This is a genomic window from Myxococcales bacterium (assembly GCA_016717005.1).
Taxonomy (GTDB): domain Bacteria; phylum Myxococcota_A; class Polyangia; order Haliangiales; family Haliangiaceae; genus UBA2376.
On the sequence record JADJUF010000008.1, the window covers coordinates 365,858 to 423,528 of the forward strand.

General features: G+C 74.2%; 47 protein-coding genes. 21 read left to right on the forward strand and 26 right to left on the reverse strand.

Translation table 11 applies throughout. The features are described from left to right. Positions 1 to 80 precede the first annotated feature (80 nt). The 3 genes from IPL61_11365 to IPL61_11375 all read right to left on the reverse strand — a co-directional run bounded on the left by IPL61_11365 (position 81) and on the right by IPL61_11375 (position 6,201). Positions 81 to 3,692: a lamin tail domain-containing protein gene (locus IPL61_11365; protein MBK9031905.1), complete on the reverse strand. Its 3,612-nt coding sequence runs from the start codon at positions 3,690 to 3,692 to the stop codon at positions 81 to 83. Positions 3,693 to 3,829: 137 nt separating this feature from the next. After that, complete coding sequence (locus IPL61_11370) at positions 3,830 to 4,513, reverse strand: hypothetical protein (GenBank protein MBK9031906.1); 684 nt, start codon at positions 4,511 to 4,513, stop codon at positions 3,830 to 3,832. Continuing rightward, positions 4,510 to 6,201, reverse strand: coding sequence for a hypothetical protein (locus IPL61_11375; protein MBK9031907.1), 1,692 nt, complete (start codon positions 6,199 to 6,201; stop codon positions 4,510 to 4,512). The genes IPL61_11370 and IPL61_11375 overlap by 4 nt, the downstream gene beginning before the upstream one ends. A gap of 104 nt (positions 6,202 to 6,305) precedes the next feature. Between IPL61_11375 and infA the strand changes: the two genes are divergently transcribed. From infA to IPL61_11395, 4 genes are all read left to right on the forward strand, one after another. After that, a complete protein-coding gene (gene infA, locus IPL61_11380) occupies positions 6,306 to 6,527 on the forward strand; it encodes a translation initiation factor IF-1 (protein MBK9031908.1) in 222 nt (73 codons plus the stop codon). Between the two features lie 542 nt (positions 6,528 to 7,069). Further along, the gene (locus tag IPL61_11385) at positions 7,070 to 9,523 is read left to right on the forward strand and encodes an Hsp70 family protein (GenBank protein MBK9031909.1); all 2,454 of its coding nucleotides are present in this window, start codon (positions 7,070 to 7,072) and stop codon (positions 9,521 to 9,523) included. After that, positions 9,520 to 9,834: a hypothetical protein gene (locus IPL61_11390; GenBank protein ID MBK9031910.1), complete on the forward strand. Its 315-nt coding sequence runs from the start codon at positions 9,520 to 9,522 to the stop codon at positions 9,832 to 9,834. The genes IPL61_11385 and IPL61_11390 overlap by 4 nt, the downstream gene beginning before the upstream one ends. Positions 9,835 to 9,839: 5 nt before the next feature. Continuing rightward, complete coding sequence (locus IPL61_11395) at positions 9,840 to 11,297, forward strand: hypothetical protein (GenBank protein ID MBK9031911.1); 1,458 nt, start codon at positions 9,840 to 9,842, stop codon at positions 11,295 to 11,297. Positions 11,298 to 11,517: 220 nt separating this feature from the next. Here the strand turns inward: IPL61_11395 and IPL61_11400 are convergent, their stop codons facing one another. Next, on the reverse strand, positions 11,518 to 12,651 hold the full coding sequence (locus IPL61_11400; GenBank protein MBK9031912.1) for a cysteine desulfurase: 1,134 nt from the start codon (positions 12,649 to 12,651) through the stop codon (positions 11,518 to 11,520). Positions 12,652 to 12,753: 102 nt separating this feature from the next. Here IPL61_11400 and IPL61_11405 point away from each other — a divergent pair, with 102 nt between their 5' ends. Then, positions 12,754 to 15,063 (forward strand): hypothetical protein, encoded by a 2,310-nt coding sequence (locus IPL61_11405; GenBank protein ID MBK9031913.1) that lies wholly within the window; start codon positions 12,754 to 12,756, stop codon positions 15,061 to 15,063. Positions 15,064 to 15,761: 698 nt separating this feature from the next. Here IPL61_11405 and IPL61_11410 read toward each other — a convergent pair. The 4 genes from IPL61_11410 to hisC are packed head-to-tail and all read right to left on the reverse strand — an operon-like array spanning position 15,762 to position 19,700. After that, entirely contained in the window at positions 15,762 to 16,403 is a 642-nt protein-coding gene (locus IPL61_11410; protein ID MBK9031914.1) for a 4'-phosphopantetheinyl transferase superfamily protein, read from the reverse strand. Beyond that, on the reverse strand, positions 16,400 to 17,749 hold the full coding sequence (gene aroA, locus IPL61_11415; GenBank protein ID MBK9031915.1) for a 3-phosphoshikimate 1-carboxyvinyltransferase: 1,350 nt from the start codon (positions 17,747 to 17,749) through the stop codon (positions 16,400 to 16,402). Before aroA ends, IPL61_11410 begins: the two co-directional genes overlap by 4 nt. Next, positions 17,746 to 18,594, reverse strand: coding sequence for a hypothetical protein (locus tag IPL61_11420; protein MBK9031916.1), 849 nt, complete (start codon positions 18,592 to 18,594; stop codon positions 17,746 to 17,748). Before IPL61_11420 ends, aroA begins: the two co-directional genes overlap by 4 nt. Then, positions 18,576 to 19,700: a histidinol-phosphate transaminase gene (hisC, locus tag IPL61_11425; GenBank protein MBK9031917.1), complete on the reverse strand. Its 1,125-nt coding sequence runs from the start codon at positions 19,698 to 19,700 to the stop codon at positions 18,576 to 18,578. Before hisC ends, IPL61_11420 begins: the two co-directional genes overlap by 19 nt. An 89-nt stretch (positions 19,701 to 19,789) precedes the next feature. On the opposite strand from hisC, the gene IPL61_11430 reads away from it, so the two are divergent. The 3 genes from IPL61_11430 to IPL61_11440 all read left to right on the forward strand — a co-directional run bounded on the left by IPL61_11430 (position 19,790) and on the right by IPL61_11440 (position 22,126). Continuing rightward, entirely contained in the window at positions 19,790 to 21,184 is a 1,395-nt protein-coding gene (locus tag IPL61_11430; protein ID MBK9031918.1) for a thioredoxin family protein, read from the forward strand. A gap of 105 nt (positions 21,185 to 21,289) precedes the next feature. Beyond that, positions 21,290 to 21,628, forward strand: coding sequence for a hypothetical protein (locus tag IPL61_11435; GenBank protein MBK9031919.1), 339 nt, complete (start codon positions 21,290 to 21,292; stop codon positions 21,626 to 21,628). 177 nt (positions 21,629 to 21,805) lie between these two features. Further along, the gene (locus IPL61_11440; protein ID MBK9031920.1) at positions 21,806 to 22,126 is read left to right on the forward strand and encodes a four helix bundle protein; all 321 of its coding nucleotides are present in this window, start codon (positions 21,806 to 21,808) and stop codon (positions 22,124 to 22,126) included. A gap of 444 nt (positions 22,127 to 22,570) precedes the next feature. Here the strand turns inward: IPL61_11440 and IPL61_11445 are convergent, their stop codons facing one another. The 4 genes from IPL61_11445 to IPL61_11460 form a co-directional block, all read right to left on the reverse strand. Beyond that, positions 22,571 to 24,433, reverse strand: coding sequence for a zinc-ribbon domain-containing protein (locus tag IPL61_11445; protein MBK9031921.1), 1,863 nt, complete (start codon positions 24,431 to 24,433; stop codon positions 22,571 to 22,573). 136 nt (positions 24,434 to 24,569) lie between these two features. Then, entirely contained in the window at positions 24,570 to 25,859 is a 1,290-nt protein-coding gene (locus IPL61_11450) for an adenylosuccinate synthase (protein ID MBK9031922.1), read from the reverse strand. Positions 25,860 to 25,881: 22 nt separating this feature from the next. After that, on the reverse strand, positions 25,882 to 27,186 hold the full coding sequence (gene hisZ, locus IPL61_11455; GenBank protein MBK9031923.1) for an ATP phosphoribosyltransferase regulatory subunit: 1,305 nt from the start codon (positions 27,184 to 27,186) through the stop codon (positions 25,882 to 25,884). Positions 27,187 to 27,267: 81 nt separating this feature from the next. Then, complete coding sequence (locus tag IPL61_11460) at positions 27,268 to 28,047, reverse strand: Nif3-like dinuclear metal center hexameric protein (GenBank protein ID MBK9031924.1); 780 nt, start codon at positions 28,045 to 28,047, stop codon at positions 27,268 to 27,270. A gap of 104 nt (positions 28,048 to 28,151) precedes the next feature. Here IPL61_11460 and IPL61_11465 point away from each other — a divergent pair, with 104 nt between their 5' ends. Then, a complete protein-coding gene (locus tag IPL61_11465) occupies positions 28,152 to 29,780 on the forward strand; it encodes a methylmalonyl-CoA mutase (protein MBK9031925.1) in 1,629 nt (542 codons plus the stop codon). Between the two features lie 22 nt (positions 29,781 to 29,802). Then, on the forward strand, positions 29,803 to 30,225 hold the full coding sequence (locus IPL61_11470; GenBank protein MBK9031926.1) for a hypothetical protein: 423 nt from the start codon (positions 29,803 to 29,805) through the stop codon (positions 30,223 to 30,225). 40 nt (positions 30,226 to 30,265) lie between these two features. Here the strand turns inward: IPL61_11470 and IPL61_11475 are convergent, their stop codons facing one another. From IPL61_11475 to IPL61_11505, 7 genes are all read right to left on the reverse strand, one after another. After that, positions 30,266 to 31,072 carry a TonB family protein gene (locus tag IPL61_11475; GenBank protein ID MBK9031927.1) on the reverse strand — a complete coding sequence of 269 codons (807 nt, stop codon included), beginning with the start codon at positions 31,070 to 31,072 and terminating at the stop codon, positions 30,266 to 30,268. Next, complete coding sequence (locus IPL61_11480) at positions 31,069 to 31,428, reverse strand: biopolymer transporter ExbD (GenBank protein ID MBK9031928.1); 360 nt, start codon at positions 31,426 to 31,428, stop codon at positions 31,069 to 31,071. The genes IPL61_11475 and IPL61_11480 overlap by 4 nt, the downstream gene beginning before the upstream one ends. A 67-nt stretch (positions 31,429 to 31,495) precedes the next feature. Then, complete coding sequence (locus IPL61_11485; protein ID MBK9031929.1) at positions 31,496 to 32,125, reverse strand: MotA/TolQ/ExbB proton channel family protein; 630 nt, start codon at positions 32,123 to 32,125, stop codon at positions 31,496 to 31,498. 50 nt (positions 32,126 to 32,175) lie between these two features. Further along, complete coding sequence (locus IPL61_11490) at positions 32,176 to 34,755, reverse strand: TonB-dependent receptor (protein MBK9031930.1); 2,580 nt, start codon at positions 34,753 to 34,755, stop codon at positions 32,176 to 32,178. Then, the gene (locus tag IPL61_11495) at positions 34,746 to 35,234 is read right to left on the reverse strand and encodes a hypothetical protein (protein MBK9031931.1); all 489 of its coding nucleotides are present in this window, start codon (positions 35,232 to 35,234) and stop codon (positions 34,746 to 34,748) included. The genes IPL61_11490 and IPL61_11495 overlap by 10 nt, the downstream gene beginning before the upstream one ends. Before the next feature lie 532 nt (positions 35,235 to 35,766). Further along, positions 35,767 to 36,864, reverse strand: a complete 1,098-nt coding sequence (locus IPL61_11500; GenBank protein ID MBK9031932.1) for a hypothetical protein — start codon at positions 36,862 to 36,864, stop codon at positions 35,767 to 35,769. Beyond that, positions 36,861 to 37,457 carry a hypothetical protein gene (locus IPL61_11505; protein MBK9031933.1) on the reverse strand — a complete coding sequence of 199 codons (597 nt, stop codon included), beginning with the start codon at positions 37,455 to 37,457 and terminating at the stop codon, positions 36,861 to 36,863. Before IPL61_11505 ends, IPL61_11500 begins: the two co-directional genes overlap by 4 nt. 105 nt (positions 37,458 to 37,562) lie before the next feature. On the opposite strand from IPL61_11505, the gene IPL61_11510 reads away from it, so the two are divergent. From IPL61_11510 to IPL61_11525, 4 genes are read left to right on the forward strand one after another with little or no spacing between them, the layout of a single operon-like run. Next, a complete protein-coding gene (locus IPL61_11510; protein MBK9031934.1) occupies positions 37,563 to 38,492 on the forward strand; it encodes a hypothetical protein in 930 nt (309 codons plus the stop codon). After that, positions 38,489 to 38,938 (forward strand): sigma-70 family RNA polymerase sigma factor, encoded by a 450-nt coding sequence (locus tag IPL61_11515; protein MBK9031935.1) that lies wholly within the window; start codon positions 38,489 to 38,491, stop codon positions 38,936 to 38,938. The genes IPL61_11510 and IPL61_11515 overlap by 4 nt, the downstream gene beginning before the upstream one ends. Before the next feature lie 12 nt (positions 38,939 to 38,950). Further along, positions 38,951 to 39,082, forward strand: a complete 132-nt coding sequence (locus IPL61_11520) for a hypothetical protein (GenBank protein ID MBK9031936.1) — start codon at positions 38,951 to 38,953, stop codon at positions 39,080 to 39,082. Then, the gene (locus tag IPL61_11525) at positions 39,079 to 40,275 is read left to right on the forward strand and encodes a FecR domain-containing protein (protein ID MBK9031937.1); all 1,197 of its coding nucleotides are present in this window, start codon (positions 39,079 to 39,081) and stop codon (positions 40,273 to 40,275) included. The genes IPL61_11520 and IPL61_11525 overlap by 4 nt, the downstream gene beginning before the upstream one ends. Positions 40,276 to 40,295: 20 nt before the next feature. On the opposite strand, the gene IPL61_11530 is transcribed toward IPL61_11525, so the two are convergent. Next, positions 40,296 to 41,030 carry a DUF3025 domain-containing protein gene (locus IPL61_11530; GenBank protein MBK9031938.1) on the reverse strand — a complete coding sequence of 245 codons (735 nt, stop codon included), beginning with the start codon at positions 41,028 to 41,030 and terminating at the stop codon, positions 40,296 to 40,298. Positions 41,031 to 41,077: 47 nt separating this feature from the next. Between IPL61_11530 and IPL61_11535 the strand changes: the two genes are divergently transcribed. From IPL61_11535 to IPL61_11555, 5 genes are all read left to right on the forward strand, one after another. Beyond that, the gene (locus IPL61_11535) at positions 41,078 to 42,211 is read left to right on the forward strand and encodes a VCBS repeat-containing protein (protein ID MBK9031939.1); all 1,134 of its coding nucleotides are present in this window, start codon (positions 41,078 to 41,080) and stop codon (positions 42,209 to 42,211) included. 58 nt (positions 42,212 to 42,269) lie between these two features. Then, positions 42,270 to 43,316 (forward strand): phosphate acyltransferase PlsX, encoded by a 1,047-nt coding sequence (gene plsX, locus IPL61_11540; protein ID MBK9031940.1) that lies wholly within the window; start codon positions 42,270 to 42,272, stop codon positions 43,314 to 43,316. Beyond that, complete coding sequence (locus IPL61_11545; GenBank protein MBK9031941.1) at positions 43,313 to 44,359, forward strand: hypothetical protein; 1,047 nt, start codon at positions 43,313 to 43,315, stop codon at positions 44,357 to 44,359. The genes plsX and IPL61_11545 overlap by 4 nt, the downstream gene beginning before the upstream one ends. Before the next feature lie 127 nt (positions 44,360 to 44,486). Then, a complete protein-coding gene (locus IPL61_11550) occupies positions 44,487 to 45,980 on the forward strand; it encodes a serine/threonine protein kinase (GenBank protein ID MBK9031942.1) in 1,494 nt (497 codons plus the stop codon). A gap of 72 nt (positions 45,981 to 46,052) precedes the next feature. After that, positions 46,053 to 47,594: a protein kinase gene (locus IPL61_11555; GenBank protein ID MBK9031943.1), complete on the forward strand. Its 1,542-nt coding sequence runs from the start codon at positions 46,053 to 46,055 to the stop codon at positions 47,592 to 47,594. A 316-nt stretch (positions 47,595 to 47,910) separates the two neighbouring features. Here IPL61_11555 and IPL61_11560 read toward each other — a convergent pair whose 3' ends face one another. Beyond that, positions 47,911 to 48,879: a hypothetical protein gene (locus IPL61_11560; protein ID MBK9031944.1), complete on the reverse strand. Its 969-nt coding sequence runs from the start codon at positions 48,877 to 48,879 to the stop codon at positions 47,911 to 47,913. A 50-nt stretch (positions 48,880 to 48,929) separates the two neighbouring features. Between IPL61_11560 and IPL61_11565 the strand changes: the two genes are divergently transcribed. Together IPL61_11565 and IPL61_11570 are read left to right on the forward strand one after the other, a co-directional pair. After that, positions 48,930 to 49,436 carry a chemotaxis protein CheW gene (locus IPL61_11565; GenBank protein MBK9031945.1) on the forward strand — a complete coding sequence of 169 codons (507 nt, stop codon included), beginning with the start codon at positions 48,930 to 48,932 and terminating at the stop codon, positions 49,434 to 49,436. Continuing rightward, positions 49,429 to 51,657, forward strand: coding sequence for a response regulator (locus IPL61_11570; protein MBK9031946.1), 2,229 nt, complete (start codon positions 49,429 to 49,431; stop codon positions 51,655 to 51,657). Before IPL61_11565 ends, IPL61_11570 begins: the two co-directional genes overlap by 8 nt. Before the next feature lie 23 nt (positions 51,658 to 51,680). On the opposite strand, the gene genX is transcribed toward IPL61_11570, so the two are convergent. From genX to IPL61_11595, 5 genes are all read right to left on the reverse strand, one after another. Next, complete coding sequence (gene genX, locus IPL61_11575) at positions 51,681 to 52,616, reverse strand: EF-P lysine aminoacylase GenX (protein MBK9031947.1); 936 nt, start codon at positions 52,614 to 52,616, stop codon at positions 51,681 to 51,683. A 257-nt stretch (positions 52,617 to 52,873) separates the two neighbouring features. Then, positions 52,874 to 53,440 carry an elongation factor P gene (gene efp / locus IPL61_11580; protein MBK9031948.1) on the reverse strand — a complete coding sequence of 189 codons (567 nt, stop codon included), beginning with the start codon at positions 53,438 to 53,440 and terminating at the stop codon, positions 52,874 to 52,876. A gap of 113 nt (positions 53,441 to 53,553) precedes the next feature. Further along, complete coding sequence (locus IPL61_11585) at positions 53,554 to 54,096, reverse strand: OmpH family outer membrane protein (protein ID MBK9031949.1); 543 nt, start codon at positions 54,094 to 54,096, stop codon at positions 53,554 to 53,556. 291 nt (positions 54,097 to 54,387) lie between these two features. Continuing rightward, entirely contained in the window at positions 54,388 to 56,826 is a 2,439-nt protein-coding gene (gene bamA, locus IPL61_11590; GenBank protein MBK9031950.1) for an outer membrane protein assembly factor BamA, read from the reverse strand. Further along, positions 56,823 to 57,509 carry an ABC transporter ATP-binding protein gene (locus IPL61_11595; GenBank protein MBK9031951.1) on the reverse strand — a complete coding sequence of 229 codons (687 nt, stop codon included), beginning with the start codon at positions 57,507 to 57,509 and terminating at the stop codon, positions 56,823 to 56,825. The genes bamA and IPL61_11595 overlap by 4 nt, the downstream gene beginning before the upstream one ends. Positions 57,510 to 57,671 lie beyond the last annotated feature (162 nt).

Sequence of the window (57,671 nt, forward strand, 5' to 3'; positions counted from 1 at the left end):
GAGCCCACAGACGATCACCCCCCGTCGCGGCGCGCCCCGCCGCCTGCGCCGACCGCGGCCGCGCGCCCCGATGCGGCCCGTCAGGGCGCGTTGGCCGCGCCCGGGGTCGGGTTGGCGGTGTTGCCCCAGTCGACCGCGGCGTTGTCGGTGTCGACGCCGTTGGGCAGGCGGGCCATCGCGCCGGCGCCCGGGTCGGCGGCCGTGGTCAGGGTCATCTCGACCAGGTTGACCGAGCCGTAGCCGGTCAGCGTCACGGTCACCGGGCCCTCATAGGCGAGCTTGTCGACCACCGTCATCGTGGCGGTGTTGACCAGCACGATGCCGTCGCCGGGCGGCGCGACCGCGGTGCCACCGTTCTGGATCGCGTCGGTGGCTGGCCACTGATCGTTGCCGGCGCCGACCGGCGGCGTGAACTTGGTGCCGCCGCCGGTGACCGCGGCCGCGCCGATGAGCAGGTAGCCGCCGGGGGCCAGCGTACCGGCCGGGGCCAGCGCCAGGGTCCGGTACGGGGCCGGGGTGCCGTTGCCGTTGACGAAGATCAGCCCGTAGTCGGCCAGGTTCACCGTGGACGTGCCGGCGTTGTAGAGCTCGACGTACTCGGTGGAGTCGGGGTTGACGGTCTGGTCGTAGTCGACCTCGTTGATCACCAGCCCGCCGGTCGCGGCCACGACCGAGACCATCGACGTCAGCGTGGTCGCGCCCAGCGTGGCGCTGACGGTGACCGTGGCGTCGGCGGCCGGGGCGGTGAACGCGAACGTCGCGGTCTGCTGGTTGGCGAGCACCGTCACGGTGGCCGGGACCGCGCCGGCGGTGGTCGCGAGCGTGACGACCGTGCCGCCGGTCGGCGCCGGGACGTCCAGCCCGACCGTGAACGTGACCATCCCGCTCGGCGCGACGAGCGCGGTCGGCGGGGTCAGCGAGGCGAGCACCCGGACGTCGGCGTCGGTGAGCGCGCGGACGGTCGCGGTCAGCGATACGCCCGGCATCACCGTCAGCGACGCCGTCAGGGTCGCGGTGCCGGCCGCGGTCGAGGTGACCGGCACGGTGAAGGAGGTCGCCCCCATCGGCACGGTCACCGCGTCGCCGGGCACGCGGGCGGCGGCGTTGTTGGACGAGGTGATCGTCACGCCGGTCGCGGCCGGCGCCGGCTGGTTGAGCGTGACCGTCAGCATGGTCGGGAAGGTCGGCACGCTGGTGCCGCCGACCGCGACGAAGCTCTGGGCCGGCCCGAACGCCGAGAGGTCGAGCACCGCCGGGCCCAGGTCCGCGGCCGAGCGGATCTCGATCTTCGAGGCCATGTTGCGGAACGCCAGCACGCCGGTGACCGAGCCGTACTGGAGGCCCACGGTCGGCGGCGGCGTGACCGCGAACAGGAAGTCGTCGACGACGACCGAGCCGCCCGCGGCGGCCATGACCGTGAACTCGCCGAAGGCCGCGTCGACCGCGGTCACGGTGACCACCGCGCCGATCCGGACGATCACGCTCTCGAGCGTGGCCGCGCGCGGGCCCCCGGTCGCGATCTCGGCCGCGGTCACGTCGATCGGCGTCGGGGCGGCCTCGACGGTCGAGGTCGCGGTCACGGCCAGGACCATGTCGAGCTCGAGCTGGCCGCTGAACAGCGCGACCCGCCCGTCGACGTCGACCCGGTTGCCGACGTTGACCATCGCCAGGAACGGCGAGCCGGCCGCGGTGAACACGAACAGGCCCGAGTGATCGGGGCCGAGGTAGCCGGCGTCGCCCTCCTTGACCTGGACGAAGAAGCCGTTCGAGCCCTTGCCGGTGACCAGCGCGCCGACGATGCGCGCGGTGGTGCCGATCGGCGTGGTGCCGTCCTTGATGTCGTAGATCGTGGTCGGCACCGTCACGGCCGGACAGACCGAGTCGGGGTTGGCGACGGCCGGGCAGAAGTCGCAGGCGTCGCCCTTGCTGTCGCCGTCGCCGTCGGTCTGGTCGTCGCTGAGGAACGGGCACACGTCGGTGGCGTTGGTGGTGCCGTCGCCGTCGAGGTCGGTGCCGACCGGGGTCGGGTCGCACGCGTCGCCGACGCCGTCGGCGTCGACGTCGGCCTGGGCGCCGTGATCCATCGGCCGGATCGGGTTGAACACCCGCGGGCAGTTATCGCTGCCGTCGACCACGCCGTCGCCGTCCTGATCACCGGCGACGACGCCGTCGTACTCGCCGGCGCGGGTCGGCAGGCAGGTCGGCTCGTCGGCCGGCGGCGCGCAGATGATGGCGGGGTACGCCAGCGGGACCCGGGGCGCCAGCACGGCGTAGGTCTGGTTGAACTCGCGCTGCGCGCACACCCGCCGGGCCTTGGTGCAGACGGTCAGGGTCTCGCAGCCGGCGTCGAGCGCCGCGACCACGTCGTCCTCGCCGTAGAGCACGTCGCCGTCGCGGCCCACCAGCGCCACGTCGGCGTCGCCGCCGGCGATGATCGCCCGGTAGGTCTCGCCGGGGTCGGCGTGGAACACCGCGAGGTCGGCCAGCTTGCCGACCTCGAGGGAGCCGATCAGGTCGTCGGCGCGGCTGGCGATCGCGCCGTTGATGGTCGCCATCCGCCACATGTCCTCGTCGGTGAACGCGCCGTCGAGGTAGGTGCTGTTGAACTCGTCGACGCAGGCCAGCTCGCGCAGCTGGGTGGCCGAGCCGGTGTAGGTCCAGTCGGTGCCGACCGCGACCGTGCCGCCGAGCCGGGCCAGGACCTGGGCCTGGGAGGTGTTGCCGAACAGCGAGATGTTCGACCGCGGCGACCACAGGAGCGCGCTGCGATCGCGCGCCATGTCGTAGTAGTCGGCGGCGTTGGCGGCGACGACGTGGACGTGGGCGGTGTTCTTCTCGACGAAGTCGCGCCCGCCGCCGAAGCTCGTGCGCTGGCACTGGAACTCGGCGCGGCTGCGGTCGTCGATGCCCTCGGAGGTGTGGGACACCAGCGCGTGCTGGGCGCTCACCTCGATCTCGGTCGACTGGTAGTTCCAGCCGCAGCTGGCGGGGATCGCGTGGGCGTTGGCCCCGGAGCTGTCGCCGAGCATGAACACCTCGTAGTTGAGCGGCGAGAACCCGAGCGCGAACTCGGGCGCGGCCACGTCGTCGAGGTTGCGGGCCATGCCGTCGGCGTGGCCGGAGCCGACGATCGACGTCGTCCCGGAGAAGACCTGGCGCAGCTCATTCCAGCGGACGCCGTCGGTGTTCGAGGCGGTGTTGCCGTACTGGTTGGGCGGGGTCGGCCAGGCGTCACGCCACTCGTTGCGGTGCCCGTAGCGCCGGGGATCGTGCGCCACCGTCGACGCCAGCGGCGCCCGGTTGTCGTAGGTGATGTGATCGTGGGCGTTGACCAGGCCGGGCGAGATCGCCGCGCCCTTGCAGGTGATGACCGTGGCGGTCGCGAACCCGGGCGCGGTCGCCGGGTCGCAGCCGACGTAGGTGATCAGGTTGCCGTCGTAGACCACCGCGCCGTCGAGGTAGGTCGTGCCGAGCCCGAGGACGTTGCCCCGCACGACCACCGCGGTGCCGGCGCCGTCGACGACGTCGCAGTCGCCCTCGGTCGGCGCCGCCAGCGGCGTCGGGCACTGGACGGTCGAGCTCTGCATGCCGTCGGGCATCGCGTCGGTCATGGCGTCGCCGCCGTCGACCCCGGCGTCCGCGACCGGGGCGTCGGGTGACGTCGAGCCCCCGTCGTCGCCACAGGCGACCAAGGCGATGAGGGTCGTGACCGCGAGCAGGAATGACAGGAATGAATCCGAATCGACGGCGCATTTGGCGCGGACACTACACCCCGGCGGTGACGACGGGGTGTACCAAGATCACACGTTCGGGTGACGTCTGGGCGGCGTCAGCGCAACAGCCGCGGCCCGCCCTCCAGGGGCGCGGCGGCGACCTCGACCGGGGCGGCGCTGGCGGCCGGCTCGAGCCGGGGCTGGGACACCGAGGCCGGGGTGGGTGCCGGCGGCGGCGCCGGCACGACCCGGGCGGCCGGCGGCGGGGCCGCGGGCGCGTCGAGCCGCGACAGCTCCAGGCTGACCCGGTCGTCGGCGCGGCCGCGGATCACCGCCCGGGCCAGCCAGCCGATCCCGAGCCCGACGGTCAGCGCCAGCGCGCCGCGGCTGCCGAGCCACCACATCGTCGTGAGCCACAGGCTCGGCGCCCCGGCCAGCGCCAGCGTGCCGGCGGCCCGGCCCTCGCTCATCGGGATCTGGCTGCCGGCGCGGTAGCGCCGCCGGCTCCACGCGAACCCGACCAGGCCCAGCGCCCACAGCGGCGCGGTCACGACCAGCAGCGCCAGCTCGGCGGTGCGCCCGGCGCCGGTCGTGCGCGGGTGCGGCAGCAGGTACGAGGACACGGTCCGGCGCTCGGGCGGGCCGTGGTGGCCGTGCATGACCAGGAGCGCCCGGGCCTCGTCGCGCGACAGCCCGCCCAGGCCCGGCGGCGGCGCCTCGACCCGGTGGCCGCAGTGCGGGCACACCGGCGTGGCCTCGCTCATCTTGCCCGCGCACGCCGGGCACGCCCGCGCGGTCACCGCGGCCCCAGCTCCCGCAGCTCGCGGGTGAGGATCCGGCGCGCGATCGCCAGCGCGCAGCCGTAGGTCGACTCCATGCCGAAGAACGACATGCTCTTCGACAGCAGGCTCTGCCGGCGCGAGTACGGCGTGTCCGACGCGTAGTGGATGAGCCCGAGCTCGCCGTTGACCAGATCGGTCAGGTTGACGATCTCGCCCTTGGGGTGGCGCTGGGGCGCGGCGGTCTCGTAGATCGCCGACAGGTACGGGCCGGCCTCCATCTCCATGACCGTGTAGCCCTCGCGGTAGAACACGTCCATGTAGCTGCGGTTCTGCAGGAACGCCGAGCGCACCGTCAGCGCCTTCTGGTTGTCGAGGACGGTGCCGTGGCGCATGTACGGCTGCACGTCGGCGGCGGTGATCGCGTTGCGCGTCAGGTAGGTGTTGCCCGAGTGCTCGTCGTGGACGACCTTCGAGATCATCACGTCGCCGACGCGGCCGTTGAGGGTCGCGGCCTTGCCCATGATGTAGACGCCGCGCACCTCGCTGGTGCCCTCGGCCATCGCCGCGAGGTGGTGGTAGGCGGCCATGCCCAGCGGGTAGTCGATGTTGACGATCAGCGCGTCGGACGTGGCCAGGCGCTCGAGGCCGGGCACGTGCGCGCGCGGATCCATGTCGGCCGGGCGCAGCCGCGCCAGCTCGATCACCTGGGCGGTGACGTCGATGCGCGCCGGGCTCGGGATCGTGTGGATGCCGCACGCGGCGTCGTGGGCCTGGACCGCGGCGAGCCGGGCGGCGCCGCGGGCGGGGTCGCGCAGGAACGCGCGCAGCAGGTAGTACAGCAGGTTGGCGCGGGCGCCCTCGTCGGCGCCGCCGAGCGTCGCGTCGAGGATGCTCGCCAGACCCTCGGGGTCCTCGGCCCGGGTGAACGCCGCCAGCTCCTCGGTGTGCGCGAACGCGTAGCCGCCGAGCAGGTTCGCGAGCGAGTGGCTGTTGGACGACACGAAGTAGACCGGCCGCTGGGTGACCATCGGGCGCGCGCGCTCGATCGCCCGCCACCAGTGCGCGGCCGAGCGCTGGTACTCGCGGAACGAGCCGTCGAGCAGGCGCAAGGTCAGGTCGAGGGGCCGCGCGGCGATCGTGGCCAGGCGCGCGTCCGCGTCGCGGCCCAGGCCGGCCCGCAGCGTGCGCACGTCGTCGGCGGTGACGCCCAGGACCGCCGCCAGGGCGGGATCGCCCAGGGCCGCCGCGCCGGCGCCGGCGATCGCCAGGCGGCCGTGCAGCTTGTTCCACTCGATCTGGTAGGCGGTGACGATCGGCACCAGGTCGTCGATGTCCGAGGCCGAGGCCACGAACACCGCGAGCGTGCCCGCGCCGTCGTAGCGCAGCGGCCGACGGCGCCCGCGGGTGCCGACGGTCTGCCAGGTGGCGACCGGCAGGCCTGCCCGCGTGAACTGCTCGAGGCTCTGGCCCAGCACCAGCCGCTCGACGTCGGGCATGCAGTCCGGCAGGCGCGCGGCGCTGTACGCGAAGGCGGCCGCGTCGGGCTCGGGCGCCAGGGCGCCGGCGTGCAGGCTCGAGCTCGAGTACAGGTGGGCCTCCTCGAAGGCGCGGACCCGCACGTCGCCGCTCGACCGGAGCAGGCTGTAGTACGTGCGGATATAGAGGTCGATCTCGTTCGACGTGGTCCGGGGCGGCTGACGATCCACGCCCGAGGTATATCGCGGGACCCCTCCGGTGGCCTTTTGTTCAGACGCGATCGGTGCTATCCCCTGCCCCGCTCGCCGCCGAGGTGGGCACAACGAGGCCACGCGTGAGCAAAGAAGAGCTAGTTCATCTCGAGGGCGAAGTCGTCCTCATCGCCAAGGGCGGCAACTTCCGGGTCAAGCTCGACGCGGGCGGCCACGAGGTGCTCGCCAAGCTGGCCGGCAAGGTCCGGCGCCACCGCATCCGCGTCGTCCTCGGGGATCGCGTCACCGTCGCGGTGTCGCCCTACGACCCGACCCGCGGGTTCATCGTCTACCGGCAGCGCTGATTCGGATCTCTGCACCTGGTGCGTCGCGCGCTGGGTTGAGGGTCCCCGGACCGGGGCCGTGGCATGCGGGCGCCGGTGCTGATCTCTGCACCTGGTGCGTCGCGCGCTGGGTTGAGGGTCCCCGGACCGGGGCCGTGGCATGCGGGCGCCGGTGCTGATCTCTGCACCTGGTGCGTCGCGCGCTGGGTTGAGGGTCCCCGGACCGGGGCCGTGGCATGCGGGCGCCGGTGCTGATCTCTGCACCTGGTGCGTCGCGCGCGAGCGTGAGGGACCCCGGACCGGGGCCGTGGCGTGCGGCGCCGGTGCTGATCTCTGCACCCGGTGCGTCGCGCGCGAGCGTGAGGGTCCCCGGACCGGGGCCGTGGCATGCGGGCGCCGGTGCTGATCTCTGCACATGGGTGCGTCGCGCGCGCGGTTGTAAGGTCGGTGACGCGGGTCCCGACTTGCGCGCGGGGGCCGCGGGCACCTGACGGCTCGGCCCGGGCGCTGAGCCCTCGCGCGGCGCCGCGGGCCGCGGCGCCCGGGTGCTATCCTTTTCGGCGATGGCGCAGTCACCGCTCTACGCGGGGTTCGATCTCGGCACGACCAACTCGGCGGTCGCGGTGTTCGACGGCGAGCACACCCAGGTGGTGCGCAACGCCTCGGGCGGCGCCGTCACGCCCTCGGTCGTGCGCATCGATCGCTCCGGCCGGGTCACGATCGGGCAGCGGGCGCGGCGGTTCCTCGAGGACGATCCCGACAACACCGCGACCGAGTGGAAGCGGGTCATGGGCACCGACCGCGCGATCGAGTTCCCGGCCGCGGGCGTGCGCAAGCGCCCCGAGGAGCTGTCGGCCGAGATCCTGCGCGCGCTCCGCGCCGACGTGGCCGATCAGCTGGGCGTGACGGTCGAGCGCGCGGTGATCTCGGTGCCGGCGCTGTTCGAGCTGCCCCAGAGCGCGGCGACCAGCGAGGCCGCGCGCCTCGCCGGGTTCCAGCGGGTCGAGCTCCTGCAGGAGCCGATCGCGTCGGCGCTGGCCGCGGGCTGGCGCGCCGACGACGACGGCACCGCGAGCTGGCTGGTCTACGACCTCGGCGGCGGCACCTTCGACGCGTCGCTGCTCGAGACCCGCGACGGCCTGCTGCGCGTGGTCGGCCACGACGGCGACAACTTCCTCGGCGGGCGCGACTTCGACTGGGCGATCACCGAGCACCTCGCCGCCGCGCTGGCCCAGGCCACCGGCGTCGCGCTCGAGCGCCGCAACCCGGCCCACGGCCCGGCCCTGCGCCTGCTGCGGCTCGCCGCCGAGGAGGCCAAGATCGAGCTGTCGCGCAGCGCCTCGGCCCAGGTCACGCTGGCGCGGCCGCTCGAGGTCGACGGGCGCGAGGTCGAGGTCGATCTAACGCTGACCCGCGCCACCGTCGAGACCCTGACCGCGCCGCTGGTCGAGCGCTCGCTCGAGGTGTGCCTGCGGCTGCTCGGCGGCCACGGCCTCGGGCCCGGCCGGCTCGCGCGGATCGTGCTGGTCGGCGGCCCGACGCTGATGCCGGGGCTGCGCGCGCTGGTCCAGGCCCGGCTCGAGGCGGCGGCGGTCGAGGGGCTCGATCCGATGACGCTGGTGGCCCAGGGCGCGGCCCTGTACGCGGCGACCGCGGGCCTCGACGGTCGGGCCGCGCCGCCGCCGGTCGCCAGCGGCGTCAAGGTCTGGCTGCAGTACCCGCCGGTCACCGCGGACCTCACGCCGCACGTGGTCGGCCGCTTCGTCGGCGGCGCGCCGCCCGCGCGGATCCGCCTCGAGCGGACCGACGGCGGCTGGGCCAGCCCCGACGCGGCGATCGCGCCCGACGGCGGGTTCGTCACGATGGCGGCGCTGGTGCCGCGCGCGGCCTCGACCTTCCGGCTGATCGCCACCGCCGCCGACGGCGCCACGGTCGCGGTCGAGCCCGGCACGATCACGATCGTCGCCGGCCTGACGATCTCGGATCCGCCGCTGTCGCGCACGATCGGCGTCGCGCTCGCCAGCGATCACGTGCAGGTGTACTTCGAGCGCGGCGCGCCGCTGCCGACCCGCCGCAGCTTCACCCACACCACCGTCGAGACGATCGCCGCCGGCAACCCCGACGCGGTGCTGCGCATCCCGATCGTCCAGGGCGAGTTCGACCAGGCCCACCTGTGCCGCCTGGTGGGCGCGCTCGAGGTCCGCGGCGGCGACGTGCGCGCGACCGTCCCGATCGGCTCGACCGTCGAGGTCACGATCGAGCTCGACCGCGCCGGCTGCCTGAGCGCGCGCGCCCACGTGCCGGCGATCGACCAGGTGTTCGAGCACGTCGCACACCTGCTCGTGCCCGACGCCGCGCCCGCGGCGCTCGACGCAGCCCTGGCGGATCAGCGCCGCCACCTGATGGCGGTGCGCACCGACGCGTTCCGCCACGGCCTGGCCGCGGTGATCGAGAAGCTGGGCGCGGTCGAGGCGCTCCTGGCCGCGGCCGAGCGCGACATCGACGCGGCCCACGGCGGTGACGCCGACGCCGGCCAGAAGGCCCGGCGGACGCTGCTCGAGATCGACGCGGTGCTGGCCGAGGCCGACCTGGCGCGGAGCTGGCCCGAGCTCGACGGCGAGGCCCAGCAGGCCGCGATCATCGCCAACGGCGCGGTCGCCAGCTTCGGCACTGACGCCGAGCGCCGCCTGCTCGACGAGGTGCTCACGGCGCTCGCCCGGGCCCGGCGCGATCGCGACGTGGCCGAGCTGGGCCGGCAGCTGCTGCTGGTCCGCCGGCTGTCGAGCGCGGCGTGGAACCGCAACCCCGACGCCTGGACCTACCACCTCGAGGACGCGGCCTCGTCGATCCACGAGGCCAGCGACCTGCCCAAGGCCCGGGCCCTGGTCGAGGCCGGGCGCGCGGCCGTGACCGCCGGCGACACCGACGCGGTCCGGCGCGCGGTCAAGCAGATCTGGGCGCTCCTGCCCGTCGACGCCGCGGCCCGCCAGAAGGGCCACGACTCGGGGGTGCGATGATCGACGACGATCCGTTCGCGATCCTCGGGGTGCCGATCACGGCGACCACCCGCGAGGTCGAGCGCGAGGCCGCGAAGCTGCTCGGCATGCTCGCGCTGGGCGTCGGCGACGTCGGCACGTACGCGAGCCCGGCCGGGCCGCGGCCGCGCACCCCCGACGCGGTGCGCGCCGCGGCCGCGCGCCTGCGCGATCCGCGCCAGCGCCTGCTGGCCGAGCTGGTGACCGGTGCGCCGGTCGCCCCGGCGTCGCCGACGCCGCCCGTCGACGGCTGGCCCGACGCGCTCCGCCGGACCGGCTGGGGGCCGCGATGATGCGCATGATCTACATCGCGCTCACCCGCCTGCGCGCGTCGTTGTGGCGCGCGCGTCGGCTCGACCGCGGCCACTTCGTGGCGTGGTCGCTGGCGATCGCGGCGGTCGAGGTCCTGTTCACCTGGGCGATCGGTTCGGTCGTGGTCGGGCTGGTGTGGATCGGCGCGCCGATCGTCGCGCTGGTGCTGGCGGCGCTGATGGCGTGGCTGGTCGTGCCGCACTGGCTGATCGAGGGGATCGCCATCCCGCGCGGGTGGCCCCGGGTGGCCTGGTACCTCAGCGCCACCGACCCGCGCGGCGACGGCGACGCCGGGCGCGCGATCGTGACCGCGCGCGCGATCGTCCGGGCCGGCGCGCCGGCGCCCGCGGTCGCGTGGCTGGCCGCGCGCCTGCCCGCTCGGCTCGACGCGCGTGGCGTGGTCGCGCACGGGCTGATCGCCCACGGCCGCGGCGCTCGCGACGACGCCCGCCGGCTGCTCCGCAGCGTCGCCGAGCTGGGCGATCCGAGCGCGGCGCCGCGCGACGCCGCCGGCGAGTGGCTCGCGGTCGACGCCGCCGAGCGCGGCGCCTGGCTCGAGCTGGCCGTCGACGCGACCAGCGCGGCGTGGCCGGCGACCCCGCTGCGGATCCTGCTCGAGGGCGTGGCCCTGCGCGCGGTCGGCAGCGCCGCGGGGCCGTCGGTCGTCGGGCTGTGGCTGCGCTGGCTGGTGGCGCCCGCGCGGCGCGCCACCTGGGCCCTGGTGCGACGCCCGCCCGCGGTGACCTCGCCGAGCGCCCGCGCGACCACCGCCACCGTCGACGCCAGCGACAACGGCGCGCCCGTCGACGCCCACGGCGCCGCCCTCGCCGCCTACGGCCGCGCGCTCGGGCAGCGCAGCCCCGCCGCGTGCTCGGCCGCGGTGACCGCGTGGAGCGCGGTGCTCGACGCCCCGACCTGGCTCGACGATCAGGCCGCGCGCGCGATCGCGCTCGGGCTCGACCCGACGTCGGCGCGCGCGACCGCGGCCGCCGCCCGCGATCAGCTCACCGGCCACCTCGTCGAGCTCGTGCTCGCCACCGGCGCGCCGCTGCCGGTCGCCGACGGCGGGCTGGCCGCGGCGGTGCGCACCGTGGCCCGCGGCCGCCTGCTCGCCGGGCTCGAGCTGACCTTCGGGCGCCTGCGCGGGCGGGTCGGCGCGACCGAGGCGCTCGCGGCCATCGACGAGTGGCGCGAGTTCCTGGCGCTGCGCGACGCGTACCTGACCGCGGTCGCGCCCGGCGGCGTCGAGCTCGAGCGGGTCGCGTACCCCCACGCCGACAACGCGCTCGGCGACTTCACGGTGTGGCTGTGGAACAAGCGCGGCGAGCACGTCATCTCCCACGCGATCACGTCGTGGCTGTACGCGCGCGCGGCGGTCGTCGGCGACGCCGCGGCGGTCGAGCTCCACGGCCGCAACCGCGCGCTGACCGTGCCCGCGGCCTGATCCCGAAACCGGACCAGGAACCGAAGCCGGAACCGAAACCGGAGCCGGAGCCGAACCCGGACCCGGACCCGGAGCGGAGTCGGAACCGGAGCCGGACCCGGACCCGGAACCGGAGCCGGAACCGGACCCGGAACCGGACCCGGAGCCGGAACCGGAGTCGGAACCGGAGCCGGAACCGGAGCCGCACCCCGAACCGCCGGCGCCAGAACCGGCCCCGGCGTCAGCCCGCCGCGCGGGCGCGCGCGACCAGCGTCGGCAACAGCGCCGCGACCGCGTCGACCTCGGCGTCGGTCGTGCTCGGCCCCAGCGACAGCCGCAGGCCGCCGCGCGCGGCCTCGGGATCGAGCCCGAGCGCCAGCAGTACCGGCGACGGCGCCACCGAGCCCGAGCTGCAGGCGGCGCCGGCCGAGGCGTCGACCCCGGCCAGGTCGAGCGCCATCACCAGCGTCTCGCCGCGGACGCCGTCGAACCGCGCGTTGACCGTGTGGCCGGTCCGGACCGCGCCGGCGCCGTGGACGTGCGCGCCCGGGATCGCCCGGATCGCCGCCTCGAGCCGCGCCGCGCGCGCGGGCACCGCCGCGGCCTCCACCAGGTCGACCGCCGCCGCGGCCGCGCCGAAGCCGATCGCGCCCAGCAGGTTCTCGGTGCCGGGTCGACGGCCGCGCTCCTGGTGACCGCCCGGGTGCGGCGGCGCCAGGGTGACGCCGGGCGCGGTCCACAGCGCGCCCACGCCGGCCGGGCCGCCGAGCTTGTGGCTCGACAGCGCCACGGCGTCGGCGACCGCGGCGATCGGGCCGAGCTCGACGCGCCCGGCTGCGGCGATCGCGTCGACCACCACCCGGGCGCCGACGGCCCGCGCCGCCGGCGCCAGCGCGGGGATGTCGGCGATCGTCCCGAGCTCGTGGTTGGCCGCGGCCAGCGCGACGATCGCCGGCCGGTGGGCCAGCGCGTCGGCCCACGACGCCGGGTCGATGAGGCCCTCGGCGTCGACCGCGATCACGTGGACCCGCCAGCCGCGCTCAGCCAGCGCGGCCGCGGCGCCGTGGACGGCCGGATGTTCGCTCGCCACCAGCGCGACGCCGCGGGCCGGCGCCGCGCCCGCGGCCAGGCCGATCAGGGCCGCGAACAGGGCCTCGGTCCCGCCGCTCGTGAACACGACTCGATCGATCGGATCGGTGTCGTCACCGAGGAGCCCTGCGACCTGGCGCCGCGCGCGCTCGAGGAGCGCGCGGGCCCGGCGGCCCCGGGTGTGGATCGAGGACGGGTTGCCAAACTCGTCGAGCGCCGCCGTCATCGCCGCCCGGGCCACGCCATGGAGCGGGGCGCCAGCGTTGTGGTCGAGATAAATCCGCATGGGGGTTCGTTGACACCGGTGCGCGGGTGCCGACATGATCGGTCCGTCGCTGGGTCGGGGTCGTCGCCGAGACGATCGCGCATCTCGGCCGACGGATCCATCGTGGCCGACGACGCCGGAGCATTGCTAGTCCGCGCGGGTCTCATCGCAGACCAGGCGCTCGCGAGCGCGCGCACGGCCCAGCGCCACAGCGGCGGCACGCTGGGCGAGCACCTCGTCGCCACGGGCGCGGTCAGCGACGAGGGCCTCACCGAGTTCTACCGCAGCCGGCTCATGGTCCCGCAGGTCAGCCCGTCGACCCTGGCCAAGCTGTCGACGGCCGTGGTCGCGCTCTTGCCGGCCGACATGGCGGTCGAGTTCCGGGTCATGCCGGTCAGCATCGACAAGGACGGCAACCTGACCGTCGCGATGTCGGACCCGAGCGACCGCCACGCCGTCGACGAGATCGGGTTCTTCACCGGCAAGTACGTGGTCCGCGCGGTCGCGACCCAGATGCAGATCGCGTGGTGCCTGGCCCACTACTACGACTACGTCACCGAGCTAGCGGAGCGCCTGATGCAGCCGGTGGCGACGGCGCTGGCCAGCCGCGCGGCGCCCGCGCCGGCCGCGCCGCAGCCGACCCGGACCAAGGGCGACACCGCCAAGGTCGACGCCGCGCGCCACCGGGTGCTGGTCCCGGCCACCACGCCGCCGCCGGTGCCGGACCGGCCCGGGCCCGAGTCGCTCGATCGATCGGCCCCGGCCCCGGCCCCCGCGCCCGAGCCCGTCACGATCGAGATGGAGTCGGACGAGCCCGACGACGGCGCGTTCGCGCCCGAGCAGCCGCTGGCCCCGCCGCCGCCGCGCATGTCGGCCCCGGCCCCCGCGGTCGCGCTCGCGGCCGACGCCTTCGGCGGCAGCCCGACGGTGGTGGTCAGCGCCGAGGCCAGCCGCCCGCAGCGGAGCCGCCCGGCTGCGCCCGATCCGCCCGAGCTGGCGGCGCGCTCCGGCGAGGTCACCGGCCACGGCCGCGACGGCCGCGTCGACGTCCCGTCGATCACGGTCGAGATCAACCTCGGCGAGGAGCCCGAGCTCGAGGCCGCGGTCATCGCGCTCGATCGCCGACGCGCGTCCTCGCCGCCGCCGGTCATGGTCGTCAGCGCCGGCGAGGTGTCCGAGGCGACGCCGCTCGCGGATCGCGAGGAGGTCGCGATCATCCACGACACCCTCGTCGACACCGAGTCGGCGCCGATCCTGCTCGAGCACTTCCGCCGCGGCGAGGCCCCGCCCGACGAGGCCCCGGCCGCGCCCGAGGCCACCACCGACGAGCCGTCGGGGCCGATCCTGTTGCTCGAGCGCAAGAAGGGCCTGGCCCCGCGGCGCGACAAGCACACCGTGCTGGGCATCGGCCTGCTCGGGCCGATCCCGCGCTCGACCGAGCCGCCGCCGCTCGGGCCGCGCTCACCGACGCTGCCACCGCCGATGGGCGACGAGCTGGCCGAGGCGGTGCCGCAGGTGGTGACCGACGAGGAGGCCGCCACCCGCCGGCTCGAGGTCGAGCCGCGCGCGCCCGACGTCGACGCCGGCTGGGACGACGACACCGTCCAGACCTTCGGCCCGCCGGGCACCACCATCCCGCCGCCGTACCTGGGCGCCGCGGAGCTGATCGAGGACGCGCCCTCAGGCCAGATCCCGCTGACCACCGCCGACGCCGACTCGGCGCCGATCGCGGCCGCGCGCCCGGTCGCCCCGGCGCCGGCTCACCGGCTCGAGGCCCTGCGCCCGGTCGCCCCGAGGCTCGAGGCCCTGCGCCCGGTCGTCCCGAGGCCCACGCCTCAGGGCGAGCCCACGCCCGAGGGCGAGCCCGCGCCCGAGGTCGAGCCGCCCCGGTCGGCGGCCGCGGCCCGCCGCCGATCGATCGCGCCCCCGCCCGACCCGGCCGCGCTGGCCCGGCAGCTCGAGGAGGCGTCGCTGGCGCTGGTCGATCTGCTCCGGAGCTTCGACGCCGCGACCACGCGCGATCACGTGATCGCGATGCTGATCGACTTCGTCGCGTCGTCGCACCACCGGGTCGCGTTCCTGGCCGCCAAGGGCCGCGAGCTCAGTGCGTTCATGCAGGTGCCGGCGCCGCTGCCCGGCGCCGAGATGGCCCGGCTCGACCTGACCACGCCGTCGACGTTCCAGGACGTGGTCGGCACGCGCCTGCCCTACCGCGGGCCGATCGGCGACGCCGCCAGCCGCGGCCTCGTCAAGGCGATGTTCGGCTCCCCCACCGACGACATCCTGGCGGTGCCCGTGGCGGTGCGCGACCGCGTCGTCGGCGTCATCTACGCCGACGGCCGCTACCGCCACTCGTACGACGAACACGTCACCGTCGGCGGCCGCGCCGCCGGCCTCGCGCTCGAGCGCATCCTCAAGGGCAAGCGGCACTGAGTTTCCAGGGAGGCCTGTCGCCAGGTCGCCAGCCCCGACGCCCGGCGCACGCCCGGCGCATGGACCGGTGCTCGACCGAAAGCTGACAAGGTCTGCACTGAGTTTCCAGGGAGGCCTGTCGCCAGGCCTCCCCTCGTCGGGGGCAAGCCCCGACGAGCCTCCCCTCCGAGACGCGAAACGCCCGGCGCATGGACCGGTGCTCGACCGAAAGCTGACAAGGTCTGCACTGAGTTTCCAGGGAGGCCTGTCGCCAGGCCTCCCCTCGTCGGGGGCAAGCCCCGACGAGCCTCCCCTCCGAGACCGAAACGCCGATGGACCGGGCTCGACCGAAAGCGACAAGGTCGCCGAGTTTCAGGAGGCCTGTGCCTCCCTCGGGGGAGCCCCGACGAGCCTCCCCTCCGAGACGCGAAACGTCCGGCGCATGGACCGGTGCTCGACCGAAAGCTGACAAGGTCTGCACTGAGTTTCCAGGGAGGCCTGTCGCCAGGCCCAGGCAGGTGCAGGGGTGCTCCGAAGTCCGAGGTCTCATCCAGACCAGGTCGGCACCTCGGGGGCAAGCCCCGACAGGGCCCCCAACCAAGACGCGAGACGCCCGGCGCGTCGACCGGTGCTCGACCGAAAAGAACCTGACAAGCGCTGAGTCCAGCGTCGGCGCCGGAACCGGACCTCGCGTGGAGCGCGGAGTTCGCGCCGCGCGGTCAGCGTCGCCGCGCCCGGGCGGTCGCGATCCAGTGGGCGTCGTGGGCGGCGCAGGCGACCTCGACCTCGAGGCCCCAGGCGTCGGGCACCTCGACGATCGCGGCGTCGGCGCGCGGATCGCGCAGCGCCACCTCGTGAAAGCCGACGTAGCGGCCCAGGTACGGATCGATCGCCTTGTAGACCGCCTCCTTGATCGCGAAGGTGCGCACGACCGCGCGCCGCTGCTCGTCGGGGACGAGGTGCGCGAGCGCGGCCTGCTCGGGCGGCGTCAGCACCCGGCGGCTGATGTCGGTGGCGCGCGGCGCGCGCAGCTCGAGATCGATGCCGATCGTCCAGCCCTGAGCCGGCGCCGCCAGCGCGATCGCCAGCGTGGCCTTGTGGCTGATCGAGCCGACCACCTCGGGCGGCAGCAGCGGCGCGCCGCGCGGGTCGGCGTCGATCGGGCCCAGCGCCGGCGCCAGGCCCAGCTCGGCGATCGCGGCTCGGAGCGCGCGGCGCCCGGCCAGGAACTCGCGGGCGCGGCCATCGCGGTAGCGGGCGGCGGCGACGCGCTCGTCGGGGTGGTTGCCATCGACGGCGTCGTCGACCGCCACCGCCACCGCGCGGCCGTGGGCCAGCTCGAGCGCGAACGGCGCGGTCACGGCTCGACGCGGAGGTCGGCGCCGAGGCTGGTGAGCGCGGCGACGAAGCCGGGGTACGAGGTGGCGACGTTGTCGGCGTCGTCGATCCGCGACGGCCCGTCGGCGACCAGCGCCAGCACCGTGCCGGCCATCGCGATCCGGTGATCGCCGGCCGAGTCGACCCGGGCCGCGCGCAGCGTCCGGCGGCCGCGCCCGACCACGACCAGCCCCTCGCCCTGCGCCTCGGCGTCGACGCCGAACGCGCGCAGCATCGCGACCGTGGTCGCGATCCGGTCCGACTCCTTGACCTTGAGCTCGCCGGCGTCCTCGATCACCGTCTCGCCCTCGGCCAGCGCCGCGACCGCCGCCAGGATCGGGATCTCGTCGATCGCGCGCACGGTCAGCTCGCCGGCGATCCGCGTGGCGCGCAGCGCCGGCGCCGGGCCGCGCACGTCGATCGTCACGCCGTCCTCGCCCGGGTAGTAGGTCACCGGATCCCGCGTCGGCGCGACCCAGCCCATCGCCGCCAGCGCGTCGAGGAAGCCGGTGCGGGTCGGGTTCTGGTTGACGCCGACGCAGCTCACGCCGTCGCCGCCCACGCCGGCCACCAGCGCCGCCGCCAGGATGAACGCCGCCGAGCTGGGATCGCCGGGCACGGTGATCTGATCGATCGCCAGCGCGCCGTCCCAGCCGCCGGCGTGGACCTCGACCTCGCGATCGCGCACGCGGATCGGCGCGCCCATCGCGGTCAGCAGGTGCTCGGAGTGATCGCGCGAGCGCCACGGCTCGCGCACGCGGGTGGTGCCGTCGGCGCACAGGCCCGCCAGCACCAGCGCGGTCTTGACCTGCGCCGACGCGATCGCCAGCGCGTGGTCGCAGCCGCGCAGGCGCTCGGCGCAGGCCGCGATCGTCAGCGGCGGGCTCACGTCGACGCCGCCGGCGCGGCCGGTGATGTGCGCGCCCATGGCGCGCAGCGGCGCGATCACCCGGGCCATCGGCCGGCGCGACAGCGACTCGTCGCCGAACAGCTCGCTGGCGAACGGCTGCCCGGCCAGCAGCCCGGTCAGGAGCCGGATCGTCGTGCCCGAGTTGCCGCAGTCGATCGGCGCTGGCGGCGCGTGCAGGTGGCGCAGCCCCGGGCCGCGCACGATCAGCGCGTCGCCGACCCGCTCGGTGGTCGCGCCGAGCGCGATGATCGCGCGGGCGGTGCGGCCGTTGTCGGCGCCGCCGCCGAGGCCGCGGATCCGCACCCGCGTCCGCGCCAGCGCCGAGAACAAGAGCGCGCGGTGGCCGACCGACTTGTCGCCGGGCGCGGTGACCTGCCCCGCGAGGGGGCGGCCGGTGGGCGTGACGACGAAGGCGGTCATGGCTCGCCGTGAGCTTGCCAGCGCGCGACCGCGCGCGCGAGCCGCCCCGGCCCGATCACGATCGTCGCGGTCGCGCCGCCGCGGGTCGCGACCACCTCGGCCGCGGCCAGCGGCGGCGTCAGGCCCAGCGCCCGCACCTCGCGCACCGCCGCCAGGCGGTCGCGCCAGCCGGTCACCGCCCCGACGTCGACGCCGTCGACCCAGACGATCGCCGCGAGGTCGTCGGCGACGTCGAGCCAGGCCGCCAGCGCGGTCGGCGCGGCCGCGGTCTCGAGCGCCTCGCGCAGCCCACGCCGGGCGTCGTCGTCGAACCGCGCCGCGACCCGGATCGCCGCGCCCTCGGCCGCGGCCGGCATCACCGCGGCCCGCGCCGCCATCAACGCCGCGTCGTCGGCCAGGCTGGCGCCGGGCGCCACCGCCAGGATCGCCGCGGCCTCGCCCTCGTCGGTCAGCACCCAGACGTCATCGGTCAGCGCGACGCCGTCGCGGGGCCGGTGCCCGCCCTGCACGACGGTCAGGGTGTGGGCGTCGGGCCGGCCCACCGCGTAGGCCGCCAGCACCACCGCGTCGGCGTCGACCAGCGCCGCGGCGGAAGGCACCGCGTCGACCGGCGCCGCGCCCCCGTCGATGACCGCCCGCGCGACCGCGCCGACCGCCGGGTTGGCCCGCAGCCGCGCCAGGTCGAGCTCGACCACCAGGGCCGCGCCTGGCGGCAGCCGCGGCAAGAGCGCGTCCCCGGCGGTGGCGGCCCGGGTCGGCACCGACGGCGACGGCGGCGACGACCGCGGCGACGATCCGCAGGCGCACGCGAGCGCCGCGCCGAGCGCTAGGCCAGCACCGCGCACAGCGCCTTGATCACGCGATCCATCTGGTCGGCGGCGGCGATCGACGCGCGCAGGCAGGTCGGCAGGCCCCAGGCGGCCATCGGGCGCACGATCACGCCCTGGCGCAAGAGCGCGTCGTAGAGCGGCCCCGCCGGGCGCCCGGTCTCGATCAGCGCAAAGTTGGCCAGCGACGGGTAGACGATCACCCCGGGGCCGTGGACCTCGGCCCGGAGCCGCTCGATGCCGCGCCGCCCGAGCGCCGCCGACCGCAGCACGTGGTCGCGATCGTCGAGCGCCGCGGTGGCCGCGACCTGGGCCAGCGTGCCGACGTGGAACGTCCGCACCACGCGCCCCAGGATCTCGATCACCGTCGGGTGCGCGATCGCGTAGCCGACCCGCAGCGCCGCCAGCCCGTAGATCTTCGAGAACGTGCGCAGGACCACGACGCGCGGGTCGCGCCGCAGCATCGCCAGCCCGTCGACGTGCTCGACCTCGGGCCAGGCCGCGGCGTAGTCGTAATAGGCCTCGTCGATCACCAGCAGCGACGTCGCCGGCAGCGCCTCGAGCACCCGCGTCACCTCGGCCGCGGTCCAGACCGCGCCGGTGGGGTTGTTGGGCGAGCCGATCACGCACAGCTTGGTGCGCGGGGTGATCCCCGCGATCAGCGCGTCGATGTCCGCGCCCAGCGGGGTCGCGGCGGTCGCGACGAACCGCCGCCCCGCCACCGCCGCCGCCAGCTTGTAGCTGAGGAAGCCGAGCGCCGGCGACAGCATCTCCTCGTCGGGGCCGACCAGCGCGAGCACCAGCTGGTAGAGCAGATCGTTCGAGCCGGCGCCGAGCGCGAGCTGGTCGGGCCGGACGTCGAGCTGGGCCGCCAGAGCCGCCCGCAGCACGTGCCCCGACGCGTCGGGGTACAGGTGCACGCTGCCGATCGCCCCCGCGACCGCCGCGAGCGCCTTGGGCGACGGACCCAGCGGGTTCTCGTTCGACGCGACCTTGAGCGCGCCGCTGATGCCCAGCTCGCGCTCGAGCTCCTCGATCGGCTTGCCGGGCTGGTACGCCTCGAGCTGGCGGACGTGGTCGGGCGCGAGCTCGGCGAGGGCGGGCAAGACGAGGTCGGGGGCCATGAGCCGGGACACTACACCGCGGGGCGCCCCGGTTCGAAGTGCGCCTGCGGAATCGCCACCGCTGCGACGCCGGTTATAGTCCCACCGCCGTGAAGTACCTATCGCCCCGTCGCCCCCACCCCGCGCTGCGCCTGGCCCCGTGGCTGATCCTGGCGGTGCTGCTGCTGCTGCCGCAGATCGCCCACGCCGACGACGGCACCGTGTTCGAGGAGTACAAGTCCAAGGGCCTGGCCTGGGCGTACCTCGGGGCGTTCGGCTTCGGCCTGTTGACGTCGCTGACGCCGTGCGTCTACCCGATGATCCCGATCGTCGTCGGCATCTTCGGTGGCCGCGGCGCGTCCGTGTCCCGCGGCCGCGCGCTGCTCCTGGCCACGCTGTACGTCGTCGGCATGGGCCTGATGTTCGCGGGGCTGGGCGTCGTGTTCGCGATGATCGGCAAGCGCTCGGGCTCGCTCCTGGGCGATCCGGTCGTCGTCATCCCGATCGTGCTCCTGTACCTGATCCTGGCCGCGTCGATGTTCGGCGCCTTCGAGCTGCAGCTGCCGATGGCCCTGCAGCAGAAGCTGTCGTCGGTGAGCGGCGACGGCGCGGCCGGCGCGTTCGGCATGGGCCTGGTCGGCGGCTTCACCGCCGCGCCGTGCACCGGGCCGTTCCTGCTCGGCATCCTCGGCTACGTCGCCCAGACCAAGGACGTCGTCGTCGGCTCGACGCTCTTGTTCACGTACGCGCTCGGCATGGGCGTCTTGTTCTGGGTGCTGGCCGCGTTCGCGGTGGCGCTGCCCAAGAGCGGGCGCTGGATGGAGTGGATGAAGTCGCTGGGCGGCATCGCGCTGGTGATCGCGGGCATCCACTTCCTCAAGCCGATCGCGCCGTCGATCGAGCGGATCGTCGCGACGCCGGGCTGGTTCCTCGCGGCCGCCCTGGCGCTGGCCGCGGGCGGCCTGGCGCTGGGCGCGATCCACCTGTCGTTCCACGACGCCTGGGGCGTGCGCCTGCGCAAGGGCGCCGCGGTCGCGATGACCGTCATCGGGTTCAGCCTCGCGATCAACTGGATGCTCGCGGTCGATCGCCACCTGGCGTGGGTCCGCGGCGACGAGGCCGCCGCCTTCGCCAAGGCCAAGGCCGAGGGCAAGGGCGTGATGATCGACTTCTGGGCGTCGTGGTGCACGCCGTGCAAGGAGTTCGAGCACACCTTCGCCGCGTCGCCGGTGTTCGAGACGATCAACGCGAACTTCGTGCCGCTGCAGATCGACATGACCGCCGAGAGCGACGCGACGAGCGCGATCCAGGAGCGCTACAGCGCCGGCACGCCGACGGTGATCTTCCTGACCGCCGACGGCAAGGAGCTCGGCCGGTTCCACGAGTACGTCACGCCCGGCCCGTTCATGAAGGTGCTCGGCCCCGCCGCCGACGCGGTCAAGGCCGGCCAGACCGCCGCGCTCGAGCCGCCGCCGGCGACCGGCGCGACCGCCGCGACGCCGTAGGCACGCGTTCGGGGGGCCGGATCCCGGGTCCGGGGTTGGCTCGGGGGCCGGGTCCGTGGTCCGGTTCAGACACCGGGTCCGGTTCCGGGTTCCGGGTCCGGCTCCGTGGTCCGGTTCCGGCTCCGGGTCCGGGTCCGGCTCCGGCTCCGGCTCCGGCTCCGGCTCCGGCTCCGGGTCCGGGTCAGGTCCGGGTCGGTCCGGCTCCGGGTCCGGCTCCGGCTCCGGCTCCGGCTCCGGCTCCGGGTCCGGCTCCGGGTCCGACACCGGTTCCGGTTCCGGTTCCGGGTCCGGTTCCGGTTCCGGGTCCGGCTCCGGCTCCGGCTCCGGGTCCGGGTCCGGGTCCGACACCGGTTCCGGTTCCGGGTCCGGGTCCGGGTCCGGCTCCGTGGTCCGCGCTTCCTTGACGAGCGCGTGGATGAGTGCGGCGTTGACCTGTGTGCGTGAGCGTGGAGCTCCGTGTTCGGGGTTGCCCCTCGCGGCCCCCGCGCACGTCCCGTGCCCACGCGCCGCCGGGACGCGATCGTGTGAGGAGCGACGAGATCGAGGGCGGCGCGGTCGGGCACGAGACCTGCGCGTCGGGCCGCGGATCGGGGCGCAACCCCGAACACGGAGATCAACGTCATGCTCGATGCACAGCAGGTCACGCTCGAACTCATCACGGTGCTCAGGTCGATCGTCGAGGAAGTGCGCCGGTGCTCGCCGGATCTGGCGGAGCAACTCCGGCGCGCCGCGACCTCGGTGGCGCTGAACCTGGCCGAGGGCACGCGGCGGAGCGGCCGGGACAAGCGCCGCGTGTACCGGATCGCCGCGGCCGAGGCCCAGGAGGTCAAGAGCGCCCTCGCGGTGGCCGCCGCCTGGGGCTACGTGGCGCCCGACTCGATCGCGCCGGCGCTGGCGCTCGCCGAGCGCGTCGGCGCGATGACCTACCGGCTCGGGCGGTAGCCCGACGGGGCCCGGCACCCGATGCCGGCTTCCGGCTCCGGCTCCGGGTCCGGTTCCGGCTCCGGTTCCGGATCCGACTCCGGCTCCGACTCCGGCTCCGGTTCCGACTCTGGTTCCGGTTCCGGTTCCGGCTCCGGTCCCGGTCCCCGGTTCCGACTCCGGCTCCGGTTCCGACTCCGGCTCCGGTTCCGGCTCCGGCTCCGGTTCCGGTCCCGGCTCCGACATCGGCTCCGGCTCCGACTCCGGTTCCGGCTCCGGTTCCGGTCCCGGCTCCGACATCGGCTCCGGCTCCGACTCCGGTTCCGAGACCGTCTCCGGCTCCGCAACCTCCGCGCGGACGCCGGCCCCGTCTCCGGGCCTCCCGCTCTACGTCACCCCGCCCGGTCGAAACCACACCCGCCGTACATCACGCACCGGGTGCAGGGATCAACACGGGTGCAGAGATCAAAACGGTACCGGGTAGCTGAACGAGCCGCCGCTCTTGGTCTTGGTGAACGACGCCTTCTTCATCGCCGTGGCGACGCACGAGCCGAGCGCCGGGTCGGGGGTGCTCTTGACGGTGACGCTGGTGACGCTGCCGTTGCCCGCCACCTTGACCGACACGAGCACCTTGCCCTTCGCCGACGACTTGGCGCTGCACGCCTTGGCGCTGGGCCGGACCTTGCTGACGCCCGCCGAGATGTCCGACTTGGTCAGGCTGTCGGGCAGGTCGCCGCCGCCGCCGCCGGTCGTGGTGCTGCCGCCGCCGCCGGTCTTCTTGCCGCCGCCGTACTTCGAGCAGCACGACGGGGGCTTGGGCGCGAGCATGCACTCGACCTCACCCATGCAGGAGCCACCGCTCGACGGGGGCGGATCCGGCGGCGGCTTGCTCGACCCGGTCGAAGGCTTGCTCGACCCGCCCGACGGCTTGTTCGACCCGCTCGACGGCTTGCTCGACCCGCTCGACGGCTTGCTCGACCCGCTGGTGGGCGGAGGGTCCGCGGGCTTGGTGACGGGGTCGGCCGGCTTGGTGCCGGGGTCGGCCGGCTTGGTGCCGGGATCCGCGGGGAGGGTCGCGCCCGGGTCCGCGGGCTTGGTGCCCGGATCCGCGGCGGTGCCCGCGGACGGATCCGGCAGGTCAGGCTTGTCGGACGGCTTGTCCTTGTCGGACGGCTCGTCCTTGTCGTTGGCCGCCACCGCCGGGGTCTTGTTGTCGCTCTTGCCCAGCACCACGACGACCAGCACCACCGCGAGGATCGCGAGGAAGGCCACCGCGCCCAGCAGGATGTAGAGCATCTTGTTGTTGTTGCGCGACCCGCCCATCGACGGGATGATCACCGCCGGCTCGCTGAACGCCGCCGTCGAGAACACCGGCAGGTCGTCGGCCGAGCCGACCCTGGGGCCGCCCGGCGACATGCCCGGCTTGGCGCCGCCGAGGTAGGCGCTGGCCATCGAGCGGATGTCGATCAGGCCCGAGCCCTCGCCACCGCCGTGACCCGCGGTGCCGGGCGCCGAGCTCGACGACGACGACGGCGCGGCGGCGGCGCGGGGCTGATCGCTCGCGAGCGCGGCGAGGTTGCCGAGCGAGAACAGGACCGAGTTCTCGTTGCGCTGGCCCTTCATCGACGACACCGTCGCCGGCTGGGCCGACTTGGCCTCGTTGCCGAACAGGGGCGCGTCGGCGTCCGGCGGCGCGCCGGTGCGACGGCTCGAGCGCGCGGGCTCGGCCGCCTTCTGGCCGAACAGATCGCCGCCGCCATCGTCGTCCTGCTTGGCGGCATGGGCGGCGAACACGTCGCCCGGGTCGCCCTTCGCGGGCGCCGACGGATCCTCGTAGTTGCTCGCGCCGAACATGCTGGCGACCGCGTCGGCACCGGACGACGGCTGGGCCGTGGTGGTGCTGCCGCTCGCGAGCAGGTTCGCGAAGTCGGGCACCTGCGCCAGGGGCAGCCAGTCGGCGAAGCCCTCGCGCCAGATGTACGACTCACCGTCGATCTCGCCGGCGGCGAACCGGGTCTGGACCTCGGCCACCGTCAGCGGGCCGACCTGCTCCTGGTCGACGACGATGTGCCAGACCCCCTCGTCGGCCCCGGGCGGCGGCGCGCCACCTTCGTAGCCGCCGTAGTCGTAGACCCGGGTCTCCTTCTGATCGAAGCTGCCCGGGGCGGGCGCTGCGGCCGCCGGGGCCGCCGCTTCGTCAGCGCCGCCGGTGCCCCGGACGACGATGATGTTGCTGCACTTCTTGCAGCGAATCTTGAAGACCTTGCCTTGGACCTTCTCGTCGGCAATCGAGTACTTCGCAGAACAGGCATCGCAGACGATCTTCATGGTCGTTCCTAAATTCTCGCCGTTCGCGAGAGGTCGTTCGAGGGCTTGGAACCCCCGGCCCCCTCGGACCTTGGAGAAATCGTATCACCCGCCACGACGCCTTCGCCACTCCTGGGCGGCCGCTTCCGCCGCGACTTCACTCGCGAAACGGATCACGCAGGACGATCGTCTCGTCCCGATCCGGGCCCACCGACACCAGGTAGAACGGCACGCCGGCCAGGCGCTCGACGGTGTCGACGTACTGGCGCGTCGTGGGCGGCAGGTCGTCGAAGCTCCGGATCCCTGCCAGCGACGTCCAGCCGGGGTAGCTCGCGAACACCGGCTCGGCCCGGGCGATGTCGTCGGGGTCGGTCGGCAGCTCGTCGAGCTCGCGGCCGTCGATCTTGTAGGCGACGCAGACCCGGACCTCGGGCAGCCCGGCCAGCACGTCGAGCTTGGTCAGCGCCAGCCCATCCATGCCCGAGAGCCGCACGCCCAGGCGCAGGGCCGGCAGATCCAGCCAGCCGCACCGCCGCGGCCGACCGGTGGTGGCGCCGAACTCGCCGCCGGCCTGCCGCAGCGCCTCGGCCGCGTCGCCGTGCAGCTCGGTCGGGAACGGCCCGGCCCCGACCCGCGTGGCGTAGGCCTTGGTGATGCCGACGACGCGATCGATCTTCGACGGCCCGATGCCGGTCGACTGGCAGGCGCCCGCGGCGATCGTCGACGACGACGTCACGAACGGGTACGTGCCGTGATCGAGATCGAGCAGCGTGCCCTGGGCGCCCTCGAACAGCACGTTGACCCCGGCCTTGATCTTCTCGGCCACGAACCGGCTGGCGTCGCCGACGTGGGGCCGCAGCGCCGCGCCGGCGGCGAGCGCGTCGGCGATCCAGCCCTCGATCTCGGCCGCGGTCGGCGCCGCGCCGCCGAAGTGGAGCATGATCGGCACCAGCTCGTCGAGGTTGGCCGCGACCAGGTCGCGCAGGCGCTCGGGCCGGAACAGATCGCGGATGCGCACGCCCCGGCGCGCGGCCTTGGCCTCGTAGGCCGGGCCGATGCCGCGGCGGGTGGTGCCGATCGCGCCCTTGCGGCCCTCGCGCAGCTCCTCGACGCGCTTGTGGTACGGCAGGATCACGTGGGCGTCCTGGCCGATCAGCAGCTCCCCGTGGGCGAGGAGGCCCCGCGCGGTGAGCTCGGCGATCTCGTCGAGCAGGGTGCGGGGATCGATCACCATGCCACCGCCGAGCACGCACGGCTTGCCCGGGTGGCACACGCCCGACGGCACCAGGTGCGTGACCAGCTTCTGGCCCTTGATGACCAGCGTGTGGCCGGCGTTGGCGCCACCGCCGTAGCGCACGACGGTGTCGGCCGCCTCGGCGTAGAGATCCACGACCTTGCCCTTGCCCTCATCGCCCCACTGGGCGCCGACCACGATCACGACGGACATCGGAGGCTCCTTGGTTCCTGGATCAGCGCGCGGGTGCGCCCGCGAAGATAGTGGCGAGCGCGCCGCCGTCACCAGCGATCGCGGCGGCGATCGCGGCGGGCGGGATCGCGACCTCGCCGGCCGCGGTCGTGAGGCGGGCCGCGGCCACGTCGAGGACGTGCGACCAGCCGGTCTCGGCGGCGTAGCCCGGGGGCAGCGGCGCGCCGACGTCACGCGACGGCAGGTGGGGCGCGGCCCGGACGTCGGCGCCGCGCAGGGCCGCGGCGATGCGCGCGGCGTCGGCGACGGCCGCGGCGACCACCAGCACGCCCGGCGGCGGCTCGGGCGCGGCCAGGCCGATCGCCCGCTGGGCGCCGGCGATGGCCTCGATGTCGACCGCGAAGCCGACCGCGCCGGTCGGCCGACCGTAGCGACCGACCAGGCCGTCGTAGCGACCGCCGCGGACGATCGCGTCGGCGGCGCCGCGCGCGTAGCCGGCGAAGCGCACGCCGGTGTAGTACTCGAAGCCGCGCCCGAGGCCGAGGTCGGCCGACAGCCGGGTCATCGGCGCCAGCACGGCGATCCGCGCCGCCAGATCGGCCAGCGCCACCAGGGCGGCCTGGGTCCGCGGGGTCCACGACAGCGCCTGGGCCCGGGCCAGCACAAGGCCGATCGGCCCCCACAGCTCGACCAGCTCGACCAGCCGCGCGCGGTCGGCCTCGGCCAGACCGGCGGCGGCGCGGGCGACCGCGTGGCGATCCTTGCGCGCGAGCGCGGTGGCCAGGGCGGCGCGGACCTCGCCGTCGGCGACCGCCGCGAGCGCCTCGGTCGCGAACGCGACGTGGCCCAGATCGATCTGCACGTCGGCCAGGCCGGTCGCGGCCAGCGCGGTCGCGGCCAGCGCGATCGTCTCGGCGTCGGCGTCGATGCCGTCGGCGCCGATCAGCTCGATGCCGGCCTGGAGGATCTCGCGCTGCGCCAGCGCGCCGTGGCCGGCCGCGACCAGGCGATTGACCGAGCCCTCGTAGCACAGCCGCACCGGGCCGCCGACGTCGGCCAGCCGGGTCGCCGCGAGCCGCGCCACCTGCGGCGTGATGTCGGGCCGCAGCGCCACGACCTCGCCGGTGCCGGGCTCGACGAACCGGATCGCCGCGGCCCGGGCGTCGACGCCGAGGCCGCGCTCGAGCACGTCGGCGCACTCGAACACCGGCGTGATGATGCGGGCGTAGCCCCAGGCCTCGAACGTCGCCAGCAGGCGCTCGGCGATGCCGCGGCGACGCGCGGCCGCGCGCGGCAAGAAGTCGCGGACGCCGGCGGGCAGGCGGACAGGGCTGGGCGTGGTCGTCATGGGTTCGGCACGGTCAACGGTGGAGCGCGGTCTGGGAGGTCACGGCGGGTGAGGTCACGGCGGATCTGATCACCGCGGCGATCACAGCGGCGTCGGCACCGGCACGAAGTGGACCGACAGCGCCGGGAACTGACGGCGCAGCTCGTCGGCGACCCGGGTCGGGCCGTAGACCTCGGTCGCGTAGTGCCCGGCGGCGATCAAGGTGATCTGCAGCTCGCGCGCGAGCTCACCGGCGCGCTCGGCCAGCTCGCCGGTCACGTACAGATCGCACCCGGCCGCGGCGGCGGCCTCGACCAGATCGCCGGCGCCGCCGGAGCACAGCCCGACCTTGCGCACGATCGGCGGGCCGTACGGGAACACGAACGGCGCGGCCCGCTGCCCGAGCACGCCGGCCGTGACCCGGCCGATCGCCTCGTCGCGGGTCAGCTCGGTCGCCCAGCTCCCGGCCAGGCCCAGCGCGGTGCCGCGCACGTCGCCGAACGCGGTGCGGTCGGCCAGGGCCAGGCCGATCGCGTCGGCGAGGCCGGTGTTGTTGCCAAGGCGCGCGTGCTTGTCGAGCGGCAGGTGGTAGGCGGCCAGCGAGATGTCGTTGGCGAGCAGCAGCTTGAGCCGGCGCGCGGTCGGCCCGGTCACCAGCGGCAGGCCGCCGCCCCAGATGAGCCCGTGGTGGACGACCACCAGATCGGCGCCGAGGTCGAGCGCGCGCTCGAACAGCGTCTGGTTGGCCGAGACCCCGGTGACCACGGTGTCGACCTCGGGCGCGCCCTCGACCTGGAGCCCGTTGGGGCCGTAGTCGCGGAAGCGATCGATCTCGAGCGTCGCGTCGAGGTACGCGACCACATCGCGCAGGTGGACGGTCATCGGCGGCGGACCATACCGCTCCGGCCGCGCCGGGGCGAGCGCGGGAGCGTCGCGAACGCCGGTCGATCGCCGCAAGCCCGCGCGTGCGTGGTAAACGAGCGTCAATGGCCACGGTGAAGAAGCCCTCGCCCCCTGCCCCGTCCGAGCCCAAGACCCTGTCGGGCCTGCCGCTCAAGGCCAGCTACGGCCCCGCCGATCTGGCCCAGCGCGGGTGGACCTACGACGAGGCGCTCGGCGATCCGGGCGCGTTCCCGTTCACGCGCGGCCCGCACGCGACGATGTACCGCGGCAAGCCGTGGACGATGCGCATGTTCGCCGGCTTCGGCACGCCCGAGGACACCAACCAGCGCTTCAAGTTCTTGCTCGCCTCGGGCCAGACCGGCCTGTCGACCGCCTTCGACATGCCGACCTTGATGGGCTACGACCCCGAGCACGAGCGCTCGCTCGGCGAGGTCGGGCGCGAGGGCGTCAGCGTCGCGTCGCTCGAGGACATGACCCGGCTGTTCGGCGACATCCCGCTCGACGCCGTGTCGACGTCGATGACGATCAACGCGCCGGCGGCGGTGCTGCTCGCGCTCTACGTGGTCGTGGCCGAGCGCCAGGGCGTCACGCCCGACAAGCTCCGCGGCACGCTCCAGAACGACATGCTCAAGGAGTTCATCGCGCAGAAGGAGTGGATCAGCCCGATCCGCGGCCACATGCGGATCATCCGCGACATGCTCACGTGGTGCACGCGCGAGATGCCGCTGTGGAACACGATCTCGATCAGCGGCTACCACATCCGCGAGGCCGGGGCGACCGGCGTCCAGGAGCTGGCGTTCACGCTGGCCGACGGCATCGGCTACCTGCAGCTCGGCGTCGACGCCGGCATCCCGGTCGACGAGTTCGCGCCGCGCCTGTCGTTCTTCTGGGACGTCCACAACGACTTCTTCGAAGAGATCGCCAAGTTCCGCGCCGGCCGGCGCATGTGGGCCAAGATCGTCCGCGAGCGGTTCGGCGCGACCAACCCGCGGTCGTGGATCCTGCGCACCCACGCCCAGACCGCGGGCGTGTCGCTGATGGCGCAGCAGCCGCTCAACAACGTCGTGCGCACGACCATGCAGGCGCTGGCCGCGGTGCTCGGCGGCACCCAGAGCCTGCACACCAACAGCTACGACGAGACCTACGCGCTGCCGACCGAGGCGGCGGCGATGCTGGCGCTGCGCACCCAGCAGGTGATCCTCGAGGAGTCCGGCGTCGCCGCGGTGGCCGATCCGCTGGGCGGCAGCTACTTCATCGAGACGCTCACCGATCAGGTCGAGGCCGCGGCCTGGGAGTACATCAAGAAGATCGACGCGATGGGCGGCATCGTCCGCGCGGTCGAGGAGGGCTACCCGCAGCGCGAGATCGCCAAGTCGGCCTACGACTTCCAGCGCGGCGTCGACAGCGGCGAGCGCGGCGTCGTCGGCGTCAACAAGTACGTCTCGCCCGAGGACGACGACGGCATCCCGACGCTCAAGATCGAGGAGCACGTCGAGCGCGATCAGGTCGCGCGGTGCAAGGCCTGGAAGGCGTCGCGCGACGCCAACCTGGTCGCCGCCCGGCTGCGCGGCGTCCGCGCCGCGCTCGAGAACGACGCGATCAACGTGATGCCGCCGATCATCGACGCGGTCCGCGACGGCGTCACGGTCGGCGAGATCTGCGACGAGTTCCGGCGCGTGCTCGGCGAGCACCGCGACCCGGCGTACCTGTGACCTCGGCGCCGAGCCCTGGGCGATGATCTGCCCCACGTGCGAGGTCGCGAGCGCGCCCGGCGCGGTGTTCTGCGCCCGCTGCGGCGCCAGCTTCGTCGGGCTGCGCGACCTCCCGCCCGAGCCGTACCGCGCCCAGGGCGCGAGCGCGCCGCAGCCGTACCAGCCCCAGCCGTACCCGCCCCAGCCGTACCCGCCCCAGCCGTACCCGCCCCAGCCGTACCCGCCCCAGCCGTACGCGATGGTCCCGGTCATGCCGATGGCGATGGCGCCGTGGCGGTGCATGCGCTGCGGCTACGCCGGCCAGGCGATGATGGTCCAGAAGATCTCGTCGGGCGGCTGGGTGTTGTTCGCGGTGCTGCTGTTGTTCTTCTTCCCGCTGTGCTGGATCGGGCTGCTCATGAAGGACACCCGCTGCCAGTGCCCGATGTGCCGGGTCATGTACTGACGCGGGTCACGTCCTGACGCGGGTCACGTACTGACGCGGATCACCGGGCCTCCTGCAGCACGAACCGGATCTTGAAGCCGCGCACGCGCACCGGCACCGGCTCGCCGCCGCGCTCGCCGGGGCTGAACGGACAGGTGCGCAGGGCCTCGATCGCGGCCTCGGACAGGCCGTTGGGCAGGCCCTCCACCACGACGATGTCGCGGGCGCGGCCGCGCGCGTCGACGATCAGGTCGAGCACGACCGTGCCCTCGGTCGCGGCCGCCCGGGCCGCGTCGGTGTAGGCGCCGGCGCAGCGCCCCCGCGGCAGCGGCATCCGGGTCACCTCGGCCGCTGGGACTGGATCGCCGGTGCCGCGGGCCGCGGGGCCCGCCGAGCCGGTGCCGGCCCCACCGCCCGTCCCGGGCCGGCTCGAGTTGCCGATCGGCACCGCCGGGCCGGTGCCCCCTTGCGACGTGCTCTCCATGGTCGCGCCGAACACCGGCGGCCCGGCGGCGCCGGGCACGATCGCGCCGGACTCGGCGCCCGGGGTGGCGCTCGGCGTCGACGTCGGCGGCGCCGGGGCCGCCGGCGTCGTGGGCTGGGTCGGGCTGCGCGGCGCCGGCGGGCGCGGCCGCGGCGGCGGTTGCACCGGCGTCGGGGGCGGCGGCGCCGGCGGCGGCTCCGGCGACGGCAACTCCGGCGGCGGCTCGATCGGCGTCGGCGCCGGCGGCGGGGCGACCACGCGGATGTCGACCCGCTGCGCCACCTTCGGCGGCGTGCGCTCGGGTAGCTCGTCGAGCACGCGCGCCAGGACCGCGTGCGCGAGCAGCGATCCGGCGGCGCAGATGATGAGGCGGTTGACGCTCACGGACCTCCCGGCGCGATCAGCCCGGCCGGATCGATCTGGATCGCGAACGAGGTCATGCCCGCGTTCTTGATCGCGTCGATCACCCACACGACCCGGCCGTGGGCGACCGCGCGATCGCCGACGATGACCGCCTGGGCCTTGGGATCGGCCGCCACCGCGGCGCGCACCGCGGCCTGGAGCTCGGCCGGCGTCACCGCCGCGGCGTTGAGCGCCAGCGCGCCGTCGCGGGTGAGCGTGATCGTCAGGGTCGTCGGCGGCGCCGCGGCGGCCGAGCTGGCCCGCGGCAGGTCGACCGCGATCGCCTGGCGCGCGATCAGGTGGGCGGTCAGCATGAAGATGATCAACAGCACCAGCATGATGTCGACCAGCGGCGTCACGTTGATCTCGGCGACGATGCCGCGGCGACGGGTCGTGCCGGCCACGTCAGGCCTCCGCCGATGTCGACGCCGCCGGCGCCGGCCGCTCGATCTTCAGGTACGCCAGGATCTGGTGGGCCAGCGCCTCCGACGAGCCGACCGAGGTCTCGACCCGACGGACGAAGATGTTGTAGGTGGCGACCGCCGGCAGCGCGACCAGGAGCCCGACGCCGGTCGCCACCAGCGCCTCGCCGATGCCGCCCATGACCGCCTGGGTGTCCTGCGCGGCCGTGGCCGACAGGTCGTGGAACGCGCGGATGATGCCGAGCACCGTGCCGAACAGCCCGACGAACGGCGCGTTGTTGCCGAGCGTGCCCAGGAACGCGGTCCGGCGCTCGTAGCGCAGCCGCTCCTCCTCGATCGCCGCCGCCTTGAGCGACTCGACCGCGGCGACGCCGTCGGCGGCGCCGGCCAGGCACCGCCGCGCCACCTCGGCCTCCATCGAGCGCGCGCCCTTGAGCATCGCCAGGGCCGCGGCCGGGCCGCCGGTGCGCAGGCGCGCCAGCGCGTCGGCCAGCAGCTGCCGCGGCGGGCGCTCGCTGACGAAGAACCAGACGCGCTCGATGATCACGGTGATCGCGGCCAGGCTCAGGCCCAGCATCAGCCACAGGACCCAGCGCGAGCCCGCGCGGAGCATGAGGTCGAGCAGCTGGCCGTCGATGGTGTCGTCCTTCATGGAGCTCTCCGTCAGAGTCGGCCGCGCAGGCCGACGGTGGGCAGGACGTAGCGGATCACCCGCCCGGCGGTGACCTCCTCGGGCAGGAGCGCCACGTTGGTGACGTCGACGTAGAAGTCGAGCAGCCAGTCGCGGTAGACGACGCGCTTGTCGACGCGGACGTCGAAGCGCAGGTAGCCGTCGGTGCGCGCGGTGTTGTAGCCGGCCGTGGTCGTGGTCGGCTTGCCGCTCTGGTACTGCATGCGCAGGCCGACGTCCCAGTTGCGGCGCAGCGGCAGGCCGGCGACGACGTTGACCAGGTGGCGGCGGTCGAAGTCGTAGGGGACCCAGCCGCCGTCGCGCGCGCGCTCGGACGCCGACAGCGTGTACGAGATCCAGCCGAACAGCCCCGAGCTGGCCTGGCGCCGGGCCATGACCTCGAGGCCGTAGCTGCGACCGCGCTGGGGCGTGGTCAGGCGGTCGATGATCTCCTGCTGCCGGCCGGGGCCGGGGGCGTTGATCGGGAACAAGGTCGAGTTGGCCTCGGTCACGACCGAGGCCGCGTTGACCGACAGATCGAACAGCGTCGGATCGAGGTAGTTGAAGTAGGCCTCGCCGGTGAGCTGCAGCCGGCCGGCCAGCGGCAGCTCGGCGCCGACGCTGGCCTGGTACGAGCGCAGGAGGCCGTACTCGAGCGGCATCAGATCGAGCCCCGGCAGCGGCAGCACGAACCGCGGCGGCTGGTGGTAGACCCCGAGGCTGCCCTTGAGCCAGATCTTGCTGTCGTCGCTGTCGGGCGGCACGTCGGGCAGATCGCGCGACGCCAGGCGGTAGCGCACGGTCAGGCGCGGGTCGACGCCGACCTTGGTGGCGGTCGGATCGCTCCAGACGTCGGCGCGCACGCCCGGCCGCACCAGCCAGCGCGGGTCGGGGCGCCACAGCGCCTCGACCAGCGCGGCGCCGTTGTCGAAGCGATCGAGCCCGGCGGTGATCGCCGCGCCGGGATCGCTGCCCGCGGTCGCGACGCCCTGATCGATCGCGCGCAGCGAGCCCTCGACGCCGCCGGTCACGGTCAGCGCCCGATCGCGGCGCCAGGTCAGGCGCAGCGCCGGCTCGGCCAGCAGCACCGAGAAGTCGGTGCCCCCCGACTGCGTGCGATCGTAGCCGAGCACCAGCCGCGGCGCCGCCACCAGCCGTCCGGCGGTGGCGTGGTAGCGCAGGTCGAGCCGGTGGAACCCGAGGATCAGCGACGGCTCGAGCGGCGGGTTGGGATCGTCGGGCGCCGCGGTCGGCGACGGCGTCGACAGCGTGTCGCTGGCGCCGAACGCGAACACGGTCCAGCCGTCGTTGGCGTCGCCGCCGTCGACCCGGAGCTGGTAGTCCCAGTACGACAGCGACACCTCGTTGGTCGCCAGCGACAGGATCAGCCCGGGGTAGCCGTAGCGCGCGGCCGCGGTCACCGTGGCGCCCAGGACCGGCTGGCGGATGAGCCCCCCGGCCTGGAGCAGGTTGGCGTCGACGTCGATGAGGCGCTGGTCCTTGCTGGCGCGGACGGTGCGCCCGTCGACGATGCCGCCGGTGTAGCCGCCGTAGGGGACCGGCGCGCCGCCCGGGTAGAACTGGATCTCGTCGATGAAGTCGGGGTGGATGACGCTCGGGCCCGACAGCAGGTGGTAGAGCAGCGGCACGCGGGTGCCGTCGAGCAGGAACCCGGTCGAGCTGGGGCTGGCGCCGCGCACGATCGGGAACGGCAAGAGCGACACCGCCGCGGCCACGCCCGGCAGCGCCTGGACCACGCGGAACGGATCGCCGAACGTGCCGGGGATCTGCTTGATCTCGGGCCCGCGCAGGCTGATGCGCGACACCTCCTCGCGCTGCTGCTCGCCGAGCACGACGATCTCGTACGGGTCGTAGCGATCGCGCTCGACGTAGTAGGTCACCGCCAGGGCCTGGGCCTCAGCCAGGGTCTCCTCCTGGACGAACGGCAGGTGGCCGGGCGCCGTCACGATGATCGCCGCCTGGCCGGCCGGGACCGGCAGCTCGAACACGCCCTTGCGATCGGCGTCGGCCTCGAACCGGTGGCCGTCGACGGTCACGGTCACGGTCGCCCCAGCCACGGGCGCGCGGGTGCCGAGCTGGATGAGCCGGCCCTTGAGGATCGAGGTCAGCGCCGGGCCGGCGGCGCTCGCCGGCGGTGGCGGCGGCGGCGGTGGCAGGAACGTGTGCGTGAAGGTGACCTCGACCGCGACCGGCGCGCCGCCGTAGCGCCCGGGCTCGAACCGGAACCCGGCCGCGGCCGCGGCGACCGCCTGATCGAACGGCGGCTGCGGCGCGGTCACCGGCACGACCGCGGTCACCGCGCCGGTCGGATCGACCGTGAGCTTGACGGTCACGACGATCGGCACGTCGTGCGCCGGCGCGTCGGCGGGGTACGGGACGTCGGGCGCGCCGATCGCCCGCGGCGGCTCGAACGTCGGCACGGCGGCGCCGTCGTCGGGCGGGCCCGCGTCGATCGGCGGCGCGCCGGCGTCGGGCTGGGCCGTGGCCACGGCGGCGCCGAGCGTCAGCGCCAGGCCGATCGCGACCGCGCGTGCGCAGCGGATCAGCGCCATGTGATCCCCGCGGTCAGCGTGGCGCCCACGTGCGGCCAGTACTGCCGCCGCACGATCGCGTCGCCGGTGTCGGGCTCGACCCGGCCGGTGTCGTCGACGCACGCGGTCCACTGGCCGATCGCCTCGAGCGCGACCGCGACCTGGCTGCGCGGCCCCAGCACGTAGCTCCACTCGCCCCGCACCAGCCCGGCCGCGCCGGCGCCGCTGCACTGGGCGACCGGCGTCGACGCGTCGGGGAACGTGTACGAGGTCTCGATCGTGTCGGGCAGCGGCGACGCGTCGGCGCGCCCGGTCCCGCTCTCGACGATGCCGCCGAAGCCGAAACCGAACGCCAGGCTCAGCGACGGGGTGACGTGCCAGGTCGGGTCGAGCGTGCCGGCGAACCGCAGCCCCGACAGCTGCCCGGCCCGGCTCGCCGACGCGTAGTTGAACGACGCCATGATCGACCAGTCGGCGTCGAGCCGGACGCCGACCCGCAAGGTCGGCCCCAGCAGCCGCCCCGCCGGCGCGCCGCCCAGGCCGTGGAGCTCGCCGTACGAGAAGCCCAGCCCCAGCCGGAACCCCGCCCGCCGCCACGCCTGGCGATCGGCCTCGGTCGGCAGCGACAGCTTCGGCGGCCCCTCCTCCTCATCGGTGATCAGCGGCCCCTTGTCGGGTTCCGAAACCGGAGCCGGAGCCGGAACCGGAACCGGAGCCGGCCCCGGACCCGGACCCGGAGCCGGAGCCGGAGCCGGAACCCGGAGGGCCTGGAACGGAACCGGAGCCGGAACCGGAGCCGGAGAGCCGGAACCCGAGCCGGACCCGCAACCGGAGCCGGAGCCGGAGCCGGAACCGGACCCGGAGCCGGACCCGGAGCCGGACCCGGACCCGGAACCGGAGCCGGACCCGTCCGAACCGGACCCGGAACCGTCCGAACCGGATCCGGAGCCGGCCCCGGACCCGGACCCGTCTGTGCGCGCACCGCCGGCGCGCTCGCCATCACCGCCATCGCGCACACCACCCCGCGCCCGATCACGGCAGCACCGCGGGGCACGGCCACCAGCTCGGCGGCGACTCGCGGAAGTCCCACTGGGGCGCGTCACACGTCAGCTCGCCGCGATCGCAGCCGATCAGCGTGTAGTGCGTCAGCCCCTGGCACGGCTCGTCGGCGAGCCCCGCCACGACCAGCTGCACCAGGTCGGCGGTCGCCGGATCCGGCATGCCCAGGCTCGGGATGTGCGCGCACGCCAGCGCGTGGCCGGTCAGATCCGGCGGGTCGGCCGGCGGCTGGCGGTAGCGCACGCTGGCGTCGAGCCGCCGCTGCTCGCACGCCACCTCGCGCACCTCCTCGGTGGCCCGCAGCGGCACGGTCACGATCGCGGCGTCGAGCGCGTCCTCGCGGCAGCTCGTCGGGTCCTGGTCCGGCAGCTGCCCGGCCAGGGTCGCCGCCACCGCCGCCTCGAAGGTGAAGCCGCCCGCCGACAGCAGGCCGAACGCCGACGGCGGCGCGCCGCAGCCGTGGCGCGGGTAGAAGCCGCTCTCGAGGAACGCGCCCTCGCGGAACGACAGGCGGGTGTCGGCCTCGGTCATCGCCACGAAGCTGGCGCCGTAGACGATGTCCTCGGTGCGCACGTCCTGCTCGGGATCGAAGCCGCCGCTCGGCAGGCGCGTGGCCCGGCCGAGCTCGAGCGTGCCGCTGTGGTCGCGATCGTCGAACACCACGACGCTGGCGTAGGCCACGCGCGCGGTCACGTCGCCGACCATCACGTCGGCCGACGGCAGCGCCATCAGGTCGATCATCGCCGGCTGGCCCACGACCAGCGGCGCGCTGGGCCCGACCCGGGCCGGCGTGAACGCCAGCGGGTTGCGACAGCCGGCCGCGACCGCCCCGGCGACCTCCGGCGACGCCGGCGGCAAGAAGCACAGCGGCTCGGGGAACCACTGCGTCCCCCACACCAGCGCGACCCGCAGATCCTCATCGGTCGCGCCCGGGACGCGCACGTCGTCGAGCGCGCCGGTGGTGGTCACGGTCACGGTCGCCAGCGGCGGCACGTCGCCGCCGAACCCGACCAGATCGCCGCAGCCGGCGCCGACGAGCGCGGCGACCGCGACCAGCGCGAGGGGCTTCACGGCGTCCACGAGGCCCCCAGGGTGGCCAGCCAGCTGAGCTCATTGGCGCCGCTCGCCCGCGCCAGCGACGGCCCGACCGCGACCCGCAGCCCCCACCCGTCCATCACCGCCACGCCGATCACCGCCTCCAGATCGATCGCCGGGACGACCGCCACGGCCGAGGTCGCGAGCGCGTCGCCCTCGAGCCCGGCCCGCGCGCCCTGGTTGCGGCTGCGCCGCTCGTACACCACGGTCGGCCCGACGCTGGCGCGCACCCCGACGGCGCCGCGCCCGACGACGTAGCGGGCCAGCCCGCTGACGCGGACCCGGATATCGTCGTGGCTGACGGTCCAGGCGGAGGTCGACTCGGTCGCGCCCGACCAGGCCAGGCGCGCCCCGAGCTGCAGCCAGCCAGCGCCGCGGCTGGCGCCGGCCCCGACGCCGGTGGACAGCCCGGTCGGCAGCGCTGACGGCGACCCGACGACCAGGCCGCCGTCGAAGGTCAGGCACCCCTCGGGACGGAATGGGAACGAGTCGGTCGGGGGTGGCGGGCCGTCGGCGGCCGCGGGGGCGGCGACGGCCAGGGCGGCGAGGGCCACGAGGCGCATGTGCATGGGGGCTTGGGTGTGTTGCCGCCGGCGTGGGGTTCCTTCGCTTGCCGGGACCGCGATCGTCGCGAAGGATCAGCGGAGCGACGGCCACTCATCTCTGGTCTGCGGATGCGCCCCCTGGCCTCAGCCTGCACGCTCGTGATCGCCGTCGGGTTCGCCCGCGCGGCGGCCGCGGCGCCGTGCCCGCCGGGCGCGACCTTGGTGGGCGAGCCGGCCCTGGTGTCCGCGCTGGGCGAGCTCCTCGACGGGCGCGGCGTCGCGCTCGATCCCCCAGGGTGCGCGACCGTGCGGGTCGCGGTCAGCGCGCGGTCGACCCAGGTCGTCCTCGAGCTCGAGCACGACGGCCGCCAGGTCGAGCGCGTCGTCGACGACGCCGCCACCGCGGCCACGGTGATCGAGTCGTTCGCGCGGATCGACGTGGCGATGCCGCTGCTGGCCGAGCGCGCCGCGCCGCCGCGGATCGAGCCAACGCCGTCGGCGGCGCCGGCGGCCGAGCCCACGCTCGTCGACGGCCCCGCCCGTCCCGGCGCCGCCGGGCTGCGCCGGGTGCAGGTGTTCGCCGGGCTCGACAGCGCGATCGCCAGCGACGGGACCCGCTGGCTGGGCGCGCAGCTCGGGGTCTGCATCCAGCTCGGCCCGATCTGCGCCGCCGCGCGCCAGCGCTTCGGCCAGGTGGCCGGCGGCCCCGGCGCCTGGGGCGACGACCTGTCGCGCCGCGCCATCGAGCTCCTCATCGGGATCGACGTCCCGCTGACCCTGGGGCCGGTGGCCCTGTCGCCGGGCTTCGCCACCGGCATCGGCCAGATCCACACCCGCCGCTCGTCGACCGAGGTCCGCAACGAGACCGGCGGGCTGCGCGCCGATGTCCACGCCACCGTGTCGCTGGCCGTGGCCCATCGCCTGACGCTCGATCTGTTCGCGGCCGCGGTCCTGACCCAGGCCACCCACGTCGAGGGCCCCGCCGACGCCGCCGAGCTGCCCGACGAGCCCCGCCTGCTCGGCCACCTCGGCCTGGGCCTGCGCTACGGAGGCCTGTGAGCGCCAAGCTGATCCCGCTCCGCCGCGTCGAGGGCGCGACCGACGAGCTGTCCGATCAGGCGCTCCTGGCCGCGGTCGGCACCGGCGACGGCCCGGCGCTGGGCGCGCTGTTCGATCGCTTCCACGGGGTCGTCTACCGGTTCGTCGCGCGCCTGGCGACCACCGATGAGGGCGCGCGCGACGACCTGGTCCAGGCCACCTTCCTCGAGGTCCGGCGGGCGGCCCGGTCGTTCCGCGGCACCTCGTCGGTCCGCACCTGGATCCTCGGCGTGGCCGCCAACCTGGCCCGCCACACCCTCCGCGGCGAGCGCCGCCGCCGCGCCCGCCAGGCCCGCTACGTCGAGCTCCCCGGCCCGGTCGCGACCGCGGTCGACGCCCAGCTCGACCAGCGCCGCCTGCTCGCCGCGGTCGAGCGCGCGGTCGCGACCCTGCCCCACGACCTGTAGGTCGCGTTCGCGCTGTGCGATCTGGAGCAGCTGCCGGGCGTCGAGGTCGCGCGCGCGCTCGGCATCCCGGAGGGCACGCTCTGGCGTCGCCTCCACGACGCGCGCAAGGCCATCCGGGTCGCGGTCGAAGGCGGGCGCCGATGAGCCGGTGTGCGCCACCGCCGCAGCTGGCCCGGGCGGTGACCGAGGGCGTGCCCGCCGAGCTGGCGGCGCACGCCGAGACCTGCGCGGCGTGCCGCGACGAGCTCGACGCGGCGGCGCGGGTGGTGACGCTGGCCCGCCTGGTCCCGGTGCCGCCGCCGCGCGCGGACCGACGCGAGGAGCTGCGCACCGCGCTCCTGGCCCGGGCCGACGCGACCGCGCCGGCGCCGCGGCGTCGGCGCGTGTGGCTGGCCGCGAGCGCGGGCCTGGCCGCGGCCGCGACCCTGGCGTTCGGGCTCGGCGTCGGCGGCTCGCCGGCGCGCGCGCACCTGCCGCACGGCGCCGTGGTCGCGGTGGCCGCGGCTCGGTTCGATCACGACCTCACCGACGGCGACGAGGTCGTGACGCTGCGCGACGGCACGATCGCGGTCGAGGTCGCGGCGCTGCACGCGGGCGAGCGGTTCCGGGTCGTCGCCGACGACGCCGAGGTCGAGGTCCGCGGCACCAGGTTCACCGTGCGCGTCGCCGCGGGGCACCTGCGCGAGGTCACCGTCGACCACGGGCGGGTCGAGGTCCGGCCCCGGCGCGGCCCCGCGCGCCTGCTCGAGGCCGGCACCGCGTGGACCGCGCCGCTCGAGCCCACCGCCGCCACCGCCGCCGCGGATCTCGCCGTCGAACCGCCGGCGCCGCCCGACGTCGCGCACGGTCCGCCGCCGCCGACGTCGTCGCGCTCGCCCGCGCTGCACCGGGCGCCCCGCGCCGCGCCCGCCGTCACGACCGCCCCGCCGCCGCACCGCCGACGCGCATCGCCGCCAGCATCGCCTACGATCGCGGCTGGGCGGCGCTGCGCGCCGGCAGCTTCGATGACGCCGCGGCCGACTTCGCGCGGGTCGAGGTCGTCGACCCCGACGGCGCGCTGGCCGAGGACGCGGCCTACTGGTACGCGGTCGCCGTGGCCCGGGCGCACCGCCCCGAGGCCGCCGGCGCGCTGCGCGCCTTCGTCCACCGACACCCACGGTCGGTCCACGTCGGCGCCGCCGGCGTCGCGCTGGGCTGGCTCCTGGTCGAGTCGGGCGAGCCCGCCGCCGCCGCCGCGCGCTTCCGCGCCGCGCTCGACGACCCCAGCGCCGAGGTCCGCGCCAGCGCCGCCGCCGGGCTCGCCGCCACGCGGTGAGCCTGAGGCTCAGCGCTCGTGACGTTTTCGGTCGAGCACCGGTCAACGCGCCGGGCGTTCCGCGTCCTCGGTGGGGGCCCTGTCGGCGCTCGCCCCCGACGAGGGAAGGTTCGGCGACGAACCCGCTGGACCACGGTCGTCGAGGGGCGCCAGCGTCGCGTCGTCGATCTCGATCCCCGGCCCCGGCGCGACCTCGGCGCCGTCGGCGAGCGCGATCGCCAGCGCGGCGTCGATCGCGTCGGCCTGCCACGGCGTCGACGGCGGCAGCGCCAGCGGCGCGGCGCGCACCGCCAGCTCGGCGCGCGCGGCGTGCTCGAGGATCGCGTGGCCGAACACCAGCGCCCGGGCGCCGACGACGATCAGGCCGCCCTCGTCGAGCAGCGCCAGCCGATCGTGGGCCGGCGCGCGGGCGCCCGGCAGCCTCGGCCCGGCCGCGTAGCGCGCCCGCTGGAACCCGGCCAGGCGCTCGGTCAGCGCCCACTTGCCGCGCGGGAACGTCGCCCAGACGACCGCGTTCCACAGGTCGTGGGCGTTGCGCGCGCGGGTCGGCACCCAGCCGCGATCGGCGATCGCCAGCTCGTACGGCAGCGCGTCGGTCGCGCCCCGCGGCGCCTGCGCCACCAGCCGGAGCGTCCGCGCGCGCCGCAGGCCGGCGCCGAGGTGAGCGTCGAGCTCGGCCACCGTCGGCCAGCGCGGCCCCGTCGGCAGCGACGCGATCGTCGCGCGATAGGCCGCGAACCGCGGCCCACGCCAGCGCGCGGGATCCCAGGCGTGCACGCCGGCACGCTACCAGGTCCGCCCCGGCCGCGTGCTACCGTCGACGCGTGCGGTCGCCCTTGACCATGGTCGTGCTGGTCGCGGGTGGGTGCAACGCCGTGTTCGGGCTCGACCCGGTCACCGTGGAGGACGCGCCGCCGGCGGCGAACCTCCGGTTCGACCTCGAGGCGGCGCCGGCCGCGCTCGTCGCCGGCGCCCTGAGCCCCAGCGGCCCGATCGAGCTGGTCGTGACCACCGGCACCAACGTCGTGGTCGTGCTCCACAACCGCACCGCCGTGGCGGGCGCGCCGATCTTCGCGCCCGAGCGCCTGGTGTTCGCGGTCGGACGCCAGTTCGACGCCGCGGCCCTGGTCGAGCCGACGCCGGGCGCCGCGCCGGTGCTGGCCACGGTCGCCGCCGACGGCACCCTCTACCGGATCGACAGCACCGGCGCGGCGCTGACGGCGACCGATCAGGGCCTCGCGGTCGCCAGCCCCGGCGACGTCGTGCTCGGCGGTGAGTACACGGCGGGCGCCGGCGTCGCGCTGATCGGGACGCCGGGTGGCAAGGCGGTCCGGGCCATCGAGGTCGCCACGAGCAACGAGCTGCTGGGCGCGACGCTGGCCAAGAACCTGCGCGCGTGGGTCCCGGCCGACCTGGATCGCGCCCCGCCGATCGACGCCATGGTCGCGGTCGATGGCGCCGTGCTCGCGCTCCGCCTGACCACGATCACCGCCGGCAACTCGGTCATCGCCGCCGAGGTCGGCGGGGCGACCAACCTCGGACCACCGCTCGCCGCCGGCGATCTCGACGGCGACGGCGACGACGACGTCGTCGGCGTCGACGCCGGCACCGCCCTGGTCGAGGCCTTCTTGACCACCACCACCGAGCTCCAGCATGGCGAGTCCGATGGCCTCGACCTCGGCGTCACGCCCAGCTTCCTCGCCATCGGCGACGTCGACGGCGACGGCCGCGGCGACCTGGTCGCCGCGGCGCCGGGCGCCAGCGCGTCGACCACGCTCGTCGTCGCGTACGGCGACGGCCGCGGCAGGTTCGCGCCCGGCGCGCCGCTCGCCCTGCCCGGCCTGGCCCGCGGCCTCGTCGTCGTCGACCTCGATCACGACGGCCGCGACGACGTCGGGCTCGCCGTCGCTGGCCCCGGCGGCGCGCCCGGGGCGATCCACCTGGTCTTCCCGCGCTGATCGCACCGAGCACGCGAACTTCCCCGGCGCGACCGGCCGTGCCATCATGCCCGCGCCGATGCAGCGGATCGTCGTCGACGCGATGGGAGGGGATCACGCCCCCGAGGAGATCGTCAAGGGTGCCGCCGAGGCGTCGCTGGCCCTGCCCGACGCCGAGATCATCCTGGTCGGCGACGCCGAGGTGATCGGCGCCACGCTGCCGCGCCTGCGCCACGACGGCGCCCGGGTCCGGGTCCACCACGCCGCCCAGGTGGTCGACATGGACGACAAGCCGTCCGAGGCCCTGGCCGCCAAGCCCGACGCCTCGATCCTGGTCGCGGCCCAGCTGGTCGCCGCCGGCGAGGGCGACGCGCTGGTCTCGGCCGGCAACACCGGCGCCAGCGTGCTGGCGTGCGCGCGCACGTGGAAGCTGATCCCCGGCGTCCGCCGCGCGGCCCTGGCGTCGGTCTTCCCGACCGAGCTACGCCGCGGTGAGAAGAACGACCCGTTCTCGCTGATCCTCGACGTCGGCGCCACGATCGACGCGACCGCCGAGGACCTGGTCACGTTCGCGATCATGGGCGCGGCCTACGCCACGCTGGTGTCGCGCAACCGCCGGCCGCGGGTCGCGCTCCTGTCCAACGGCACCGAGGCCGGCAAGGGCCCGGCGGCGGTGGTCGCGGCCCACCAGATCCTGCTCGAGGCCACCGAGCTCAACTTCATCGGCAACGTCGAGGGCCTCGACATCCCGCGCGGCGTCGCCGACGTGATCGTCTGCAACGGCTTCGTCGGCAACGTCGTCCTGAAGATGCTCGAGGGCGTGTCCGAGACCGTCGTGCGCCTGGCCCGCTACGCCCACAAGGAGAAGCTGGCCTGGCGCATCGGCCTGATGGCGCTGTCGAGCGCGCTGACCCAGCTCAAGTCCGTGACCGACTGGCAGCAGTACGGCGGCGCGCCGCTCCTCGGGCTCGAGCACCCGTTCATCAAGGCGCACGGCCGCTCGAGCGCGCCCGCGATCACCAACGCGATCAAGGTCGCGGGCAAGGCCGCGGCCGGCGATCTGTGCGGCCACATCGCGCGCGGCCTCGCCGACCTGTCGGGGCGCCGCCAGGCCCCCACGCCGTGACCGCGCGCGCGCGCCACGTGTTCCGGTGGGATCTCGACAAGACCTACCTGCGCACCGAGTTCGACAGCTTCCGCGACCTGGTCAAGAGCGCGATCGAGACCGCGGCCGACAAGCAGGCCTACCCCGGCGCGACCGCGGTGCTGCGCACGCTATCGAACACCGACGGCTACAAGGTGTGCATCGTCAGCGGCAGCCCGACCCAGATGCGCACGGTGCTGGCGGCCAAGCTGGCGCTCGACGGCGTCGCCTACGACGAGTTCGTCCTGAAGAACAACCTGCGCAACATCCTGCGCGGCCGGTTCCGCGCGCTGCGCGCCCAGATCCCGTACAAGCTGCCGGCCCTGCTGGCGAGCCGCGGCAAGTCGCCGCCGGCGCCGGCCGAGACGCTGTTCGGTGACGACGCCGAGGCCGACGCGATCGTCTACTGCCTGTACGCCGATCTGCTGGCGGGCCGGGTCGACCTCGAGACCCTCGAGCGCATCCTGCGCTCGGCCCGCGCCTACGACGACGAGACCCTGCGCACGGTCGAGCTGGCCCGGCGGGCGCCGCCCGGCGACGTCGTCCGGCGCATCATCATCCACCTCGATCGCCGGTCGCCGCCCCAGGGCTTCCGCCGCTATGGCCCGCGGCTGGTGCCGGTGTTCAACTACTTCCAGGCGGCGCTGGTGCTCTACGGCGACGGCGTCCTCGACGCGCGCCAGCTCCTGTTCGTGGCGTTCGAGATGCTCGACACCGGCCAGTACCGGCTGGCGACGCTCGCCAACTCGCTCCAGGACCTGATGCGCCGCAACCGCCTCGCCACCGAGAGCGTGCTGCGCCTCGCCGACGAGGTCGGCGCCCTGGCCCGCGGCGGCTCGCTGGCCGCGCGCCCCGACCTGCCCCCGTTCGACACGATCGCCCGGGCGTTCACCGATCGCGTCCGCGAGCTGCGCGTGGCCCCGACCCCGACCTGGTCGTCGGACCCCGAGCCGCTCGACTACGTGGCGCTCGTCGACCAAGAGCACGACAGCCGCCGCGATCGTCGCCGCCGCGGCCACGATTGATCCGCTCGCGACACCCGCCGTACGGGCCGGGCTGACGGGCCGTGGACCAGCGGTCCGGCCGGACGACGTAAGACGAGGTCACCGACGACGGCCGCGGCGCTGGGGCCATGGTGTTACGCTCGGGATCGTGCCGGCCGCCGCATCGCCCCTGCTCGCGCTCGGCGACGCGGTGCTCGAGCGCTACCGGGCGCTCGAGATCATCGCGACCGGGGGCCACAGCGTGGTCTACCGCGGCAAGGACGAGCGCCTGGCGCGGCCGGTGTGCATCAAGGTGTTCACCAAGGTGCCGGGCGACGTCGGCATCGCCCAGACCAGCTACGAGCACTTCGTGCAGGAGGCGTTCGCGCTGTCGCGGCTGACCCACCCGCACACGCTGCGCATCTACGACTTCGGCCACCTCGGCGAGGCGACGCCGTTCCACGTGTCCGAGTACATGAACGGCGGCACCCTGACCCACCAGGTCCGCGAGCGCGGCCCGCTCCGCGCCGACGAGGCGCTCAAGGTCACGCGCGCGATGTGCGACGCGCTGGCCGAGGCCCACACGCTCGGCATCGTCCACCGCGACGTGAAGCCCCACAACATCCTGTTCGCGATGGTCGGCAACGCGCGCCTGGCCAAGCTCGCCGACTTCGGCGTCGCCAAGTGGCACGAGGGCGCCGCCACCGCCGATCCGGCCGAGCGCGCCGGCGACACCCAGGTGGTCTCGGGGCAGCGCATGGCGATGTACTCGCCGAGCTGGGCCGCGCCCGAGCAGCTCGCCGGCCAGGGGGTCACGCCCGCCGCCGACATCTACTCGCTGGCCCTGGTCACCGTGTACATGCTGACCAGCCAGGCGATCTTCGCCGACGACGATCTGTACGAGAGCTACCGCAAGCGCCGCCACGCCGACGAGCTGGTCGCCGAGGCGCTGGCGTCGCTCGACCTGCCGGCGCCCGCGGTCGCGCTCCTGCAGCGCGCGCTGCGGTTCCACCCCGACGAGCGCCCCGACGACGCCGCCGAGTTCGGGCTCGAGCTCCACGACGCGTTCGAGCCGATCACCGCGCCGACCAACCGGCTGCCCGAGGCGCCGGCCCGGGCGCCGTCGCCGGTCGAGCTGGTGCGCGCGCCCGACGACGAGGCCGACCGCCCTCGACCGGCCCGGGCCCAGCCGCCGCGCCGCGTCGGCCTCGGCGCCCCGTTCGCGGTGGCCCAGCGCGCGGGGAGCTTCGTCGCGCTCACCAACGGCGCCGGTGACGTCGCCGGCCTCGGCGGCAAGACCCGGCTGCGGATCACCTCGCTGCCGCCGATCGGCGGCCGCCGGCAGATCCACGTGAAGGGCCTGTCGTCGTTCATCGGCAAGAAGGGCGGCCGGCCGTCGGTCGCCGTCCACCTCGACGGCGACGCCATGCTCGATCTGTACGGCCACGGCACCACCGCCAGCGGCCGGGTCCGGGTGTCGCTGGGCCTGCCCGCCGCCGGCCACACCGTGTTCCGGGTCGGTGAGGAGTCGATCGCGGTGAGCCTGGAGGAGTGCCCCGATCCGATCCTGGTCGACTTCGGCGGCGGCGCCGAATGCGCGCTCGTCTACACACCGGTCTATAATTCAGCGACCGATCCCCGCCGGGCCCGCCGGCGCACCTGACCCATGGCGCCCAACGCACCTCCCCCTCCACCGGGCTCGCCACCGAGCGGGCCGCCGCGACCGGGGCCGTCGGTGCCGCCGCCGTCGAGCCAGTACGCGGCCGCGCCGGCGCCGACCTTCGAGGACTACGACGATCGGACCTCGCCGGGCACCTCCATGCCGACGCCGGCGGTCCAGGCCACGCCGTACGTGACCCGGTCGCGGGTCTACGCGTTCGTCGTCGACGATCAGGGCCTGCCGATCGAGCTGGGCTCGGGCCGGTTCGCCAAGGCCTACCTGGGCGAGGAGCGCTGGGTCGAGTCCAAGACCACGCTGCGGCGGCCGATCGCCATCAAGGTCATGCAGAAGGGCGTCTCCGGCGAGGACCAGATGCGGTTCCAGATGGAGAAGGAGATCCTGGAGCGGGTCCAGGGTCACCCCAACATCATCGAGCTGCTGGGCTCGGGCGAGGCCGACAGCGCCGGGTTCATCCCGCCGGCGATCCGCGACAAGGTCGAGAACGACTACATGGTGCTCGAGCTGCTCGACATGTCGCTCGAGGAGCGGCTCAAGGGCGCCCGGCAGAAGCGCCGCCGCGACGACCTGCTCGCGGTGCCCCTGCGCGAGCGCATCTTCCGCGTGCTCGAGTATCTGATCCCGATCGCCACGGCGATCGAGTACGCGCACCTGGTCCGCGACACGGTCCACCGCGACATCAAGCCGGCGAACATCCTGATCCGGCTGCCCGACCCCAACCTGCGCGGCTCGCAGATGACGGTCAAGCTGGCCGACTTCAACGTCGGCAAGGTCGCCGACCCCGACGTCGACCTGTCGATGACCCGGTTCCAGGCCGTGCCGGGGACGCTGTTCTTCCAGAGCCCCGAGCAGGAGACCAACACGTTCGACGTCCTGTGCAACGCGACGCAGGGCTCGCCCGAGATCGAGTTCTTCGAGGACTTCTATATCGACATCTATGAGAACGACGTGTTCTCGCTGTTCAACCGGCCCGAGCAGTACCTGATCGTCGGCGCCGACCGGGTCCGCAAGAAGATCCTGCTCAACCGGCCGTTCGCCGAGCCCAGCGAGACCAACGTCCGCGGCCGCGTGGTCAAGAGCGTCGGCCGGCCGGCCGACATCTACTCGCTCGGCGCGCTGTTCTACTACCTGGTCAGCGGCGCCTACGCCAACCCCAAGAACCTGTCGGACGCGTTCCGCAAGTTCGTCGAGTACGACAAGAAGGACGACACCAACACCGTCGCGTCGTACGTCGACCACGAGTACCGGACCATCACCAACCTGCGCGCGCCCCGCGCCGACGGCCAGGGCATGGAGCTGGCGCCCGAGGACCGGTTCTTCTCGTACAAGCACTACCTCGACGGCAACGGCGAGCTGATCGATCCGACGATCATGATGATCATCGGCAAGGCCATGGTCCGCAACAAGCCCGACAGCTACTGCGCGTCGTGGGACCTCCGCACCACCGGCATCTCGCAGATGGTCCACGACCTGTTCTCGCTGTACGTCCACTTCGGCGTCGACCCCTCGGCCCGCCTCGCCTACCAGAACGACAACTACGCCCCGCCGAAAAAGCCGGGCGGCGTGCGCCGGGCCTGGGACAAGCTCTTCCGCCGATAGAGGGAGGGTGAGCGGGCGGACCGGCTGCGGGGCCCATGGCCTGCGTTGGTGGGGCCCTCCCACGTCCTCACGTACAGACGTACGCTCCGGCGTGGGGCCCTCCCACCGCCTTGCCCATGGGCCTCCTCGCGCGGTCCAGCTAGACCTCGATCGGCGAGCCCTCCACCAACCCGGATACCGGAACCGGATCCCGACCACTGTTCCTCTCGGTTGCGACGTCCACTTCGGCGTCGACTCCGCCCGCCTCGCCTACCAGAACGCCCACCAACGCACCCATGGGCCCCGCAGCCGGTCCGGTGGACCGAAGCACGGTAGGCTAGAGGCCGGCGCCGGTCGGGTTGTCGGTACACTCGAACAAGTTCGAGCCGGTCGCCGGGTAGCGGTAGAGGCCGGCGAAGCACATCTCGGAGTCCGAGCTGTCGCCGAACGGGACGGCGTGGCCGGTGGTGTTCTCGTAGGTGCACTCGACCCGGATCTGATCGCCGCCGACGACGTTGAGCTCGGGCGACTGCTGGTAGAAGTTCTGCTCGCCGAAGCGGAACGCGTCGTCGTGGAGCACCGTCGGCGTACCGCCGCGGATGTGCGTGACCTTCTGGTGGGTCGCGAGCTGGTGCATGTGCGGCCACACCGCGAACAGCTGGTAGTTGCGCCCCGACGCGATCGTGCAGCCGCCGGTCACGGTGTACGGCGCGGCGTTGTTGGGGATCTGGAACAGGAACTTCCCGGCGAACACGAACTCGGCCAGGTTGGCCGGCTCGGTCGGGACGGTCTTGACGAGGATGCCGGAGTCGCCCGTGATCGGCTGATCCGAGGTGTTGTAGAGGTGCAGGTTGAGGTGGACCTGCTCGCCGGCGCGGACCTTGACGGCCACGCCCGCGGGGAAGTCGTAGTCCGAGGTGCCGACGCCCGACGCGTACAGCATCTTCAGGCCGAGCGTGCCGACGCTGCAGTCGTACTCGCCGTCGGGGCCCTGGGTGTTGCCGTTGGTGGCGATGCTGAGCACCGTGTGGTGCGTGCCCTGGGGCGCCTGGGCCCGGAAGCCCGTGATGTAGACGTCCTGGGTCATCGTCAGGCGGGCGCACTTGTACGTGTCGGGCTGGCCGCCGGGCAGGGTCCAGGTGCGACCGATCAGGCGGGTGTACCCGGCCGGGATGTCGGCGTCGACCTGGGTGCCGCCGTCGTCGGTGGTCCCCGGCGCGTCGATCGGTGAGTCACCATCGCCACCGCCACACGCCGAGAACATGACCAGGGACAGGAGTGAGGCGCCGACGCAGCTGGACTTCATGGCCAGCGAGTGTACGCGATCGCGCGGTTGCGCATATGCTGATATCACCCGTGGCGGACGAACTCAGAAATGTGATCGTCTTCACACTCGCCGGAGCCCGCCACGCGGCCGAGCTGCGCTGGGTCCGCGAGGTCATCACGCTCGGGTTCGTGACCTCGGTGCCGACCGCTCCGCCCGGCATCGCCGGGGCCTTCAACCACCGCGGCCACCTGGTGCCGGTCCTCGACATCGCCGCGCTCGGCCACGCCGGCGCCAGCGGCCAACCCCGGCAGGGCGACTCGGCGCTGCTGGTCGAGATCGACGGGGTCACCGCGGCGCTGCGGGTCGACAAGGTCGAGGAGGTCGCGACCCTGCCGGTCGGTACGCCCACCTCGGTCGTCGACGGCCGCGGCCGCACGATCGCCCTGATCGATCCGCCGGCGCTGGTGCGGCAGGCCATCGCCGAGGCCAACGCGGTCCGCGGCGACGACCCCGAGGACGCCCCGGTGCTGCCTCGCGATCCCACCACCGGCGCGCGGCTCCGGGTCGCGTTCGACGGGGACACCACGCTTGGCTGATCGCGATCTGCTCGCCGACTTCGACCCGGACGAGCTGGCCATGCTGCGCCAGCTGTTCCGCGACGAGGCCCACGAGGGCCTCGAGCAGGTCACGACCCGGGCCCAGGGCGCGGGCGCCGGCTCGGTCGAGTCGGTCCTCGACATGATGCGCCTCACGCACACGCTCAAGGGCGCGGCCGGCACGGTCGGCCTGGCCGACGTGGTCGAGCTGACCCACGCGCTCGAGGGCGCGCTGGCGATCATCCGCAACGGCCAGCGGCCGTGGACCCCGGCGTTCGGCGACGCGGTGGTCGAGATCGTCGACGGGCTGCGCGCCCACATCGACGCCCACGCCGATCCGCTGGTCGCGGCCGGCCTGGCCAGCCGGGTGCGCGAGCTGCTGGCGCCCTGGGCCGAGAGCCCGCGCAGCCGCCGCGCGACCCGCGACGACGACACCGGGCCGCTCCGGGCGCTGCAGTCCGACGGCACCGTCGCTGACGAGTCCGACATCTCCGGCACCGCCAGCCTGACGACCGCCGACCTGTCGGGCTCCCACGACGCCCGCACCCTGCTCCGGGTCGAGCCCGAGCGGGTCGACGAGCTGATGTCCGCCGCCGGCGAGCTCCTGTTCGATCGCAACCGGATCGAGCGCCGGGTCCAGCTCATGCGCACGCTGACCCGCGACCTCGGGCGCGCGCGCCAGGACCTGCGCGATCACCTGGCCGGCGGCGAGGACCCGGCGCTGCGCGGCATCGAGGGCCAGATCGCCACGCTCGCGACCCAGCTGGCCCAGACCAGCGCGGCCCTGCTCGACGAGACCGAGGCCATGCGCCGCACGCTCGGCGATCTGCAGCGCGGCCTGACCCGGGTCCGCATGCAGACCGCCCGGGCCCTGTTCGCGCAGCTGGCCCGGGCCCTGCGCGCCGCCGCCCGCACCACCGGCGCCAAGGTCGAGCTGCGCACCCGCGGCGAGGACACCGAGTTCGACAAGACCGTCGCCGAGAAGGTCACCGATCCGCTGATCCAGATCCTGCGCAACGCGGTGGCCCACGGCATCGAGCCGCCGGCCGAGCGGGTGCTGCGCGGCAAGGCCGCGGTCGGCGTCATCCAGATCGCCGCGCGCGCCGAGGGCAACCTGATCGTGATCGAGGTCGCCGACGACGGCCGCGGCGTCGACGCCCGGAAGCTGCGCGAGCGGCTGGTCGAGCGCGGCCGCTGGACCGCGGCCCGGGCGGCGCTGGCGTCGGACGACGACGTGGTCGCGGCGCTGTTCGACCCGGGCGTGTCGAGCCGCGACGAGGCCGACGAGCTGGCCGGCCGCGGCGTCGGGCTCGACCTCGTGCGCGAGACCATCGCCCGGCTCGGCGGCGAGATCCGGATGTCGTCGACGCCGGGCCGCGGCACCACGTTCACGCTGCGCCTGCCGGTCTCGACCGCGGTCACCCACGCGATGCTGTTCAAGGTCCACGGCCAGGTCTACGCGCTGCCCAACGCCCAGGTCATCGACGTGATCACCGTCGACACCGGCGCCGGCACGTGGCCGGTCGGCGACGACCGCGTGCCGATCGTCGACCTGACCCTGCTGCTCGCCACCCCGACCGGCGGCGGCGGCGACGCCCCGGCCCGGCGCCCGGCGGTGGTCCTGGCCTACGCCGACAAGCGGCTCGTGTGCGTGATCGACAAGGTCATCGGCCCGCGCGAGATCGTCGTCAAGCAGCTCGGCCCGCTGCTGGCGCCGCTGCCGCTCTACGCCGGCGCCACGATCAGCGGCTCGGGCAAGGTCCAGCTGATCCTCGACCCCGCGGCCCTGGTCCGCGCCGCCTACCCCGGCCACACGCTCACCGACGCGGCGATCGCCGAGCCGGTCCGGGCGTCGCTGTCGGGCCGCGCGCTGGTGGTCGACGACTCGCGCGCGATCCGCGAGGCGCTGATGTCGATGCTGGCCCGCGAGGGCTGGATCGTCGACACCGCCGAGGACGGCGCCCGGGCCTGGGCCCTGGCCCAGGAGCTCCACTACGATCTGATCGTCACCGATCTCGAGATGCCGCGCATGGGCGGGCTCGAGCTGATCGGCCGGCTGCGCGGCGACCGCCGCACGACCGAGACCCCGATCGTGATCGTGTCGTCGCGGGTCAGCCCCGAGCACCGCCGCCGCGCCCGCGATCTCGGCGTGCGCGGCCTGATCGCCAAGCCGGTCACCCGCCGCAAGCTGCTCGAGGTCCTCTACGCCGACGGCCGCTGACGCGGCGCCGGACCTCGCGCGGCTCAGACCTCGCCGCTGGCGAACGCGAGCACGTCGCGGATCGACGCCGCGCCCAGGACCAGCATGGCCAGGCGATCGACGCCGAGCGCGATGCCGGCCGACGGCGGCAGGCCCTCGGCCAGCGCCGCCAGCAGCTTCTCGTCGATCGGGTACTGCGGCAGCCGCCGGGCCCGGCGGACGCCGAGATCGTCCTCGAACCGGGCCCGCTGCTCGATCGGATCGGTCAGCTCGCCGAACGCGTTGGCCAGCTCGATCCCGCCGACGTAGGCCTCGAACCGCTCGACCACGGCCGGGTTGCCGTGCTTGCGCCGCGCCAGGGCCGCCAGCGGCGCGGGCCAGTCGGCCAGGAGCACCGGCCGATCGATCGCGGCCAGCGCCGGCTCGACCCGGGCCACGAACGCGCTGAAGAACACGTCGTCCCAGTGGGTCGCGGTGCCGGGATCGATGCCCGCGGCCCGGACCGCGGCGTCGAGCTCGGCCACGGTCTCGTCGCCGCGCACCAGCACGCCGGCGTGGTCGTACATGGCCTCGGCCACGGTCATCCGCAGCCACGGCCCGTCGACGGCGATCGTCCGGCCGCCGACCTTCACCTGGGGCCGGCCGTTGACCGCGGTCGCGACGTGGGCGACCAGCTGCTCGGTGTCGCGGGCCACGGTCTCGAGGTCGTCCCAGGCGCGGTACCACTCGAGCATCGTGAACTCGGGCTGGTGGTGGGCGCCGTCCTCGCCGGCGCGGAAGCACTTGCACACCTGGTAGATGCGCTCCATGCCGCCGGCCAGGAGCCGCTTCATCTGGTACTCGGGCGAGGTGATCAGGAAGCCGTTGCCGGCCGGGATCGCGGCCAGGTGGACCTCGAGCCCGGGCGCCGGCACCACCAGCGGGGTGTCGACCTCGACGAAGTCGCGGCTGGCGAAGAACTCGCGCAGCGCCGCCATCATCCGCCCGCGCGCGGCCAGGTTGCCGCGCCGCCCCGGCCCCAGCCGTGCCACCTCGGACCCGCGCGGCGGATACTCGGTGCGCGGGTACTTGCGCACGCGGCGCAGCGGCGCGCCGGCGCCGTCGAGCTCGACCAGGTCGCCGGGCTGGGCGACCGTCGCGTGCTTGACCCGCACGTCGCCCCGGGCGGTCCGGACCAGGACGTCGTCGCCGTCCTTGGCGATGACCCGTCCGCGGATCGGCCCGGTCGGGGCGCCGCTCACTTCTTGTTCACGCGCTCGACGTACTCGTGGGTGCGCGTGTCGATCTTGATCATGTCGCCGATGTTGATGAACAGCGGCACCGCCACCGTGCCGCCGGTCTCGACCGTCGCCGACTTGGTCACGTTGCCCGAGGTGTCACCGCGCACGCCGGGCTCGGCGGCGGTGACCTCGAGCAGCACGAACGTCGGCAGCGACACGTCGACCGGGCGCTCGTTGAAGAACAGCACGGTGCACGGCAAGTTGTCCTTCATCAGGTCGGCGGCCTCGCCGATCATCTCGGCGCGGACCTGGACCTGCTCGAAGCTCTTGTCGTCCATGAACACCAGGTCGTCGGCCTCCTTGTAGAGGTACTGCATGGTGCGCTCTTCGACGTTGGCCGGCTCGAGCTTCTCGCCCGAGCGGATGTTGCGCTCGATCACCGCGCCCGAGAGCAGGTTCTTGAACCGCGTGCGCGTGAAGGCCGCGCCCTTGCCCGGCTTGATGAACTGGAACTCGACGACCGTGTACGGGTTGCCATCGAGGAGGACCTTGAGGCCCTTGCGGATATCGGAGGTGTCGTACATGGGCGGCGTTCCTTTGATCGCCTCACGCGAAGCGAGGCCGCTCGTTTACCCGACGCGGCCGCTCGCTGTCAAACCCGCGGAGGCGGCAAGGACAGGCCCCCGCCCCGCCCTGGCTACATCTTGGCGTTGAGCCGGGCGGTCAGGTCGACCGAGCCGTCGATCCACAGGGTCGCGCTCTGGTCGAAGATCACCATGACGCCCTCGTCCTTGGCGATCTGCTCGATGATCGGGCCGGCCTTCTTGAGGACCTCCTGGACCAGCTTGGTCCGCTCCTCGGCCAGGGTCCGCTCGAGCTTGACGTAGGTCTGCTGCAGCTCGACGAACTGCTTCTCGAGCACCTGCTTCTTCTGGGCCAGGACGTCGGGCTTGAGCACCGCCGCCTGCTTGTCGAGCTCGGCCGCGGCCTTCTGCAGGTCCTTCTGCTTCTTGTCGAGCTCGGCCTGCTTGGTCTTGCGGGTCTTGTCGAAGGCCTCGCTGGCGGCCTTGCCGGTCTTGGTGTCGTAGAGCGTCTTCTCGAGATCGATGACGCCGATCTTGCCCGGGGTCGGGGCGGCGCCGACCAGGCCCACCATCGGGGCCGAGACCAGGCCGATGCCGAGCGCGAGGCCGAGCGAGCCGATGAGGTTGGACAGGAGCGAACCAGCAGGACGAGCCATGGACGAAGCCTCCGGGGCGGTACTACGCGGCAATCCGCGCGGGGTCAAATCAGACGTGGACCGAGCGTGACGTATTCAGATCCGGCCCCGGGGCCCGCGACCTCGGGTCAGTCGACGAGGCCACCCGCACCCCACGCCCACCACCTACGCGAATCGAGGTCACCACCACCCTCACGCGCCACGCTCCGATCGTTTCGGGTGGGGGCGCGGTTCCGACGGAGAGCCCACCTGGCTCGACCACCCGAGCCCCCCCTGCACCTGCCTGGGGTATTTTCGAAAAACCCTCTCTCACTACAGGAAGTTCCCGATCGTGAACTCGAACACCAGCGGGTCCTCGTTGCCCTGGCGGTCGAGCGGGATGCCCCACTCGAACCGCAGCGGGCCGATCGGCGAGAACCACCGGAACCCGAACCCGACCGACTTGCGCAGGCCCTCGGTGAGCGACTCGGGGAACCGGAAGCACGGGTCGTACTTGGGCGAGATGCTGGTGGTCACGCTCGACAGGCCGCTGCAGTAGCGGGCCTCGAGGTTGTAGGCGTTGCCCATGTCGAAGAAGACGACGCCCGAGATCGCGAGGCGCTTGATCAGCGGGAACTCGACCTCGCTGTTCCAGATGACCTGCATGTTGCCGCCCAGCGGCAGCTCCGACAGGCCCTGGTCGGGCGAGATGCCGGTCTGGAGCCGCGGCCCGAGCGAGCGCGGGCTGAAGCCGCGGACGTCGTAGATGCCGCCGATCAGGTAGCGCTCGCTGATGGGCACGCCCAGCGGGTCGGTCGAGGTGGTCAGCCCGACCTCGGCGTTGGTGTGCAGCACGAACGGGCCCCAGAGCTGGCGGTAGTGGCGGAGGAAGCCGCCCCAGCGCCAGAACACGTTCTCCGAGCCGGTGTACTTGTCGGCGTACTCGATGAAGGCGTTGTCGTACCAGCCGCCGGTGGGGAACAGGCGGTTGTTGCGCGAGTCCCACTGCAGCGAGGCCCGGACCGACGAGGTCACGCCGCCGCGGAACAGGTTCGCGACCTGCTGGTTGGAGATCGGCTGCCGGATCGGCCCCAGCGACGCGAAGCCGCTGCCGCCGGTCGAGATGCCGACGTCCTCGAGCTTGTAGGTCACGAACGCCCGGGCCTCGTACGAGATCGGGTAGCCCCAGGTCAGGCTGAAGCCGGCGGCGTTGCGCGAGAAGTTGTTGAACGCGCGGCTCTGGTTGTACAGGTCGAACGCGAACGTCCACTGGGTGTCGAGGAAGTACGGCTCGACGAACCGCAGCAGGAACAGCTGGCGCAGGCTCGACAGCTGCGCCTGCAGCGCCAGCGTCTGGCCGCGGCCGAACAGGTTGTTCTGCGAGATCTGCGCCTGGGCGATGAAGTTCTCGACCGACGAGAACCCGGCGCCGATCTGGAACGTGCCGGTGGGCCGCTCGCTGACCTCGACGTTGACCTCGACCAGCTCGTCGGAGCTGCCCTTGCCGGTCGAGACCTCGACCCGCTCGAAGAAGCCCAAGGCGTTGATGCGGCGCTTCGACTCCTCGAGGTTCGACGACGAGTACAGCTCGCCCTCGGCGATCTTCATCTCGCGCCGGATCACCTTGTCGCGGGTCTTGGAGTTGCCGCGGATGTTGATGCGCTCGAAGTACGCCTTCTTGCCGCTCTCGATCTCCCACACCAGCTCGATGGTGTTGTCCTTCATGTTGGGGATCGTCATCGGCGACACGTTGGCGTACGCGTAGCCCTGGTCCATGTAGTAGTTGGCGAGGCGCTCGCGGTCGCCGGCCAGCCCCGAGCGGCTGAAGCGGTCGTGGGCGTGGGACACCAGCTTCTTGCGGTGCAGGGCCTCGTCGCCGATCAGCGAGCCCTTGAACTTGATGTCGCTGTAGGAGAAGACCGGCCCCTCGTCGATCGGGATCGCGACGTACATGTACTTCTTGTCGCGCGACAGCTGCAGGCGCGGCGTGCCGATCTTGACCGCGGCGTAGCCCTTGTCCCAGTAGTGCGCGCTGATGATCACCAGGTCGCGCTCGAAGTCGGCCTCGTTGAACGTGCCCGAGTCCGACAGGAACGACATCGCCCCGCCCTTGCGGGTCGCGATGTAGTTGCGGAGCTCGTCGTCGGAGATGTTCTTGTTGCCGATGAAGTCGACGCCGCGGATCTCGATCTTGGCCCGCTCGTCGACCTTGAACCAGACGTCGACCTCGGCCTCGTTGACCGGCTTGACCTCCCAGTCGATCGACGCCAGGTAGTAGCCCTTCTGGTTGTAGAGCTCGGCGATCTTGTCGCGGTTGGCCTTGACCTTGGTGATGTCGAGGATCGTGTCGCGGTCGAGGTCGAGCACCTCGTTGATCTTGTCGAGCCCGACCTCGCCGGCGCCGTCGATCAGGATCTTGCGGACCGACGGCTTCTCCTTGACCGCGAAGGTCAGGATCGCGCCGCCGCCGGGGGCGAGCTCGGCCTCGACCACGACGTCGGAGAAGAAGCCCATCTTCCACATCGCGCGCACGTCGTCGCGGATCTTGGCCGGATCGATCGTGGCGCCGACCTTCGAGGTCAGCGCCAGGCGGATCGTGTCGGCCTCGACCTTGCGGTTGCCGCGGAACTGGATGCGGTCGATCGGCCGCCCGGCCAGGCGCGGGATGACGTCGGCGGCGTCGTCGGCCACGGGCTGGGCCAGGGCCGGCGCGGCCACGGCCACCGCCAGCGCGGCGATCACGAGCACGCGGCTCAGGGCGCGGACGCTCACGACGCCGCCTCGGTCGCGGTCGGCGTGGCCGCCGCGTCGTGCAAGCGACCACCGTCGGTCATGGTCAGGGTCCTGGGCATCAGGCGCGCCAGCTCGAGGTTGTGGGTGACGACCAGGAGCGTCGACCCGCGCTCGCGATGCAGCTCGACGAACAGCTGGTGGATCTCCTCGCCGGTGTGCCGGTCGAGGTTGCCGGTGGGCTCGTCGGCCAGGAGCAGGGCCGGCTCGAGCACCATCGCGCGGGCCAGGGCGACGCGCTGCTGCTCGCCGCCCGACAGCTCCGAGGGCTTGTGGGTCAGGCGGTGCGACAGGCCGACCCGCCCGAGGATGTCGGTGGCGCGGGCGCGCACCGCCGGCTTGGGCAGGCGCTGGATCAGCCCGGGCATCATGACGTTCTCGAGCGCGGTGAACTCGGGCAGCAGGTGGTGGAACTGGAAGACGAACCCGATCTTGCGATTGCGGAACATCGCCAGGCGCTCGGGGCCCATCGTCGTGAGCTCCTCGCCGTCGAACTTGATCGAGCCCCGGGTCGGCAGATCGAGCGTGCCGAGGATCTGCAGGAACGTCGACTTGCCGACGCCCGACGCGCCGACCACCGCGACCATGTCGCCCGCGGCGAGGTGCATCTCGACGCCGCTGAGCACCGACAGCACGCGGCCGCCGTGGAGGTACTCCTTGCCCATGCCGACGATGTCGACCTGCGCGCCGACGCCACGCTCGCGGCGGGGGCCGGGGACGGGCGCGACGGGCGGTGCGCTCGAGGCGCTCGGGGGTGTCGTGGGGGGGGGCGAGGCGTCGTCGATCACGCGAATCTCTAGGCGGCGCCGGAACTTAGTCGGCAGGTC

Bases quoted from the DNA above. Each gene is read 5' to 3' on its own strand.
- IPL61_11585 (MBK9031949.1), bottom strand. From the start codon at position 54,096: ATGGCTCGTCCTGCTGGTTCGCTCCTGTCCAACCTCATCGGCTCGCTC.
- IPL61_11400 (MBK9031912.1), bottom strand. From the start codon at position 12,651: ATGCGGATTTATCTCGACCACAACGCTGGCGCCCCGCTCCATGGCGTG.
- IPL61_11485 (MBK9031929.1), bottom strand. From the start codon at position 32,125: ATGCTCCGCGCGGGCTCGCGCTGGGTCCTGTGGCTGATGCTGGGCCTG.
- IPL61_11595 (MBK9031951.1), bottom strand. From the start codon at position 57,509: ATGGGCAAGGAGTACCTCCACGGCGGCCGCGTGCTGTCGGTGCTCAGC.
- IPL61_11390 (MBK9031910.1), top strand. From the start codon at position 9,520: ATGATCGACGACGATCCGTTCGCGATCCTCGGGGTGCCGATCACGGCG.
- IPL61_11395 (MBK9031911.1), top strand. From the start codon at position 9,840: ATGATCTACATCGCGCTCACCCGCCTGCGCGCGTCGTTGTGGCGCGCG.
- IPL61_11490 (MBK9031930.1), bottom strand. From the start codon at position 34,755: ATGGCGCTGATCCGCTGCGCACGCGCGGTCGCGATCGGCCTGGCGCTG.
- IPL61_11510 (MBK9031934.1), top strand. From the start codon at position 37,563: ATGCGCCCCCTGGCCTCAGCCTGCACGCTCGTGATCGCCGTCGGGTTC.
- IPL61_11525 (MBK9031937.1), top strand. From the start codon at position 39,079: ATGAGCCGGTGTGCGCCACCGCCGCAGCTGGCCCGGGCGGTGACCGAG.
- hisC (MBK9031917.1), bottom strand. From the start codon at position 19,700: ATGGCCCCCGACCTCGTCTTGCCCGCCCTCGCCGAGCTCGCGCCCGAC.
- IPL61_11470 (MBK9031926.1), top strand. From the start codon at position 29,803: ATGATCTGCCCCACGTGCGAGGTCGCGAGCGCGCCCGGCGCGGTGTTC.
- IPL61_11460 (MBK9031924.1), bottom strand. From the start codon at position 28,047: ATGACCGTCCACCTGCGCGATGTGGTCGCGTACCTCGACGCGACGCTC.
- IPL61_11560 (MBK9031944.1), bottom strand. From the start codon at position 48,879: ATGAAGTCCAGCTGCGTCGGCGCCTCACTCCTGTCCCTGGTCATGTTC.
- IPL61_11465 (MBK9031925.1), top strand. From the start codon at position 28,152: ATGGCCACGGTGAAGAAGCCCTCGCCCCCTGCCCCGTCCGAGCCCAAG.
- plsX (MBK9031940.1), top strand. From the start codon at position 42,270: ATGCAGCGGATCGTCGTCGACGCGATGGGAGGGGATCACGCCCCCGAG.
- IPL61_11505 (MBK9031933.1), bottom strand. From the start codon at position 37,457: ATGCACATGCGCCTCGTGGCCCTCGCCGCCCTGGCCGTCGCCGCCCCC.
- aroA (MBK9031915.1), bottom strand. From the start codon at position 17,749: ATGACCGCCTTCGTCGTCACGCCCACCGGCCGCCCCCTCGCGGGGCAG.
- IPL61_11480 (MBK9031928.1), bottom strand. From the start codon at position 31,428: ATGCTGGTGCTGTTGATCATCTTCATGCTGACCGCCCACCTGATCGCG.
- genX (MBK9031947.1), bottom strand. From the start codon at position 52,616: ATGATGGCGGCGCTGCGCGAGTTCTTCGCCAGCCGCGACTTCGTCGAG.
- efp (MBK9031948.1), bottom strand. From the start codon at position 53,440: ATGTACGACACCTCCGATATCCGCAAGGGCCTCAAGGTCCTCCTCGAT.
- IPL61_11450 (MBK9031922.1), bottom strand. From the start codon at position 25,859: ATGTCCGTCGTGATCGTGGTCGGCGCCCAGTGGGGCGATGAGGGCAAG.
- hisZ (MBK9031923.1), bottom strand. From the start codon at position 27,186: ATGACGACCACGCCCAGCCCTGTCCGCCTGCCCGCCGGCGTCCGCGAC.
- IPL61_11440 (MBK9031920.1), top strand. From the start codon at position 21,806: ATGCTCGATGCACAGCAGGTCACGCTCGAACTCATCACGGTGCTCAGG.
- IPL61_11445 (MBK9031921.1), bottom strand. From the start codon at position 24,433: ATGAAGATCGTCTGCGATGCCTGTTCTGCGAAGTACTCGATTGCCGAC.
- IPL61_11385 (MBK9031909.1), top strand. From the start codon at position 7,070: ATGGCGCAGTCACCGCTCTACGCGGGGTTCGATCTCGGCACGACCAAC.